This is a genomic window from Sulfurisphaera tokodaii str. 7 (assembly GCF_000011205.1).
Lineage (GTDB): Archaea > Thermoproteota > Thermoprotei_A > Sulfolobales > Sulfolobaceae > Sulfurisphaera > Sulfurisphaera tokodaii.
The window spans coordinates 1,989,542-2,047,212 of record NC_003106.2; the positions used below are offsets into that span (position 1 = coordinate 1,989,542).

Below are 57,671 nucleotides of genomic sequence, written 5' to 3' on the forward strand. Positions count from 1 at the left end.
AATGAATTAGATGAGATAAGCTCAAAGATTTATAGTAAAAAAGAGAAGGGCTGTAATAGTAAAGTATCTGATGCTGATAGTCTAGCTAGTAAGTTTGATAGGTATTTAACCACTTTGATATACCAAGAACGAGGAAGAAAACAACAAGCAATGTTTGCGAATTTTAAGGAGATTGTAATGAAAAATTTTCTAGCACCAGAGTTAGAAGTGAACTTATCTGCTATTCCTAGTGACGCTTATCATGACCCCTCTGGTAAGGATATTAAGGAATTCTTTAATTATCTGTCAGAGGTATTTAAAAAGCTAGGTTTAACTGGCGTTAGCATAGAAACTTATAACGTCTTCTATTTCTTTTACGAATTTCTTTGGGTTGCTAAAGGTTACACTGTAGGTCCTGCAGACACTAGAGTTCCTACTCACTCAATCTTTGATCATTTATATGCTACTGCCTCAATAATAAACTGGTTCTTAGGATCAACAGATCTTCTTTTAGGCTTAGATATAGTGGGTGTTGCGGACTATATTAACAAGTCCAGAAAGCTCAGAGATTTATGGGCATCAAGTTATCTAGTATCGGCTCTAATCTGGTATGTCTTAATTAGTTTCGTTGAAAAATTTGGAGCAGATTCTGTGTTATTTCCGTCTTTGAGGTTTAATCCGTTCTTCGCAACTTATATTTATCATAAATATCTCAAAAATAAAGAGAAAGACGAATTAATTAAAGAGATTGTAAACTATATTACAACATATATATTTAACGGTGATGAGACCTACAAAAAACTTGGAATACCACCATATCCTATTATCCCCGCTAGAGCTACACTAATATTGCTTGGAGTAAAATACGTTAGTAGAGAACTAGGTCTCAAAAAATCGGATATATCATGTATTGAAAAATATGTAATTACTAGGTTTAATGAGGGCTGGGGTAGACTTATTGATCATCTAATTACGTATGCACTATCTCATACTGATAATCCCTTCTGGGCATTATTTAATAAAGTCATAGAGAAAGAGAGTGTAAAAAACGCCGTCAAGATTCCTCCTGTGCAATTACGAGTAATTACTTTAAAAAAAGAAAACGAAGTGTCGAATTATGAAGAGTTTGATAATAGATATAGAGAGCTAGTCTCAAACTTTAAGAGAAAGAAACTTTCTAAAGTATCTCCTCACACTCAACTTTCAAACTATAATTATTATATTGATTCAATCGGTGAGACTAAAAGAGGATTTGAATACTGTAGTATTTGCGGAGTCCTTCCTGCAATGCTTATTCTACCAAAGGACGAAAATGAGTATAAAAAATTCGTAGAAGAGCACACTGGAAAGCAGTTTAACGATGATCAAATCGAAGCTCTCAAGGCTATACTATCTCCTGGAGAAAAGCTTTGTCCTTGGTGTTTAATAAAACGTGCTATAGGAGTAAGACCGGAATTCCTCAGAGTACTCATAACCAGTGAGGACTTAAGAAGTTTTGAAGAGAAAGATGTTTTTATACCCTCTGTCAGCCATGTGGCATTTTACAAAAAATTTGAAAAACTTAAAGAAGATAATATAATAAATCCAGATAAAGAAAACACTATATCTCTTTGGAAGTATTATGAAACCTACCCTATTGAGAAAAGAGGTCTATTAAGAGAAAACCCAGAAGAAAAGGGATGGAAAGATGTATCGCCTTATTATGCTCTTGTAAGGGCTGATACTGATTACTTAGGTGACTTGCTTGAAGGAAAAGTGACTCCATATCTAGCTGGAATTATAGACTCAAGTTTTTACGGAGGTGAAAGAGAAAATGAGAGTAAAGTCAAAAACGCTATTACAAGGTACTTACGAAATGCTGCAAAAGGTCTATATCAAGAAGTGATTAATGATGTTCTTAAAGAAGATATAAATCAAGCAAAAGAGTTAATAAAAAATGCCGCTGTAACTGCTGAAATTGAGATTAATGATAACGATATAGAAAGAATAATCAGTGATCTGAAAGACTTTCTCAATAAAAACGTAGATCGTGATAGACTTCTATTGTTTCCATCATGGCATGTAAGTATTAGTAGTATGCTTAATAGAATTCTCCTTAAGGAAATTCAGCTTGTAAACGCTTTAGGAGGATTTGTAGTGTATGCTGGTGGTGATGATTTACTCGCAATACTTCCAGTAGAAAACGCCTTACAGTTTGTTGAGAACAGTCGCAAAATAGTAGCTGGCATTGAGGATGCCTCAAGCTATAAAGGCTTTATTAAGATTAACAATTCGTACTTTAGTCAACTACCACTAGTTGGACGTAGTTATATACTATACTTCTCCCACGTCAAATATCCTCTTCAGTTAGCTCTTGAAGAGTCTTATAACTTATTAGAAGAAGGGAAAGAGAGAGTAAAATATGATAAGTACAAAAAGGATATTGTAATATTTAAATATAGAAATTCTGTCAGTTTTATCCCTTTATCACTTATAAGACCATATGAAGAGAATAATGATAATTCCATAAAAAGATATCTCGATAACTTAGGTAAAAGCCTAGAGTTATTACGTATTCTCTATGATGCTATTAGGCAAAAGAAATTGTCTAAGAGTCTGATCTATGATGCGTTAGCAGATACAATTCTTAAAAGCAGAGAGCTAGAAAGTGAAATATTAGTAAAATATTTAGATTATTTGGTCGATAAAAATAAGATAGATAAATCCTTCTCACTAAGCTTTGTAAATTATCAAGATATCCTTAAGATTTCGATCATAAATGGAGAAACATCTGAACCCTTAACTTATAATTTATTTAAAGCTCTAAGCATTATATTAGGGGCTGAAAAAATTGAGTAAATTAACTCTGGTTATTAAGCCTTTAGAACCTTTAATGTTGCGGTCTTCTGGAGAATTTGACATAGAAACTAAAGGTCCAGCTTCTTATGCAAAATCCTTATTAGTTCCAAGACCTTCAACTATTGCTGGAATGTTAGCATCACTACTCTATAAAGGTTCGAACAAGGATTATTGGTTAGATGATATTAAGCAAAACATTAAGCCTATAAGTGATATTTGCGGCCCTTTAATTGTTAAAGATAATTATGGTTATGTCCCGTTAAGAATAGGAAGTGTATTCACGTTTTTAAAGGCCCCTTTAAAAGAATTATCTAAATGCATTTCGGATAAGATATCTGATATAATTTCATTTTATGAGGATAAAGGAGAAGACTATGACAAGATAGACACTAAGATAAGTAAGCTTATGAGTCAAGATTGGACAGATATTATAGCTATACAGCCCAGACTAGGAATAGGACTTGATAGAAGTAGAAAAGTTACCAAAGAAGGTATGCTTTATGTGGCTAACTACGTTTCAATAAATGCAAGTATCTACGTTATTGTAAATGGTGATTCAAAAGAGATAAAAAGTGCTTTAGACGGTAAGATATCAACGTTTGGTGGTGAAGGAAGACTAGTTAAATTGCATATACTTGATGATGAAGCTTTTAGTTGTGACAAATTTGAAGATAGCAAACCGGGAGTTTTACTTTCTCCACTTCCAGTAGAATCTGCTACAAGATTTATAGGAGAATTCAGCATCATAGGTATGGGATTTGACCTCAAAAATAATAGAAGAAAAGAAATAGTAAAGGCTATCCTTGAAGGTAGTATAGTAATAAATTCTATTCCGATTAACGAATATTATAGTATAGGATATGGTAGTTATGTTAGGATTTTTACCAAATAAAACTTTTAATGATGATATTTCCATTTTACTTTTAACGCAGTTTTATAGATATAATACTAGCCTAAACTGCTGGAAAATATTAACTAGCATTCAAATAACACAATAAGATATCCCAGTTAGCATTTACAAGGAAATCATTATATTCTATAATTTTAATGAACATTTACTCCTATTCTTAGAGTGTGGACAACAATTTCATTCATTTGAAATATTTACATTTATTATCACTCCCCTATCTGGAAAATATACTGGAGCGTAAAGCGCATTATAAGCTAGGAAGAACACCGATAACCACCTAGTAAGCGTGAACCTATTAGTGTTCCACGGGAAGTGAAAATCCATTGAGGATATTCTATGTTTTAAGCTCCTGAACCCTTGTTCTGCGTAGTCCCTCTCGTTGAACGTTACCCTCTTGTGTTCCACGTTTAGCCAAGTGAATGCGTTATAGACTGTTGCCCCATCGTGTATGTATACTACCTTGTCTATCCTCGTTTTGAGCACCTTCTCAGCCTCCTTTTCCACATTCTTCGTCAAGACTATTAGTACGTGCAACCCACTCCTCGAACTCGTCACCATGAAGAAGGGTATCGCACCCGTCTTCACATCCCTCACAATCCACACATAATAATACTGCCCCCTAATCACCATAATTTTAGTCTCATCCACCACATAAAAACCACTAACCGGCACCACACACCTAACACAGCTCAACCTCCTCAAGTAATACAACAAAGTAGAATGAGGCAAACAAGTCCTCCAAGAAGACAAACCAGAGAGATAACTAGCCAAAGCCAAAGCTACTACCTCACTAGAATAAAACCTAGGCTCAAGATTAATATACTCCATTAGGATTAGAATAACTTGGGTGAGCACGGGAACACTCCACCTAGTTCCCGTAATCTCACCCAAGTAATACTCCCGTGCTCACCCTAAAAAGGTATTACGTCATATTCTATCAATTAAACACGAACAGTTCATATAATTTATTTTGAATTAACAAAATTGTTGTCCACACTCAAATGTCACAGTCTTAAATAAAAAAGCTTTAATTCTAAAGGAGAAAATAGTAATTTAGGGGGAGCGGGGTCAGATGTGAACCCATTCATCAAGCTTCAGAGAGCCTGGTCTCATCATTCCCCGCTCCCAAATCTGATTCTATAGAGGTATTTAAAAATCTTTCTGTTTCTATTTATTTTCAGTTACTATCTCGTCAGAGATATAATATAAAATACGTTAGTAACGATAAGAATCACATTATAGTGTTTTTTCATAGTAAATGTGAAGGGTAAATAGTATTTATGGGTATAAAGCATACCTCGTTGCCTCGATTGTTTAGCACACTTTTTAATTAAGGTAAAACTAGACCTTTGCAACTACCATGTTTGCAAACCCAGGTTTATTAGAGGGGTAACATGTATTATGAATATGAGGTTCGTGGGTCTTTGAGATTTCTATTTGTCTGAATAAAAAGTTAGAAGCTTCTAAGTCTTTTAAAGATTATAGTAAGGGATCCTAGTTAGTACTGTTTGATATAGAATAAAATGCTCAGTGGTATCATTTGTATATAATTTTGTTAAGTGACAAAGATAGCTAATAGTTTAAAGGGAAACAATGATTCTTCAAATTTCATAGAAACCTTGCGTACTTTTAAGAGAAAGTCTTGCCCTTTAAAACTAAGAAAGTATAACACATTACTGTATGTCAAAAATTCATAGAAGTATAAATAACTAACATGACTCTATGGACAATTCAAGATTATTTGCGAATTCATTATAGTTTGTTATGTATAATTAAATATCCTAAAATAATTATGGAATGAGAAAAAGGGGAGGTTATACTATAAACTTGATTGATACATGATGAATTATTACTAGAGAATAAAGGTAATGCTTAGCATTAGTTTTGAAGCATTCACTGAAAAATTTATATTTACCATTTTTTCAATATAGGAAATTCATGGAGAAGTTTATTAAGGATCCAATACACGGGAATATAAAAATAGATGATTCCCTTATCGACAACATGTATTTTCAGAGATTAAGACATGTCATACAGAACGGTATGGCTTATATGGTATTTCCGTCCATGAGACACTCAAGGTTTGAACACTCTCTCGGAACTTATTATATAGCATCAAAAATGGTGGAAAACGTTCAAGCCTCTGAAAAAGAGATAATTGATAAAAAAGAACTTATCAAAGAACTTGCCCTTTACCACGATATAGGTCATTTCCCTTTCTCTCATACTTTTGAATTCGCTATGGAAATCTTAGAATATCTGAATAAAAACATTTACAATAGTATCATCAAGCTTACCGGGTTTAGAGACATGGAATATAAACTTCATGAGATGATGGGAATTAATATACTTAGGTCGATAAGAAAAACAGAACTGGCAGATCTGATGAGTAATGCATACTCATCTAAAGACATAAAAGAAATAAATGATCCTTTAGTGAAGATAGCTAAATTAATAGTAAACTCTGAACTAGACGCTGATAGGCTAGACTATCTGCAAAGGGATTCGTACTATTCTGGAGCTAAGTTTGGAATAATAGATCCAGAAAGGTTGTTAATCACGATGAAAATAACCACAGATGGTTATGTATTTCCGCCTAAAGCAATTGATGATTTAGAGCACTTCTTTTTAGCAAGGTTTCACATGTATAGTTCTGTTTATAATCACCCCGTCATAGAGATTTATAATAGAATAATGGCGTATTTTATTGCTTTCGCGATAAACTCTTCGCTTCTTGATATCCCTAGTAACTTAGAGGAATTTGCGGAATTTACAGATGAAAAAATATATTTAGCCCTCTTAAAAGTTAAAAATGATAATAGGTTTTCACATTTTTACGAATCCCTAGTTAAAAGAAAAAAGTACATGAGAGCGGTAGTCGAAGGTGATCAAGCTAAAAATTTATTTAAGATAATATCATCAAATGAAAAAAGTAAGAGGAACCTCTATGATACTGTTCTTAATTATTACGGTAAGATTGTAATAGGTAAATCAGAATTAACGACCGAGATAGGTAATATATTCATTGAGAGAAAAATGCTTAAAGAGAGTTATAATAATCCATTATCTGAGGAAGGTGGGTTAACAAAAATTCCTGAAAGATACAGAATTTATGTTGGAGCTTATGATGAGGTTAGTAAAAATGATATTTTAAAATATTTTAATGATACCTTTGGTATACGATTAGCTTTCAAGGCTAATTCCTAGATCATCAAGTAACTTTTTCTCTTCATTAGTGAACTCAACTTTCTTATTAGCATAGTAATTCCAGAGCTTCAAGCTTAAAGTCTTTATAATCTCGTGACTGTACAAAGAAAATTTTTTAACATAGACATCACATTCACCCTTTACATCTTCTATTTTTCCACTATAAATAACTCCGTCAGTGTCTGGAGCGAAGTAATAGAGAACATTGCCTTTTGCAGCAGCTATTAAAAATGCCATTGATGATACTAATTTATAATCAGAATAATGTTGTTTTAAGCAATTTATATAGCCAGATATTTCCCACTTATCTAATGATAACATATATGAATAGCTTGTATAGTCTATTTTTATTCACTAATCCCTATAAACCACTATAGAGAGAGTAATCCGAAAGTAAAAGCTGATTATCTATTACCTAGTACTAAAAGTCAAAAGTTTTTAAAAAGGAGTTAGTTGGAAGGGAATGCCCTAAATAGGAAGAAGGGGAAAAGAATCTTATCTATTTTAGATTATAACTACAAGTTCTAAAGGCCTGTTCTCTTCTCGTAAACTGTATATTCTTTTAAAATAATTGTGAGATTTCATAAATATTTGCCCTATTCTTACTTTGGTTATTTAAGAGTAATCATTCATGCTAAAGACGTATGCCTAAAGTTATTTTAATTTATTTACGATAGTTTTTAGATATGATATTAGATATAACCAATGGCAAAAATTAATTTTCGCACTAATTATCCAATTAAAATTGGCAACATAAGGATAATTATTAAAGAAATAGAATTAGAGGAAAATGGGAATACACTAAATGTAGTAATTGACGTAAATACTTCTGATCAATTATCTATTCAGATAGACGAGCTAATAATAGATGACGATATCATAATTAGACCAAAAAGGAGTGTGGTTCGAAAAGTTTCTCAAGTTGACACATCTAACTTACCGATGGAAATAGTCATAGATATCACGAAATCTGACGACCCTAAGATAGGATATATTAGGCTAAATGGTATAGAATATAATAATTCTTCAGTAAAAATTTCTAAAGTAAAAATTTATTTCAAAAATCTTTATAAAATAGATAAAATTAAATTAATTGAAAATTATAAAAACTTATACAATGCAGAAAAAGCTGTTGAATATACTATTGTAAATAAAATGAACATACCAATAAGATATGTCATCTTAACTCCTTCGTTTTTGGATATTATAGGAATAAGCATTAAATCTCATAGGAAGAAAAAGGGAGATAATCCCCAAAATTTATCACTACACTTCTCAAGTAGTATAATTGGATTGCAAGTTACAGACGAAAAGGGAAATAGACTAAATTATTTGACATTTTATGAACTTAGTGATGTTTTACCTTCAAATATTACGAAACATAATTATATAATAATAGATCTAGGAAATACATTAAAACCAGAGGAACGTAGAACAATTATATTAAGTAAGCAAATAAATGTGGATGCGGAATCATATATTGCTGCAGTCCCTTTAATTAATGGAATAGCGACTGAAGTTCTAATTCGTCCTCCACATGGATATTTTATTATCATGAATGTAAAGGGGGGCTCAATATCTTTGCTCGACACAGAGTATAACGGTACTATAGTGTCAACCAGATCTATTACTTTAGAGAGAGAAGTTACAAATTTACAAATAGATAACTTGTCGTTAACTGTTATAACTGATCACGAAATGGAGAATGGAGAAATTTCTTCTATTTCTGGGATAAATTTTAAGTTTATATGTAATTATAGTGATAATTTACATCATCTAATTTATATACTTCATGAGTTTAAAATAAAGGGTAAGATATTCTGGGAATATTTATTTAGCTTTCTTAGTATGATAGTATACGGACTGTTTTTACAAGAGTTAGCAGTTGATGTTATGCGTATCGTTTATGATAACTTTTTACCTTTGCTCGTACCTCTCTCATTTGCTATAGGGAGTTTCATGGGATACGTAATATTTTTAAGATTTAAATACGTGCGTATTAAAAGTTTAGGAGAATTTATCACAGATGTGCTAAAATTTTCTCGCAACTTTATATATTTTATCACTTTATATGCTTTAGTTATCTTAGGATTTATATTATATGCTTTGATCAATATTACATCCATATCTCAATTAAGTAGAATAGCTAACATTTACTTAGAAATGGAATTTGCTATTTTAGTAGTATTAGAATTGCCTACTATTTTAATTGAAAGAGAGATAGGAGACTTATATGGTAAGTATTTGTTATCGCTGATAATACTAACTACGTTCTCAATGTTTCTCTTAATACCCTGGATAGTATAACGCCTTTCATAGTAGGCACTACATGCTACCACCTCTAATAGACCTACGGGGATAACGAGTCCAGTGCGTCTTCCACGTCGAAATCCTTGACGTCAACTTCTCCACCCTTGGATACTTATAGGTTTGATGAAAAATTTTAAGTTACGTTAAAGTAGAATAACTGCTATTAATATTACTTAGTATCTTTTTATAACTAAAAATTACTCTATTAAAAATAAATAGAAATTATAAGATTCACCAAGAATCTCACAAGAAATATATATTACTGGTTAGCTAAAATTTTCTATGTTAGATAAGGTGTACAAGAACTTCATCTTAGAACTTATCCCATTACAAATATTTTCATTATAGTACTTATAGGAAAATCGTTACATTTGTACGTCATGTTAAAACTTATAAGAAATATCTTCTTAGTAACTTAAAAAATTATCACAGAAAAGAATAAAAATGAGAGAAATTCAAAGCTTTTCTTAGTAAATGTGAAAGAAAAAGGATATTATCAAAATTAAGGCATATGTTGATTAATTTGATTAACTTGCTTATATTAAGCATCTTTAATTAAAATTGATCTCTTTACTACTTTACACTCATTATGAAAAAGACTATAAATATAAGTCACAAAATTATTTTAAGAGTAGTATGAATAATTGTAACGATCTAATTAACATAGGTATTAGCTTATATAATTCTAGTAAGTTTAAAGAAGCGTACGAAAAGTTTAATGAAGCTCTTAATTTATGCTCTAATGACGAAAAAGTTATACTGTGGAAAGGCAAAACCGAATTAATGATGGGTAAGCTTGATGAAGCTATAAAAACACTACAGACTGTGCCAAATATTGCTGAAGCTCAGTATTCATTATCTTTAGCTCTGTATCTTTACTCCTTTTTTATAAAGGATCATCAAAAAATACTTCAAGACGCTTTATTCTATGCTTCTGAAGCTGTAAGGAATTCAAAAAATAATAAAGTACTAAATAATCTAAGTAACTTATTAGAAATTCTAATCTTAGCAGAACTTAATCTCACGAATGAAGCTATGCAGATACTGACTAAAAGCAATATTTCATTTCCATTTGCACTATCTGAAATAGCTTCTGCATATATTGACCTTAAAAGACGAAATATACTCAGTGCTATAGGGAACTCGGAACATGCACTTGTAAATCTTCAGTATTTTAATGAGTTAAAAGGTTCAGAAAAAGATTTTATAAAAGACTTCGTGCACATAATAAAAACACGTGAGAGCGTCCAATGTGTAATTAACGTAATTTACTTTATTAATAAATTTTTCATAGAAAAAGCAAGAATTACAGAACTAATTGGATAATAATACTTAAGGGGGATTACGCCTAGGTTATACTATGGGGATTGAGATTTACCAAAGCGTAATCCCCCAAAATATTTGGGTTGGAAGAGTAAATATCTTTTGGATTGCGAGGAGATCTTAATAGATGATGTGATCAGAAGGGAGTTTGAGGGTTTCAAGTTCACTGAATATGACCCCTTGACTTACTTGAAGATGCTGATTGTTATGGTACTCTATAAAGAGTCTTATAGGGGGACAATTGAACTCGCAGCTACCAATGGTAAAGCGTTTCCTCAAAGTTAACGAGATCCCATCAAAGTCCTCACTACACTGGTTCATCCACAAGTTTGGTGACAGAATAAGGGATTTACTCCTCAAGGTATTCAGAAGATTTGAATCACTAGTTGAAGAAGAACAACTTCCCACACACCATCTACTAGCAGAGGAGAAGTTTGGAAGGGATATAAGGTTACTTGACAGTTTTCCCGTTGAGTTACCTAATGGTGAGAAGAGTATTGAGACTCATATTGAGAAGTTATTGCTTGATTTGAGGGAGATTGATTCTAAGAGGAAGCCTCATGAGGTTCTTGCTTCACTTGATGAGGGAAAGAGGGAGGAGCTTTTTTCTCATTTCCCTAGGGATTATACTGTTAGGGAGCATGAGGGGAGTTGGGGTAGGAAGTGGGGTAAGGCTTGGTTTGGGGGGAAGTGTTTTGCTGAGGTTTCTTCTAAAACCCTTATGGTATCTAAGGTTGAGTTGGTTTTGGCTAATGTTTCTGATTCGAGGTCTCCTATTGTGCCTAATGTGGTTACGCTTGTGGATAGGGGGTTTGTGGAGAGGGGTAAGGTAATTAGGGCTAGAAAGGGTTTGGGAGTTTTGAGGAGTGGTGTTGAGTTTTTTGGGATTTTTCTCAAGGAGCACATGAGGTGTTATGCTAGGAGTTTAGAGGTGTTGAATACTTTCGCTAATCTCGTAGGTTTAGCTTATAATATTCAGCGGTTTAGGGCTCTTAGGAAGAGGCGAGTCTTACACTAGAAAAACTCGATGGGAAATCATGCTAGAAAAGCTCCCTTAGTTTGGATTATCGAAAATTGAGAGATTATTTGCAATTGCTTTTAATAAACTGATTTTATATTATCATACTTGTCGTAATTAAGTGAATTTAATTCTAAGCAAACGGGTTTTATAACTTTTTACTTTATTTAGTTATTCACGTTAATTACATATTGGACGCTCTCAGAAAGCTTTCTCCATAAATGAAAGGGCTAATTAATGTTACTGATAGAATTATAAGTTGTATGTAAGAATTTTAACGATCATCCCTCTTACTAGCTTATAGTTTTCCATTATATGTTCAAATAACTCTGGGTCGTATGGTACTTCATGAAATACCCTAATATGAAGTTCATCTCTAGCTATTCTCCACGTTTTATATAATCTTTTTACTAACTCTTTTTGTTGGGTTTTCTTAAATATCTCATTTATTACATGCTCATATGCACTTTGCTCACCCCAGTCTACGTCTATTTTGTGCTCTTCACTTAGAAATTTTAATGTCTCTTCTACAACTTTATATATTTTTTCTGCTATCTGAACAATTAATACTAACTTTCTTGTGAAGTTGTCGGTGTTGAGGAATTCTTCCTCTAATTTATCAAGTTCATTTAATAATTCATTAATAAAATTAATTCTAATCTCTTTTTCCATAATAGAGTGTTTACAGTTATTAGAGATAAATATTGGTGTATCAAAGTTTAAATTGATAAAGAAGTAATAATTGAAAGAATTATGTCGTTTGATGAGCTTATAAAGAAACTAGGCTATGAGAAGGTGGATTTAGAAGTTGTGAAGAAGTTATCCAATTTACTGAAAAAAGATGAGAGTGAAGACTTTATCCTTTCCTACATGAGTAATGACATTGAGAGCCTTAATGGATATGCGGAAAAGATACAAGAGCAAATTGAAAACATTGATTGTGATATAAGTAGTCTAAAAGGACATGAGGAATTACTAGCTTATTACGTTTGTAAAAAATTGCAGAAGAGATATGGTGATATAACTATGCATAAATATGAAGTTGTGAGAATTCTCTTAGATTCGATACCACTACTTATTTACTTTCATGATGTGTTCAAGGGATTAAAGATTGGAGAAGGGGAATCAAAAGGTAAATTGGGTGAACTACTTAAAAATATCTTTAAAAAGTACGATATAATAGCTAGTATTGCGGAAGAGGCTCCAGAGTTAATAAATAAGCCTGAAAATGAGAAGACAAAGTATCCAGTAGCGAGTGTTTCTCCTATCTTTAGTGAGATTGAAAAGATCTATTATGATAAAGATCCGTTAAATCAACTTGATGATGAAGTTTTAGATAAGCTGGGTATAAAGGATATTAAGCAGTTAATAGACGAGGAAAGATGGGATAAAATAGCTAAAAGCCTCTTACTTAAACCGCAAAGGACATGGTTTTCGGGGAATGACATAAAAATAATTGCGCACATGAGGGGAGCACTGTACGTTTATTTACTCTCTAACGGTGCAACTTTAATAATCTTGGAAAACCCATTCTTTAACCCTATGTCATTAAAGGACTTGCTCGGCTCCTCGAGTATTCTGAGGATATTTTCATACTATTTGAACCGGAAGATATTAGAAAAAATGGGAGTGAGTACGTTTTTCTTACCTGATATAGACGAAAAGGTTTTTGACACTCCTTATATAGAGTTATTTACACCTTTCACAGTTTATGCTACGATAGATAGTATGTTACTCCTACTCCCTTACAGTATAAAAAACAAATTTGAAGAGATTATAGAAGAAGCACTCGATGAAACTCTACGTTATATATTCGGAAACAAAGACGGTAACATGAAAGAACAACTGGAAGTCCATTACAGTATTATAAAATCCGGTCTATTAACCGGCTCTAATGAGAATGAGGAAGCAAAGAAATTTAATGAATTTTTGGAGTTAGAGTCCGCAATTATGCAGTCAGCCTACACTATAAATTATTCAACATACTTACCTTTATCAAATGAAATTTGCGATAAATGCAAGACAAGAAGGGCTATAAAGGATGAGGAGTTAGATAAGTTAGAGGAGATTGTGAAATTTAGAAACATGGTTTTTGGAAGAAAGGAGAGGTTATGCCACATATGTACTGCAGTAAGACTATCAAGCAGATTTTTTACCCAGTATTCCGCAAGCCTTGACGAAATAGGAGAAGACCTCATATTTATCTTAGCTAAAATAGAGCCTTATGTACCAGAAGGTAAAGTAGACTTTAAGAGCATTATTAAGGACAAAATAGTGCCTATAATTGAAAACATAAGGAATGAGATAATAAAAAATAACGTGATTTCAAGCCTTCAAAACGATGAAGTTTCCAATAAAATATTAGGTGGTGATAAGGATAAGTTAATAGATGTATTAAATAGGGAATATAAAGGAAATAGGCTGGAAGATTTCGTGAAGGAATTACAACTTGAAGAGGGACAAAATGACTACTTATTAGCCTTCTATGCACTAGGATTTGAAGAGGGATTCGAAATCAAAAAACTGAACCCAGTTTATAAAAGGTTAAACTTAAAGGTAGGGGAAAATACGTACGGGCTAAAAGGTCTACTTGAGGGGATAAAGAAACTCGTAGAGAATGAATTACCTTATACTTTAACTATTCAAGATTCCATAGATAGGAGGTTGTCTCAACTAGTAGAATTCTACCTTTTGATGGAGAAAGTGAAGATGCAATACGTGTTAATACCCACTGCAGTCTTCAACAGTTACGTAATGTTTGCAATGGACGTCAAGGAATTCCGCAAAGATGCTGAAAATGTAATAAATGCTCTAAACAGTTTAAATAAAAAGTCTCACCTTCGCTACTATAAGCCAATTATACGTATCTTCATAGTAAGGGCATTATCTGACGTCCCTATAAGGAATATAATTGAGTTAGTAGAATCAATTGACGAAAAGGTAAATAAGCCCAATGCAGTAGTTTACTTACCCTTATATGTAGGGAGGGGAGTAATGGAAGTTGGAGAGCCGGTAATACTAGATAAGCTAGAACTTCCAAAAGAGCTAGATGATTTATTATTAGCAATAGATAAATTGAGCGAGGAACATAATCTGGTAGAGGCAAGGTTTACAGAAGAAGTGAAATATCCTAAGGAGAAATTAAGTATAGCGAGGTTATTGAAATGAAGTATCTGAGAGTGAGAATGAAGGTTTATTACGGTTACAAAAAGCCGTTTTTGCCCTCTACTACTTTAGCCGGTGCACTAACGCAATTTTATTCAATAAACGGAAAAGATAAGGACGTAAATTTCGGCTTTTCAGACTTCACGCTCTTAAATAAATTCCCTTTTTACCAGAACAGAGTAAGTTTAGGTAGAGTATACTATTATTCGTTCCCATATTTGCAGCTACTTTACTTCTCAAATCGAAAGGTTTACGGTGAATATGAGGGGTGTATAGTAGGAGACCTTCAAGATGCAATGAGTGAATTGAAAAACCTCATATTCGTAAACTTCTCTGAGGTTGAAGACGTAAAGGTAGAAGAATCAAACTCCAGCCTATATGCATTAGCAATACCGGTAATAAGATTGGATGATGCAAAGGCATTCGGAGATATAGTTAGGGTTAGGTTCTTAAGATTCCACGGTTCAAATGAATTAGAACAACATCAGATTTACGTATTAGACGGTAAAGATGTTAGACAGACAAGGGATAAAGTAGTTAAGTTAGTGGATGTGAAGTTGGGGAGAAATCCTAAGAATTACAATATATTGTTAGACTTCTTTAACGAAATTAAAGGTCTAGATAGAACTTATATGAAAATGGCACATGGAGTAGTTGTACCTAAAGAATGTTTAAGTGAGTAAGTCAAGTTTATATATCGTTAAATTTTAAGTTTTATTATGGACAGTGAGGAGGCAAAGAATTGTTCAGAGATTATTAGGACTCTAACACTAGTCCTAAGTCAATTCGGGTTTAAGAAGAATTTTGACGAAAAAATTAACGGCAATTTGAAAGAAATTGTTACCGCAACGCTTATGCAACTTAAATGTTTAAAGGATAATGCAAAGATCGTATATACACTAGTAGAAGAAGGTAAGTTTGATGAAGCTAGAGAAAGGTTACTCAAAATATCTTACGAACTGTTAAGGGGGTGATAGGAAATTCAAGTAGTCCCCATACTTATTGAGTCTAAATCTTTGCTCAGAGTTGGAGGTACTTCAGTATATTTTGATTACATTTCAGCAGACCTCCCGCAAGCAAAGATAGTTATCAATTATCATGGTAAAGACTACTTAATTCCTTACATTCCCTCCACGTCTTTTAAAGGAGTTTTAAGGAGTACAGTTGAGGTAAGTAAGAGGAAGATGGGTAACCCACCAGCTGATTTTGAAACAAGAGTTAAAAAATTTCTAGCTGAACTAAAAGGGAGAAGTTTGAAATTTTTTAATGATTATTTGAAAGATGAGATCGAACTATTAGTGAGTTCAGGGCTTCTCGATAAAAAATACCTTGATGACAAATACTATAACGAGTCAAACCTGGCTGAACTCCTAAAGGCATACTTTGATGTAACGGGTTGGAATTTCAGCGAATCCTGTTACGTTATTTCCGAGTTAGATAGGTGCGAGAATACCGCACTTATAGAGGATGAGGATAGGAAGAAATTTAGAGAAGCCTGGAACAAGTTAACTAATAGAGAGAACTTCTGTAGAACTTGTATGCTCTACGGAGCTTCAGGATTAAGGGCTTCTGTAAGGTTTACAAACTTTTACCCTATAGACCCCTTTCCAGTAAGGATAGATAGGCTGACTCACGTTTCTATTGACAGACGTACATGGGCTGCATCTCCCCGAAAGCTATATAACGAGGAAATTATCACTATAGGCACTAAATTTCTAGGATTTGCATTACTACTTAAAGATGAGTATTTAAATCGATTCATAGAAGACCTAAAACTGTTAAGTGAGAAAGCTGAGAAGATGGAGGTTACGTTAGGTGCTAGGGGTAGCGTAGGTTATGGAGTTTTCTCCCTCAAGTTCGGCGATTTTACCATAGAGCTTAGCGAGGAAAGCATACTGGGTAAGTTAAAATTAAACTTCAAGAATAAAAAGCTTGACACGAATATAAACGAAAAGTTATCAATGTTAAAAGTGTTCTATCCCAGTTATTTGCTTTCAACAATTGAAGTGGTGGAAGAGGGTGTTAAATAACGAAGTGATTAAGAGAGGGTTGGTAAAAGATTGCTATAGCGTTGATTTGGATCTTAGCTTTAAAGATGTGGAACAGTTATCCCGTTTCCTATTTCTGATCAAAACGCTTTTGAGGTGCAAGCTTAGTAGAGATGAGAGAGAAAAGTATTTTGGTAATGCTAGGCAGGGCAAGGCTTTTATGTCTAAAATACTCTATATCCCTAAAATAAGGTATAATAGGCTAGAATCATTAGATATATGTATAGTTGCAGAGGATAGTAAAGACTATGAACCTCCAGAAAACTTAAAGGATGAGATCAGAGAACTTTATTTAGTGTTCACGAAAGTCGAAAATGAGTATTACAAAGATAAAAAAGTTACTGATTTTCCAGAGTTATCTAAGTTTTTTAAGAATTGCATTGGGAGGAAAAGATGATCAAATTCGAGTTTATACTAAAGCCCATAACTCCTTTTACATTAACCCTTAGTGACGTATTTAAAGAGAGTTATATCAGTTCTATTAAAGGGATGTTCAGGACTGCGTCAATCTTTGGCCTCAGGACACTCTTTGGAGAGGGATACTCGTGCGAGGACATGTACAATAAGACTTGTCCGGAGCTTACGGAGGAAGAACGAAAGGGGTTAAGGGTATTCCCATGCCCTATTTGTAGAACTTACGGGATGATGGGGCTTAAGGGGTGTAGTTTCTTCATAGAAAATTTCAGCGAAGTTATTAGCGCTAAAAAGAATTTTAACTATCGCTTTTTATTCAGAGGGCCCTATAATAAAATTCTGGTATCTGAAAAACCGATAAAAGTGTTAGCAGTCTGTAATTATACATGCAGTCATTTAATAATTCTCTTAGGGCTTTACTACGTGAACTTGGGCATCATTAGGCTGGGGAGGTTTAAGTCAAGGGGTTTAGGGATATTTAGAGTTGAGATTGAAGACAAAGAGTTACAGAAATTGCTTGAGGATATAAATACCTTAAGAGAAAAGCTGAGAGAATGCTTAGAAGTTACGTAAATTCGTAACTGTTGTTAATACAATTATCTTCAATAAATCTGTTTATTAACCTCCTAAACTGTGGGTTGCGTTTAAGTAAGTTTTTCACTTCCCTTTCTAATACATCGTATTGCGACATTATCGTTTTAACCATCTCCCTCTTTGTCACTTGTAGTATTGCATCCTCATAAATCAAATATTTCGGTAATATTCGTGATTTTATTTTAAGTAGGGCTAATGAACCCAATGGTAGGAGCGAATAGAACTTAAGCCTTTGGTCTGAAACTATGTGACCTATCTCGTTAATACTTACAAGCAAATACGATAAGTCCCTTAAGTATACGTTTTTAAGCCAATACTCAAAGAGTCCCCTTGATATACTTACTATTGCTACCATTTTGAGCCAGTTAGTTATTGTGTATTTTAAGTCCTCTTTCTCTGACTCTCCGAAGCTAAAGCTCATATTACCTAACGCAGTTATTCCGTAAATTGGATCGTTATTATCATATTGCCTGTTAATCAAGTAGTAAAAGCCCATTTTAACCTCGTAATTAACGTTAAGGTAATCACTTGGTTTATGTTGTAGGTCAAATGAGATGAAAAACGTGTGATCGGTAGTTAAGTGTAATATTGAACGAACACATCTTTCTAATCTGCATGCCATCTTCCCACACCAAGCTATATATTAAAAACTGGAGGTTAAAAAATCTTGTGTTTTTCTTAATATACAACGCATATATTAATATAATAATTGTGGTTGTAGATCTACAACATGTTGTAGTTGTACTACGTTGTAGTATAAATATTACAACGACATACACAACGCGTATACTTGTAATTACTACGTTAATTGATAGTAAGGAAAAAGATAAGAACCAGATCTTAAAATATTTTTGTAATGAGCAGTTGTAGCTATTTAATTAACATGGGCGTTAGTCTATATAACTCTGGTAAGTTAAAAGAGGCGTACGAGAAATTTAACGAAGCCCTTAATTTATGTCCTAACGACGAGAACGCACTGTTGTGGAAAGGTAAGGCTGAAGTAATGATGGGTAAACTTGATGAAGCTATAAAAACACTAAAAAGTATGAACAGCGGTGAGGCACAATATTACTTGTCCTTAGCATTATACCTCTACTCCTTTTTTGTTAAGGAGCAGCAAAAGACGCTTCAAGAGGCTTTGTTTTACGCTACTAGAGCAGTAAGGAACTCAAGTAATAATGAAGTAACTAAGCTAAGTTATTTACTGGAAGTTATGATTTTGGCAGAGATTGGCCGTGTGAAGGAAGCATGGCAGATTCTACAAAATGAGTATATTTATTATAACTTAGGTTATGCATATATTAGGCTTAAACAAGGCTATGCAGATGATGCGATTTTTTCTTCTGGACTTATACAAGCTGATTTCACATTAAAGGGGCTCGATAAGGGGTTCATAAAGGATTTAGCACTTGTGATAAAAGGGCGTGCGTTAATAGAGGAAAAGAAATACGGTGAAGCTGTGTTTGAGTTACAGCATGTCAATATTAACGTGTTGAGACTGTTGGCGTTACTCTATGAAGCCCAAGCCTATGAAAAGATGGGACTACAAGACGCTGAGTGTCTGACTTATTCAGAGATAGTCCAAACCCTAGACACACCCCTTATAAGGGAAAAGATGTCTAAGTGTACGATCTCGAGTTTGTCTACGCTGAACCCTCCCTCAGTATTGTTAAGTAAACCGCTTCTGTCTCTCTCCTCGTGGAATCCTAAAATATGGGTTAACAGAAAGTTACACGGTTATTTAGTTAAGGAAGTGATAGGTGAGGGGGGTAACGGTTATGTGTTAAAAGCTACTGGTTCGGATGGGAAGGACTACGCTATAAAGGTCTTAAAGATTGGGACTGGGAGTGGGTCTGATGAGTACTTCAAGAATCTGGTAAACGAGGCTTACCCCTTAGTATCAATCTCTAATAACCCTAACGTAGTTAGGATATATGCTATATATGCTGACGAGTTAATTATTAAGAATATAATTTCTGGGAATACTAGCCTTTATTTACAAGACCCACCTATGATAGTCATGGAGTTGATGAACGGTGGAACACTTTTAGACTTACTAAGCGACGATAAGTTCTATTACTCCATTTATTGGAGGAAGACAGTTTATAGGGCTATTGCCTCAGTTGCTGAGGCATTAGTTGAAATACACTCTAATGGGTTTGTGCACTGTGACATTAAGCCCCAAAACGTTTTCTTAACTTTTAAGCCCAAAGACCCAGCAGACTTGCCTAATATTAACTTCAAACTAGGGGATTTGGGAGGGGCAGTAAAGGTTGGGAGTAGCGTAGTGCAGTTAACGACAGAGTATGCGCCGCTGGAAGCGTTTACAGATAAGGCTAAACCCAGCTTTGACGTATTCTCCTTAGGGATAACACTCTATGTATTACTTACAGGCGTGATATACAGGCCTGACTCACGGGAGATGGAGGACGCATTTAACTGTTACAAAGTAAATGATATGAATTGCGTTACGAGAAACGTTACAATAGCTAAGCAAAAGTTAGCCCTATGGGACCCAAACGTACCGGCAGAAGTTAAACCACTGTTAAAGAGAATGATAGACCCAGACCCACTAAAGAGGCCTACAGCAAAAGAAGTTCTTGATCAAATAACCAGATTGAAATAAAAGATGTTGTTACTTTACTCTAAAATGAATATGGATCCAATAACAAGAATTTCGCAACAGAGTTAAAGGCGGAATAATTACCGATTAGGAAGTTGGTATGACAAAATTACAAGTACAAATATTAAGTTTTCTTAACAAGAAATATTTATAAATTTACTCTGGTAATTGTTAGTAATGGTTAGGTATATTCATTATATAAGTGAGGGCGAGATTAGGGATGAGTTTTATTCATACATAGTCAATTACCTTCTGCAGAATAATATACCAAGTATAGCTATTCCAGAAATGGTTATTTCCAACAATAAAAGGACAGATCTAATAGCATATATATGTCGTGGTAGCTGCTTCCCCTTTATGCTAATCGAATTTAAAAACGAGTTAAAACAAACTAGTCACGCTAAAGTAGTTAATCAAGCTCTAAATTATTCCTCAATAATTAATCCTTGTTATACCGTAATTGTAGATCTAACGAGTTCGCCCTTTTATTTGGTAATATATAAAGGTAATAGCCAAATATACGACAAGGCATATGATTCGTACCAAGCTTTAGTTAATGACTTTTTTAAGAACTTTTTATCGCAGTCACAGGAAAATTGTACTGCAAGCTATACAACATTTAACGGAGTAATAAATAAGATTCTTACAGCACCTACTTACGAAAGGTTTTTGAGGGCTGAGTTCTCAAGGATTCTGAATAATTTAGGTTACTACGCGTTATCAGAATGCAGTAGTATAAGTCCGACCGGTCTAAACATAATAAAGCCGGACTTAGTAGTGTATAAAAATGAAGATGTTTCAGACTACGATTACCCACTACTAGTCCTAGAATTTAAGTCCAATTACGCCCCATCTGCAATGTATCAAATACAAGAGTATGTTAAAGCTCTTTTACCGTATTATTACGGCGTAGTTTACGGTATTGGTAATCAAATTAAAGTGGAGATATTTGATATGCAAGGCAAACAAGTAGTGAACGAGATTTTAAGCTTGGGTAACCCATACTTAAGTGATAAAGCTATTGAACACATTATGAGTAAGTTACCACCAGTCCCGAAACCCAAACCATCTCCTTTAAATGGGCAAATTAAAATCTCTGAGTTAGTTAAACAAGGGGCTAAGGTATCCAAACTCTCTTTGCACCGTAAAGTAAGAGTAGGAGTCCTCGGTTTCAGCTTGTTCTTAGATAAAGGAGGTGTTAGATACCCGAACTACGATTACAGAATCATCATAGATTTTCCAGCTAAGTTAGCTAGGTTAGTTTTCTTTGACCCAAGTGGTCAGTTAGAGTGGTGTGAGTTCAAAAACGGAGAATTAGTAAGGTGTAATGTCCCGGTCGACGCTGTAATGGCCTCGTTTCCTTGTAGTAGATTATTTGATAAGATTTTTCCTATGTAGTATATTTGGCGGAGAAGGTAGGGTTGTTAAGCTTGAAGTAGAGGACAGTGATAATATATTGAATAAAGACTCCTTAGATGAAATTACTCTAACAAAGCTTATTAGTTAGTAAGTATATTTCATTTTTATGACCCAATATATTGCCAAATATATTGTGTCTAAAAATTACAGAAGAATTGGAGAGATAAACACTAGGTATACTGCTAATGATGACGATGAGAGTATTAAGATCGCGAGGTCTGTTTGTGACAAGTTGGGTGAGGAAAACGTTGAGGAGTTAATTATAGGGAAGATAATAGGTGCTGCAGCTGGTGCAATAATTGGTAATTCGCTAGGTAAGTCCGACGATGATAAATTGCTTGGGACTATAGTTGGTGCAATAATAGGCACGTTGACTGGTCACATTATAGATTCTATAATAACTAAAGTGATATACTCCAAGAAATACCCTTGCATAAAAGCTAGACCTTTTGAAGAAATAGCTAATTACATCGATATTAATAGATTAGAAGAGATAGTTAATGAACGTTGATGAGTTTATCAACATATGCAATACTCAATACGTAATTTTTGATACAAGTATCATAATTGATTATATTAGGATATTGTTAAGGAAAACTTATGAGAAAAAACGTAATATATTATCAAGAATTTTTAACCAATGTAATAAAAAACTATAACGACATTAACTTATGAGGAAATCCTTGCTGGAGCTAGTGATGACGCGCAGTTACAAGAATTTTTATCAGATTTCATAATTTTACCTTTCGACGTAAGTGAGGCTGTATATGCATCTATGTTAGAAAAACAAATAAGGAATAAGGGAGTAAAACCTAAAGGAGAAAATTGGAAAATAGATTTGTTTATCGCAGCTTTTGCATATACTCAACAGTGTTATATTTTGACTAAAGATGAGGATTTTACCAAAATGTTAAATTGTGAGAAGTTAAACGAGATAGAATATTATGTTTGTAAAAGTTAATTAGCGTTCTAAGGAACTCGGTATCTATAGTGTTTACCTGTAAGAGCAACAAATGCGTAATTAATGTGAATAGCTATATAAAGTAAAAAGTTATAAAATACGTTTGTTCAGAATTAAATTCACTTAATTACTAAGAATATAATAATATAAAATTAGTTTATTAAATATAATTGCAAATAACCTCATAATTTTCACTAGCATTTATCGGAAAATCGTGACACTCAGTAATTACTATAAATAATTGCAATAATATTTATATTTAATTCTGAGATGATCCACTTAAATACTATTGCAATTACTAGATAATTAATCGATCTTAGATGTAATTTTAAAAACTTTTAAAGCGTAGGATTTTCCTATAAATGCTATTCGATAATCCAGGCTAAGGGAGCTTTTCTGTGTGCTTTTTTAATATAGAGTTCAGTACATGATGTAATCTAGGTGTAATCTCCATTAAGTATTATTCTAATTGGGTTCTATATTTTTTCCTATAAAAATTTCGTTAATAAAGTAAATTACATTAATTACATATTTAACACTTTCACGTAGCGAAATTAAAAATAAGAAGAAGAAGTTACGCCATGGGTAAACACTGGAACAACAATTTAATAGATTTTATTTAAAACGCAATCTTCAGCCAGAATGAAACCTAAAGACGTGACACTCTTGTAGTTGAGGTATAGTATAATAGAAAGTCTTATTATTCTGATTAATCAGATAAATCTTATGGAGAGGATTATAAGAATAGGTAAGAGAAATGCGATTTATATTCCTAAGGAGATTGCTGATAGTCTTAACTTAAAAGAGGGTGATAGGTTAGTTTTAGTTGTAAAAGATGATAAGATAGAGCTAATACCGGTTAGGAAACCTTCAAAGTATTGGGCTGAAATAAGTCCAGATGAGGTAGAGGAGGTTGGAGAAGAGATTAATAAATCTCTCGGAGTTAATAGTTGATACCAGCTTTTTATTACCTTTAGTAGGGATTAAGGTAAAAGGTATAAAGGATAGCTTATTAGAAGGAAAGGCAATATACTACCCTAATCTACTGCTGACCGAACTTCTAGCAGTAATATTTAAGGAGGCTAAAAAGCTGAAACTAAACAAAGTACCGGAAGAGGCTATGAAAGGGTTAATTTATGTTTTAAGTAACGTTAACCTAATTTCTATTGAAGAACTTGAAATAGAGACGATATATGAAATCCTAAATAAAGGCTGGAATGATATATTTGATGCAATATTATACACTGCCTATAAAAGTACTAAAATTCCGCTGATTACGATGGATAAATCCTTTTATAATTTCTTGAAAGAAAATGGAATGGATGTTAAAGGGATCATATTACTTTAATGCAAAACTCTAGAGGGTATTCTCATTTAATGGCGATCTTAACAATACTAGATTTAAAAAGCATGAAATCGAAGAGAATATAATAAAATTTCTGGGAGCTATTAGAAAATTAGATAATCGTGTGAAATCTCTGATAGATAGATGAATATCAAAAATATTTCTCTCCTTAGCCAATTGTAAAATCGTAAGGATTAAAGATCTCCTTTCTTCCATCATAACTATAAATATAACTTAAATATTTTAAATGTAGTTGTTAAGCAAAGAAATTCTCTACACTTTAATGTAAAAACACAGCTGGTAATTCGAATAGCATTTATAGGAAAATCCTTGCAGTTTAAGGGAACCTTAAAAACTTTTTAAAAATTAGCCAAACAAAATATCGGATGAATACAAACTCATTACTCCAAGAGTATTACAAGGCACTTCAAGAATCACTCAAACAAATCTTCACAGCCTTGACTAGCGTAAGAAAAGACACACTAGCAAAATAGGAGGAGTAATTAGTGGGACAGCAACAGAAATAGCACAGGCAGTAGGCATGGACTACGAAACAGTACTAAAAAACCTTGACAAATTGGCAAACATAAACTTAATCAAAATAGTAAAACAAATAATACAAGACCACCCAGTACAACTAAGACGACACACACAACCACAAAACAATATTAGGAAACGGAACACTACTGCAGAGAACACAAAAGATACTAACCAGCTTAATAATAGCAATAAAAGACTTATACACAAACGAAACCCACATTATAACAACACCATACATACCACAAAAAGTTGCCGAAATACTCAAGGAGAAAAAGCAGAATACAAAACAAAAATCCAACTATACCTAGAAATACTACCAACAATCCTAAACGAGTACAACGTTACCACCATCTCATTCGACTCATGGTACGTAAACTCAAAAACCCTAACACTATCGGGGAACTCAAGGCAAACTCACGTGTTGTCGAGGGTGGCAGACACGTGCCAGTTGCCGAGTTCCCCCAAGGGGAATACCTAGGCTTAGAGAAGAGCTCTTTCCTCACATGGGTTAGGAACAAGGGTTTTGTGACCTTGAAGGTCCTCTCCTTGTTCTTGGTCCTCTTATTTAAGTACTTCCTTGGTTTGAAGTTGGGAGCCAAGAGGATATCGAGGATGATAAAAAGTATTTATCAGTCTTTGGGTGGGATTAAGAAACTGTTCAAGAGAAGGAAAAATACATAAAATGCTACACTAGCTCTTTCAAGATCCCCTCGCAATCCAAAAGATATTTACTCTTCCAACCCAATTGGGGGATTACGCTTTGGTAAATCTCAATCCCCATTGTATAACCTAGGCGTAATCCCCCTTAAGTATTATCCAATTGGGTTCTGTAATTCTTGCTTTTCTATAAAAATTTTGTTAATAAAGTAAATTACGTTAATTACACATTGGACGCTCTCTCGAGTGCTATTGTAAAGATGTTATGGGTCATGAAGGCTGGTGATTAACTTAAATTAAGTAGCCATTTCCATAGGGGCAAAGCCTTAAACCCTTTCACCTCACCCTCATAGTCCCACGTGAGGATTAATGCGTCATCTACTTTGAGTGCGGATCTAGCCTCCATTAACCCCTCCACCTCCCTCTCCTCAACCCTATCACTTGCATAAGTCACTTGAATTAAGCTCTTGGGCTCGAATTTCTCGGAGACCACGAAGTCTACTTCCTTCTTACCTTTCCAATAGAATACCTCTTTAAACCCCCTCCTTAGTAATTCGATATATACTGCGTTTTCCATAGCCCTTGATATTGAAAACTCGTAGCCCAGAGCTGTCGGGTAACCGGTGTCTATTATATACACCTTTTTGGGGTTAGCCCTCCTCTTACTCTCACTCCTCTCGAACTCCTCCACTAGGAAGGCAAAGTAAGTGTCCCGAGCTTTAGAGAAGAGTTCGAGGACTGTTTCCTTTCCTATCTTAACCCCCAGACTCCTCAAGTAGTTATAAACCTTGTTCATGCTCAGAGGGTTTGAGTAATTGGAAATTATAAAACTCGCAAAGAGCTCTGCTATTGGGGGTTTAACTATAGATAAATCCCTAACTATTACGGACTCGAAATAGGACTTGAGCAACGCTATTTTGCCTTTACCCTCTTCCAGTACTACGGCTGGATAACCGCCATAGTACAAATACTCCCTAAGTAAGGACAGGATTTTACCCCTTTGAGGTGTGTAATCTATTAAAGGAGTGTATGAAAAACCCTTGAACTTCAAAAACTCTCTAAATGACAGGGGGTAGATTTCGAAATTTACACTCCTCCCCCTCAGTTCGTCAGCTATCTTCTGTGGTGTGAGTTCTGATGATGACCCCGTTAAAAACACCCTAGCGTTGAGCCTTTTCCTAAACCAGCTCCCGTAATCCTTAACGTTTTGGATTTCGTCAAAAAAGATGTACTTCGGTTGCTTTCCAGTAAGTTCTATGAAAGCTTTAATTATTTTGTCTAAGTCTTTAACGCTTATCCCCCTTAGTCTGTAGTCCTCAAAGTCTACATAGAGTATTTCATCAAATGTAGCTATTCTGCCCTCGATTATTTTCTTTATAGTTTGGTAAAGTAGGTAAGTTTTACCACTCCTCCTCCCGCCCGTAACGGTGATTATATAGTCCTTATCTACTGGTAATGTAACCTCCCTTTCAAGGAGTTTTGGTAGGCCCGCGGTCAGCCATTCAGCTATGAAACTTTTAATCCCTTCTTCCACAACTGCTTCTTGTTTTTTAAGTTTAAGTCTTTTTCTGACTACTTTTACGAATTATCCGGTCTATTAGAGACCATATATTAAAGTCGTGAATTAAATAAAATAAAAACATAAAAAACCTCTTAATTAAGATAAATAGATTTATTATTTTAAACTTAGTATCAATTAGGTAATTATTCTAAAAACTTTGTATTAAACTAAGACCATTGGACGAACTGGAAGAGACGTTATCTATACGTCAGTATGGGAATCTCTTTTTTCCTGAGATAAATAATAACATTAGCCAAAATTGAGCAAAACCAGGACCATTCAAATAAGACCACATATATTTTATGATATAGAGTATAATTAAATATATTTTTATTAGAAAAACAAGGAAATATAGGATTAATTTCACGTTGCTAAAAAGGGGTACATAGAGTTAGCTGAGATTTGAAAAAACAACTCCCAACTTGAGGTAAACATTGTGCAACAATTTCCCTCATCTCCTTAAGGCAGAAAATCAACGAGAGACTGACAAAACCCCCACAACCTCACCCAAAGAACGAACCAAATAACAGAGGAGAATAAGAACCAACTCCTTCCTAACATCACAAGTCCTAGCCCTAAACTCCCTAGTCTCCCTCAAGACTTTCTTACCCATCTTCCTTAATGCCTTTCTAACGTCATCAATATTGTTTAAGAGGTTTAATGCTCTCCTCCCCTCATTCCCAAGCCTACTCAAGTAAGTTCCTCTAGCTTTAAAGAGTTCTTCGGGGAAAAGTGTATTAGTTAGAGAGGTGTAGATTAGTTTGAGGTAGACTTAACGAAGTCCCTGTTGTAGGATTCCATCCCTTTGTCTTTACTCCCCTTCATATGTTAAGGTCCGCCCTCTAATGTACAAAATTTTCTCCAAAAATTAGTGTTCACTAGATCTTTTTTGAATATTGTTCATCTCGTTTTTTACGCTAAAAAAGAGATTCCCATACTGAAGAGTCTAAGTATGTTGTTAAACTAAAGTAAAGCATAAAATTTTCCTATTTAATAATCATACTAATGAGCTCAGAAAAAATACCCTCAATATTTATAGGGCTTACAGTCCTAGCATCTGCAATACAATATGTTATAACTTCCTCGCCTTTTAGTTTATTATTAGCCTCCTTAGGTACTATCGGTCTTATTTCCTTAATTATAAAGAAAAAAGATGAGAATAAGTTCTTACTCATTTTTATCCCTCTTCTTATAATAGACACCATAAGCGGTATATTTATTGTCTTTGCCCTTAATAGTCCAGTTATATTTCTATCAATGATCGCTATTAGCACTATTTTAATACTATTTTTTAATTATAAAATTGGTAATAAATGATCGCTCATAATCTCATCATTGTTCGGTACTTCTTTTAGACACGGTAAAAAAGGTTTGATAATACTCATTATTATTTGTTAATGACTGGATATTATTTAAATTACGAATATCCATTAACAGCTATACCTTATTATGTGGTAAAACGATAAATATTTAAAAGGAATTTAAAAAATGCAAGAGCTACCGATTTGCCTCCAAGCTTATAAGAAGACCAGACTTTTAGAGGCTAGATATGAAGCAGAGATCACAAGAAAATTCCTTGATGAAGGTCTAATTAGGAATGCCGCTAGAAAAGCTTATCAAGCTTGTAAAGCTTTAGTTGCCCAAAATCTTCTTGGCCTCATTTAGCATATCTCTAATCCTATTTATGTAAGATGTCACATCGGTAATAGTAAGTTTTGCTTCATGAAAACCCCAAACGTGAAGTAGATAACCGTTGCTCCAACCGTCAGATACCCAATTGCCTAGTTTACTTGCTAATGAGTTAGCCGCTTTGGTTAGTAAGTATGTGTACCATCTCCCCTCTTTCATTGCTTGTTGGTATTCTGGTAAATTGAACTTTTCAGCTAAGGCTTTAACCAATTCCTCAGCTACTTTATAAGCCTTCTCAGAAGCCTGAATAGCATCACTCGTCTTTAAGTACTCCTCGCATTCCTTCATATACTTTTTAGCTAGTTCAAGTCTAAGCCTTATCTCCTCCTTAGGATCCTTACTTATCAACACATCTTCAACGTTAATTCCCATCTCTTCAGCCCTCTTTATTAATTCCTCCATGTATGAGAATAATAACAGATAATTAAATAAAATTTTATTAAAGTAGGGAGTGAGCACTTTAATGACTTCTGGTTATTGCAATTTCTTTTGTGATAACTGATTTAGCTAACCATGCCTTTTTACGGTAGCTCCAAATTGATGACAAGGGCACTTAGCTCCTTGTAGAGGAAATCCGGCTAAACATTAGAAGATTTATTAGATTCAATTAGTTCACTTATATTGAAATTTTTATATATGCATGTATACACATATATCATATGCCAAAAGTTATAACTATTTCCGATGAAGTTTACGAGAAATTATCTAAACTTAAAGGTAATAAATCATTTAGCCAAGTTATAAGCGAATTAATTGAATATTACAATAAGAATAGTAAGGGAGGGTAGAGGCTTTAGATCTGATATTTGGAATTCTGAGTGAAGAAGAGGCTAAAGAATTAGAGAAGAAAGTAGAAGAATTCAGAAAGAGTTTCAAAGTGAGAGAATGTGGTAGTGCTTGATTCTAACGTAATGATTTCTATAATGAATGGGATAAAAATCTACTTGATTTTATAAAAAATTTCAATAGTATTGCAACTACTGTAATATACGTCTATGAAATTATGAGGGGTAAATACAACATAGCTATAGAAAGATTTTTTGAATCAAATTATAATTTATCCGTTAACACTAGACCCAGTTTTAACCGTAAGAGTATTATCTATTGGCTTCCATAAGAGGGTTTACGAGCATTAGCCTTTTCCTTAGCTCTCTTTATAGGTCTTTCTTGTTTTTAACGTAAAAATGTAATGATTTTCGGATGAATCTCCTTAACCTATTTACTTAAATCATTAACTTCCATCCCCGTATATTTTTTGACCAGTTCCTCTTTACTTAGTATGTCCTTATCAAAAGTTAAAAATTGTGAAACCCCAATCAGTGTAGCAGATGCTATCTGCAATATGTCTAAGGTCTTTAACTGTAGCCTTAAAGAAAGTTCTTCACTTTTCCTTAGCAACCTGTTCCAATCAACTTCAGCCACTCTTACGTTAGAGAACTTTAACGAGTAAATGGTTGCGGCTTTGGCCTTAATTTCATCCTTAAGTTTCCTAGAGTAGAAAGAGTTAAGCTCTAAAACTGTTATTTCCCCAGTAACTAAATTTCTAATACCCCTAATTCTTATTGCTTTTTCGTAATTAGAATCTTCCTCCACTAGGGATAATATGACATTAGTATCAACATAGTGAGAATCACTCATACCTTTCTTCCCTTAAGTCAGAAGTATTCAATCGTTTATATGGAAAACCATTCTTAAACCATTCATCAACTAACCTCATAACCTCTTCCTGTTCACGTATTTTTTTCTCTATTTCTACTCTTCCATATTCTATTAATAAATTCACAGCCTCATTTTTCGACCTAGCAATTCCAAGCTTAATCATCTTCTCAATTAATTTAGCAATTTCCTCATTCACCTTTATAGTAATGACAACATTTACCATAATATTATATTGGTATACCAATATAATAAGCCTTTTCTTCCATTAGGAACTGATAGTAATTGCTCTTTACAAAAGTTTGAAAGCCTCGTCCTTCAAGGTGGGGATGTAGATTTAAATATGAGTTTTTCTAGTGAATATTTAATGGCTAGGAGGGGAAAGAACTCAATCAGAGCAACAGTTTCAATGAAGATTAGTTTATCAGACTCCCTCCTAGCCCTTGTCCGGCCCTCCACGCCTAGGGAAGGAGTTGCGTTAAGCCTTGCCGAATACCTTGCTGGCTTGTCTTCTTGGAGGGCTAGGTTATCACACTCTACCTTGCTGTATTATTATAGGAGGTTGAGTTAGGTATTTTGTGCTCTTGAGTGGCTTTTATGCTGTTGACGAGACTAAGGTTCTCGTTATTGGTGGTAATTATTATTACGTATGTATCGTTAGGGATATAGTTACTGGTGCTATACCGTTCTTTATGGTTACTAGCTTGAGGAGTGGGCTCCATGTGCTAGTTGTCCTAGTTAACATGAGGGGTGTTGAGGCTTTAGCTAGTAAATACTTCAAGAGGGTTGACAAGGTCATCTACTTACATGATGGGTTATCAGTATATAATGCTTTTAGTTGGTTTAATGTGGAGCATAAGATGGTCACGTTTAGTAAGAGGGACTACGCTGAACAAGGCTTTAGAAGTTTAAAGCATAGACTCTCCTCAATGGACTCCCACTTCCCTTGGAACTCAAATAGGTTTACTATAGCACGCTGGCTCTCGACCTTCTTCTTAATCTATAACATCCTTTACTCTCAAGTATATTTGTTAGACAAAGGGGTGATAATAAATGTAAATATTTCAAATGAATAAAATTGTTGTCCACACTCGCATTTAATAAAGCGAAAAGTTTAATAGAGAATAAACGAATAGCATTATTGATGTTATTAAACCCGCATAACGCGGGGGGCACGGGTGCGGGTCATAAGGCCCAAGCCCGTGCCTAGTAAATCTTAAGCGTTAATATTTTATCATTATTTCTTATAAAGAGCTTGTTTAAGATAGTGTTGCATAGTTCAACTGTTTCATATTCGTGATCTTTTTTACTTGCTCTTCTCAATACACAAGGAGAGGTATTATTCTTGATATCTATATTATCCATTCTACCTATAGTCCACGCTATGACATCTGTTACTTGTAAACCTCTATGTATTCGATCTCCTTCTCTTGACATAAGGATTTCGTCGAAATACTTCATTCTTAAATCACTAAATGAAGGACTCTTATCACCATCGTCTATAACACCTTCATTTAACCATTTCCTATATGTCTCATAAATTTCATTAGCTTTAAAATCCTTGCCCGGTGTATCAAAAACCACTAGAATAGGCTCCCCATACTTAACGCTCATTGCAATCCTTTCAAGAATAAACTTAAAAGCTAATTTGTACTTTAAATCCAATGTTAAGTGTTTTTCTATTCTGGAAGCTACCGCGAAAACTTCTTCCCTTTTCATCTTACCGAGCTTTTCCACGATGTCGAATAAAATATGCCTTTTAATTTCTATAATTTGTTCATGTGTAACGCCTATTTTTTTCAATAACTTCCTTAACGTATCCTTCTCATTTATAAACTCCTTCATGTGTATTATTAAATCATTAAGAGACCGCCGATCCTTAATCCATGTTTCAACGTCTTCCAAATTATCTGAACCTATTGTATGCCTATCTATTGCACTACTGATTTCATTTAAAATTACATCAGCGAATATGTTATTCACATTCTTAACGAATTCATCTTTAATTACTAGTCCACCTAGAACTATTCTATTTTCACAATTTCTTCTACTCTCATCAATATAAACTAAATACATAATTATAGTAAATATTATTTATAAATAAACCTTTCGGGCGATTCAGAGGTTCTGGGCGATTCACGGCTCTTTTTGTAAATTCACTTTATTTTATCATTTTGAGATTAAATAATTGATTGTACATTGACAATTAGAAAGACAAAGGAGGGCGATTCAGGTTTCCTTTGCGAATTGTAATAATCTCATAGAATTAGTATAATTCTATGAAGAAATAATTGATTATATATCATTATCCCCATTAAGTCCGTGGTATAACTCGTTGGTTTTTCTAACTGTCAAAGTATAATCTCGAAATAAGAAAATAAAGTGAATTCGCAAAAGAGCCGTGAATCTCACGTGAGAGCGTCCAATGTGTAATTAATATAATTTACTTTATTAATAAATTTTTGTAGAAAAGTAAATATTACAGAACCAACTTGCATGATAATACTTAATGAGATTACACCTAGATTATACGTGTGTTAAACTCTAGATTGGAAAATCTCACTAGGAAAGTTCCCTTAACTTTGATTATCGAATATTGCGAGATTATTTGTAGTTACATTTAATAAATTGATTTTATATTATTATATTTGTTGTAATTAACTGAATTTAATTCTAGGTAAACATGTTTTATAACTTTTTAGTTTATTTAGTTATTCACATTAATTACACATTGGACGCTCTCACGTGACAAAAGATCCTAAAATTATTAATTTCGATTCTTTAAATGAGCTCTGGGTTTTATAATAGGTTGGTCGATAAGGACTGACTTCATCCCCGCCCTGAAGGGCGAGGGTTCCCCTCATCGGTTCGGGACTACATCCCTCATTTGAGGGGCAGACGAGAGGGTCAGAGACCCCCTCCTGTTAAGATTCATAATTCCAATAACATCCCTATCATTCTCATAACCACAAGACGGACAGCTGAAGTACCTATAACCTACTTCTTTCATCTTTTTACCACACTTAGGGCAAGAGACAGAAGAATAGTGAGGATTAACATACACAACCAACAAGCCGTGTTTCTTAGCCTGCCACTCAATCCAATACTGAACACGACGGTATTGCATCAAATACAGTTTATCCCTAAACTCAGATGGTAATTTATTAACATGTTTAATCAAATTCTTGAGGTTCTCTAACTTAATAACATTAGCACCAAAATCCTCTGCAACCTCAACAACCCACTTCCCAACCTTTCTAGCAAAATCCTCCATGATTCGCTTAGCCTTAGAGTAGAAGTACTTAATCCTTACAAGAATTCTCTTATTCACCCTCCACCTCTTAGGGTACTTTCTCTGCAGAACTTCAGCTAAAGACTTCCAATGATGAACCTCATGAAGGCGTGTAGAAATCCTAACATAACGAGTATCATCCTTACCAACAACAATCTCATTCATGTTAATATCAACAGCAACACTACCCCTAGGTTGAATTTTTACTTTCTTTTTCTCAAAAACCACTTTAAGAAACGCTTTATCACCCTTGATTACCAACCTTGCCTCCTTCATCTTCCAGTCCATGTAGTCCTTAATGTTTCTAGGATAACCAAGGATTGGGAGCTCACCGACACCAGCAATCCTAGCCACCATCTTGTTAAAATCTATGTTATAACTTGCTTTTGGTGTTAACCATACAGTCGGCTTATACACTCTAGGAAACCTACCCCTCCTTGGGTTATTATACCAACCCTTGTATACTGAGAGTGCATCCCTATAACAGTCCTCAGCAACCTTTGATGGTAGATTGTATTCCCCTCTTAACTTATCATATAACTCCTCATGGACTCTTCCTAACACACCCTTCTCTTCCGGATTTTTCACATTTTCTTTCAACCAAAACAACGAATAACGTAGTGCCTTAACGTAGTTATTCACAAGAGCTAGGAGGGGTTCAGATAGGGCGATCTTCATCGAAACAGTAGCTCTGATCGCTTTAACCCTCCTAGCCATTAGGAGAAAATTAAAAGAGCTAATATTTAAACTTTATAAGGGGCTATCCATTCCCGCCTCAGAGAGGCAAGGCTTTCCGCCCCCTTAACCCCATTTTTTTATAAAGTATCCTCTTCATAGATAGCCTCATATTGGAATGTAATGAGATCCATAATCTAACTACTAGTGTTATTTAAAGTTTTTAAAAGCGGTATCACACTTTATCATATGATAAAAAGATTGGCGATTAAGAACTTTAAAAGCTACCGTGACGCTGAATTTGAATTTGGAAAAGTGAATGTCGTAGTTGGGCCTAATGGTTCTGGTAAAACTAATCTCGTTGATGCTTTTAGTTTTCTAAAGCAACTCATTAGACCCCTATCTTACCCACCTTATCCTTTCATCCGGTGGGGAGATTACAAGAACGTTATATTTATGCAAGATGAAAATTTGGACATCTCCTTTGAGATTAACGGTACATATAAGAGCAAAGATTACCACTATGAGGTTTCACTAAACAATTTGCAGATAAAAAAGGAAATAATAAATTTCGCCTCTCATACCATAGAAAGAGAAAATAACGTAATTAGATATGAAAATAAAGAAGTTACAATCTCTCAAAATCTAAGTGTGTTTAACTTATTCGTCTCACAAATAATACCCAACATTACAATAATATACAATCTTAATTTCCCCCTTCCCGGAGAATTCATAGATTTTATGACGAATTTCTTGAATGATATAGGTGTGTTCAGAATAGTTCCTCAAATTGCAGTATCACCAGTACACTTTACCTTCCCAGAAGCAGTGGACGAAAACGGTCGCGGATTGGTAAAAGTTATTGCAAACAATCTAACTAAAATTATAGAGAGCGAAAACATGAAACCACTTCATGACTTCTTGAATGAAAATAACATTTCACTCAGACCCGTTTTTACTGAGGACGGAAATATAAGACTCTACTTTGTTGAAAAAAGTGAAAACAGAGAATTAATCTTACCACCGTCATCAGTATCGGACGGGTTCATAAAAATGTTAACAATTCTCGTTGCAGTATATTTGTTAGGATTGTCAACTATAGTTATAGATGAGATAGAGAATTCACTTCATCTTAGATATATTGAAAACTTAATTGATGTTATGCGTTATTCTAATACTCAGTTTATAATGACTACACATTCACCATTAATCATTGACTTTATGGACCCTTCTGAAATTATAATACTCGATAAAGAAAAAGGGGAAACTAAGGTCAGCAAAATAAATGAACCTAATAAATTAAAGGAGAAGTTGGTTAATGATGGTATTTTGTTAAGCGAATGGATATTGTATTAGGGAATCATTTTGAGTGAAACAAGTAGAAAGAAGATCTTTGCTATTATGGAAGATAAATATGGTTGTAGGGCAATTACCGAATTAATTAAAAAACTTAAGGAAAACCAAGTGATAGAAAAGAGATCGAATTGGATTGCCATTCAGCAGGTGGAAAAGGTAATATAATTTCTACAAAAACTGTAAGAATCGTGAGAAGTGCTAGTTCTAAGGAATTTAATAGAATAATAATTTTCGTGGACAGCGACTACGAGGATCCTAACTCTATTGAAAATAGGTTAAAAGATATGCTGAAAAGGGCAGGAGAAGATATAGGCAAAGTTTGTATAATCGTTTTCAAACCACACATAGAAATACTTTTACTTCCACAAGAGAATAATCCGCTTGATTATCTAAGAACTCATGAAAGATATGAAAAGAGTGATCTACCTAGACGTATCAGTAATATAAACCTAGATAAAGTAGGTAAATTAAGAAGTTTCCAAAAAATTGTTAGAGTATTAAATGACCCTTAACTCCTTTTTGATTACATATTTGAACGGAGAATAAAAATGACTTGAGTATTCAATAAGAATTATGCATCTGAAATTTCTAAATGCTTTTGTGGGACGCTTCAATTTTCTCAGACGTTAGGTTCACAATTTTCATTAAATTCAAAATTAATCGTTAAACTAAAAAGTAAAATCTGTATTCAGCTTTAATAAAAAATCAAATAATCTATGAAGCATCATAACTGTGGGTGAGTCAGGTTTCCTTTGCGAATTGTGATAATCCCATAGAATTAGTATAATTCTATGAAGAAATAATTGATTATATATCATTATCCCCATTAAGTCCGTGGTATAACTCCTTGGTCTCTCCAATTGTTAATATACAATCAATTTTTTGATTTCAAAATGAGAAAATAAAGTGAATTCGTAAAAGAGCTGTGAAAGACCCGCCAAAATCTAAGGAAAACCTAAAATTATTAGCCGTAATTTATTTTAACCTGGACGAGAATCTATTTATGTGTCTACCGTTTATAGTATACGGATACCGAAAAAGCTAAGGGAATTAATGAATTTGGTAAACGTGGATTGGCAAAAGGAGATAAGTAAGTATATAGAGGATAGAGTAAGGGAGGAGTTAATACGGAAATACATAGAAGAGGGGAGAAAGAATTTAGCTAAAATGAAAAATATAAGTAATGCGGACTTAATCAGAGAGGACAGGGAAGCTTGATACTCGATTCTTCTGCCATAGCTTCATTTTTCTTTAGAGATAATTTCACAGACAAAGTGATAAAAATAATAGAAGGCAGTGATGAAGATTTCTTAACGTTGGATTTGGCCTTTGCTGAAGTTTCTAATGTTGCCTGGAAAAGGATAGTGATATTTAACGATGATTACAATATTACATTGGAGCAGTTAAAGAATGCTTTAGATTTTATAGAGAAATTATGCAAGATAGTTTATGTTAAGGATATTACCATGGAAGCTATTAACTTAGCAGTACAGGAGAAGTTACCTTTCTATGATTCCGCATTTCTTTATCTCGCTATAAAGGAAGGTACTAAGCTATTAACTACTGACCTAAAACTATTTAATAAATTAAACGATAAGCTGAAGAACTATGTTATAGTCCCAGAGTGACTTCCAGGTAGTTTTCCTCTGATAAGGGGTCGGACTTTCATCGAGATTTCATGATATCAACTTCCATACCCCTTATCCGGTCCCCCGTGAGAGGCTCCACATGCTTCGCCTCTAACATTCCTGTGGGAACCGAGTAGTAGTTTAAGGAAATTCCCTCACCATAAAAAATTATAATATTTGCTCATTAACCAATAAATACTTTGAATTTACTTCCTTACTTTATTTCGTTAATCACAAGGAATTTTCAGTTAATAAGACAATATATCTTACATTTATTTAACGTAACGTAAAAATGTAACGATTTTCCTATAAATGCTAACCGAGAATCTGTGGGTGTCAAACGTGTATCCCCTATATAAATCTTGTGATTGTAATACCGTGATTTCCTTACATAGTGTTAACTATGTTCAGTCTCAGTGTGGACAACAATTTCGTTCATTTGAAATAAATTGTATTAATTGTTTTTACTTAGATGGAGAATTCATCGTAATACTTTTTTGGTGAGCACGGGGATTTTTCTTGGGGGTGAACGATGAACAACCCAACTAGATGGAGGACTCCCGTGCTCACCCAAGTAATATTAGTTTTAATGGGGTATATTAATCTTAAGCCTAGGTTATACCATGAGGATTGAGATTTACCAAGCGTAATCCCCCAATTGGGTTGGAAGAGTAAATATCTTTTGGATTGCGAGGAGATCTTGAAAGAGCTAGTGATCAGAAGGGAGTTCGAGGGTTTCAAGTTCACTAAATATGACCCCTTGACTTACTTGAAGATGCTGATTGTTATGGTGATTTACAGTGAGTCTTATAGGTTAGGAGGGGTTTGGAGATTTTGAGGAGTGGTGTTGAGTTCTTTGGGATTTTCCTCAAGATGAGGTGTTATGCTAGGAGTTTAGAGGTGTTGAATACTTTCGCTAATCTCGTAGGTTTAGCTTATAATATTCAGCGGTTTAGGGCTCTTAGGAAGAGGCGAGTCTTACACTAGAAAAACTCGGTGGGAAATCATGCTAGAAAAGTTCTCTCAGCTTGGGTTATCGAAAATTGCGAGATTATTTGTAATTGCTTTTAATAAACTGATTTTATATTATCATACTTCTTATAATTAAGTGAATTTAATTCTGAGCAAACGTTTTTTATAACTTTTTACTTTATTTAGTTATTCACATTAATTACACATTGGACGCTCTCTCGGGCTCATCTATCATATGGGCAAAGTTTTAAGCATAAACATCAAGCGGTCATGAGAGGCCTCACTAACTTTCTGTCTCAGTACGCATAACGCCAAAGTCTCTCTGTCCAGCTTCTCGTCTGAACCCCAGCCTCTTGTAAAGATTATGAGAGTTTTTTAACTGGAAGCGTTCCCGTTATTTTTAGTGACGAATAATTTAACCATACTTACTTTTACGAAACTAAAACTTTAACTAACGTATTTAGTATATAGCAACTCTCATCCTTACTAAGTTCCAAAATCGCCTTCTCCATAAATAATAATTTTCAATCTCAGTTAGATCCGTAGAATTAACTTCAGTATGTGAAACGTTAATGAGATATCTCTTCCTAATGTCTATCCATTTAGAAATCTAACTTTATCACGTATTGTCTCGGCATCAAAGTTTTGCATTACGTAATAAATAGCTAGGAAAAAAATCATATTTAATCATATATTCATTATAAATTCTACTCCTAATATTTCTTCTTAATATAGAATCGCCGATTCACTTATCAAAACCCCAATAAAATACTTGCTTATCTCTTCAACAGCGGAAAGAAGTAAGAAAGCTAGAATATTATTACTGAGCCCGAGCTCCTTCCCTTCTTGGTATAATCTGTAAAATTCCTTTTTATTCTTCATTCTAAATTCTTACCCATGCTCCACACTTATTTGTAAGTAAAGAAACTAAATTCTCAAACCTTATAAACTAGTCTGATAAGACTAGTCATATGAGATTATATCTTAGAAGACGAGAAGAAGAAAAGATAAGGAACATTAACAGTTGGACTTTAGTTTACGGAAGGAGAAAAACCGGAAAGACTACGCTTATAAAAAACAACCTAAAAATGGACTTTTACGCATTAATAGCGGATTCAAACAACGCAATAGACCTTAATGATAATACAATGAAAATAGATGACGTTATAAAGGAGGTAAAATCAACGCTGTCCAAGGGAGGTACTGCAGTAATTGATGAATTCCAAAGGTTGCCTGAGGTATACTGGAGTATAATAAGCAATTGGAAAAGGGAAGGGATCCTAGTCCTTGTGGCTTCTAGTTACGGAATAGTTAACAAGGTATTTGATAGGAATAGCCCACTCCTTGGATTATTTCTGCCCATGGAAATAGGGATAATATCTTATGAGGACGTGCTTTCACAGTTGAGAGATCCCCTTCTTTCAGTGCTTTACAGAGACCCTTGGATAATTCCTTTTGTAGATAGTTATAATGACTTTGTTAGGAAGATAAAAGAGCTTTCCTTAGTTTCAAAGGGGCTAATAGGCGAGGTATTTAAAGAGGAAGAAAGGCAGTTAAGTGAAATATATTACAAGACATTACTCCTTCTAGGAGAGGGCATTTGGAAGACTTCAGAAATTGCAGGGATTATACAACCTAAAGGCGGTGAGGGGACTATCTCCTCAATGGTTAATAAACTAGTTAAGATGGGACTTGTACAGAAGATTCCTACACTCTCTAAGGAAAATTACTATAAGGTTTACTCTCCTCCGCTCTCCTTAGCCTTATATGCCGAGGCTAAGTATGCAGTCTCCGAACTAGACGTGGAGGTAAACGAGTTGCCTATAGGGAGAGAAGTGCAATTTAGTGTAGGTGAGTTATTAGCAAAATATTTTGGCGGAGTGCTATATTACTCTCCTAAGGAGGACATTGACGTGGTGATAGTTAAAAAGAAGAAACCTATCTGGGCATTTGAGGTAAAAATGAGCGAAATAACTAAAGGAGAAGCTAAGGAGGCTATAAAAAGGATGAGTAAGATTGCGGAAAAAGTAGGGCTAGTTAGTTTAAAGGAAAAACCTGAAGAAATTGCTGACTTAAGTATAGGTCCTAAAGAGTTATTAGAAATTGCAGAAGAAGTGAGGAAAAGAAGTGCAGATTGAAATACAAATTGTACTGTAAGCTATGCAACATTTAGCGGAGTAAAAGATAAGATTCTTACACCACTTGAGGGCTGAGTTCTTAAGGGTTTTGAATAAATTAGGGGTCAGACTTTCATTGAGGTTTCATGAATTTACATCCAACCTCTCGTCCTCATACCCCTTATATCCCTCCCCGTGCCTAGGATAACCCAAGATGGGTAGTTCACCAATACTTGTTATTCTAACACTCATTTTTTCAAAGTTTATTGTGTAACTAGCTTTTGGTGTTAACCATACTGTTGGTTTATATACTCTTTAAAATCGTCCCTTTCTAGGATTATTGTACTAACTCTTGTATGTTGCTAGTGCATCACGGTAACAGTCTTCAGTAATCTTTGATGGTAGTGAAATTCCTCTCTCAGTTTATCGTATAGTTCTGGTGTATAAATCCTAATACGTCTTTTTCATTTGGGTTTTAATCCCTTTTCTTTTAACCAGAATATTTCTTGTCTTTCTCCTTAATAGTCCAGTTATATTTCTATCAATGATCACTATCAGCACTATTTTAATGTTATTTTTTAATTACAAAAAAGAGAGAGCTCTTTGGGTAATAAATATTCGCTCAAGTCATATTATTAATCGGTTCAGTACTTTATATGATAAAATGGTTTAAGGGTGCTCATTGTTAGCTGTTAACGATCTTTATGTTATTTAAATTATAAATCTCCATTGATAGTTATAGCTATACCTTATTATGTGGTAAAGTGATAGATATTAAAAGGGATTTAAAAATGCAAGAGCTACCGAAGCCTTGGTTTGATCTTCAAGCTTATAAGAAGACAAGACTCTTAGAGGCTAAATATGAAGCGGAGATTGCAAGAAAATTCCTTGATGAAGGCCTAATTAGGAATGCAGCAGGGAAAACTTATCAGGCTTGGAAAGCTTTAGTTGCAGGTATTGCCGTAGATCATAGGGATAAGTTGAAGGGTTTGTTTACGGGTAAAATTAAAATAAAAGGTGGGAAAATGATAGAGAAAGTCGATTGGGTTATCGCTATAATGCCCAGTACTGCATTAAAAATAGTCTCACAAGTTATCGGGGGTGAAATCTCGCTTTATACTAATTTAGCTTTACTTATTCATCAATATCAGTATAATGGCCCAGATAAGGAGGGTATCGTAAGTCCTTACACAAATGATGAAATAGCCAAGAACGACATTATTTTGCTTCTTAACGAAATAGAGAAAATCTTAAGTACGTATAGTTAGTAAGGATATTTAATTAACTCTAAACTTTCTCCTCAAATCTACTTCGATGGAATTGCGTTAAGTTTCATAATGTAAAACCTTCGAGTTTAACATCTAAAGCTATTCTTACTTAACTGTGTATAAACCATTTTATAAGTCTATGACTTTTATTTCATCCTTGGCTCAAGTGTGGAGATAGTATCGTCATTAAGCTATTTATATTTGTATTATGAGTATTACTTATGGGTAGGAAGCCTGTATTTAGGCAAGATTTAGCTTGTCCCTCTTGTGGTAGTCATCACGTCGTTAAGTGTGGTAAGCCTCTTGGTAGGCAGAGGTTTCTGTGTAGGGATTGCGGTAAGTACTTCCTTGCAGACGCGGTTTATCACCACCACTCTAAGGAGGTGAGGGAGAAGGCTTTGAGGATGTATACTAATGGTATGAGTATGAGGGCTATTTCTAGGGTTCTTAATGTGCCTTTGGGTACTGTTTTCACTTGGGTTAAGCGTTATGATAAGAGGAAGTATGAGAAGCTAGTGGAGTAGGGCTAAAGAGCTGGTCAAGGGTAAGGCCGTTACTAGGGTTGTTGATGAGGTGTGGACGTACTTGTACAGAAATACTAGGGCTTTCTACAAGTGGGTGTTTACTTGTTATTTGTATACTAGGCTAGGGTTATACATAATTTACTCTGTGGGTGATAGGGATGAGAATACCTTTCGTGAGGTTGAAATGTATTTGCCAGATGATGGGTGAGTGATGATTACAACTTTTGGTTAAAGGATCACACGGTAGTCTCACCAGTTAATCCCAACGAGGGGCTTCATTCCTCACTGAGGGATAGGCTTGTCAAGAGGGCGACGAAGGCTGTTAACAGGAGTATAAATATGGTGAAGTATTCCATAGCCCTAGTCTTATGGGAGAGAATGCTAATCCCAGAATTTGTAGCTTAATGATGAGACTATCTCCACACTCGGTTAGCAGTAAGTATCATCACTACGGATTTCCAAAGTTCTACAATCTTATCATTATCTAATCACTGAGATAATTGAATAATTGCATCATGTAAAATTCCTAAACTTCAATCTTCTTCTTTAACTTTTCTAGTATTTCTGTCAAATTTAACTCCTTTACCATCAACTTAACTGCCTCCTCAGCAGCCTTATAATACTTTTCCGAAGCTTGAACAACACCACTCCTCTCCAACAACTCATTAGCCTCCCTAAGTAATAGATCTGCTGCAGAAAGAATGTTAATACTAGACATCATTCTATAATATCCCTCTAGTTCTAATAATTTTTAATAAAACGTCATGGTTTGTAATATAACATAATAGTCATTTATTTGTTCGCTATTCAAATTTTGGAGAATGAGAAATTGAGAAGAAAGCCTCGCCCTTCAGGACGATGAAGGGATCAGTTATAATATTATATTCTGTGCTATTAAAACATTATTAACAGGTTTGTGATCTAATCACATGCAGATAATTTTATTCGTATTCTGCATAGAAAATATAACTGACCATTAGGGACTATATGGAAGTCAGATTTAGAGCATTATCAAATATATTTTAGATTTAGCTAAGTTAAATTTATCTTTCCGAATTCTTTAATTAATATAAAATTTTGAAACGATTAGGGATAAGCTATTTTCATCTCGTAACAAGTGAAGTGGACTAAACTTATAAATTAGTGAAATCCACTGCACGTTATATGGTATTACAATATCTTCAAAAGAGCCGGAAGTAAGGGCTAATAAACCTCCTAAGGTTACACACTCAGGTTTGCTAGAGACGAAACATATGAGATCTATATTATGTATTTAGAGATGTAGTTAGATGCATATCTAAACTAAAATAATGTTAAGGAATTGGTAGCATTACAACCTTATTTATAACCTTTTTTGTCAACTGAGATATTAAGTTATCCCAAATTTCATTTAATGATCTACCTTTTGGTTTTATTTTTAGCTGAGACGCAACGTTCTTTAAACCATATTTGCATTCTGCCTTTAATGGACATGAATCGCACTTATATTTATCAGAATTTAGATCAATTAGAATTAGTCCATTTTTAGTAACAGATAATAATGCTTTATCGAGGACTATTTTATCATTTTCAATAACAAAAGGAATCACAGTGACAGAAACTAAAGCATTATCTTCTATTAATCCAACATTTTTATAGAAATCTAAAATGTAGTAATAATAGCTTTTACTAAGCCCATCTCTATCTTGGGAAACGAGAACCCTAAAATATTTTTCATCAAATATTTTATTAAATATTTCTCTACTCACTAACAATATCTTTTCAGTTTTTTTCAACGGTCTATCATATTTACTCAGCTTATAATCACACATCAAGAATATATATTGTAAAATCAAAATATATTTCTTAAACGTTGGACTAATTAAATACTCCTTTAAACTATGAAAATATAAAAAGTCGTTAGAGCTATACAACTAGGTTGATATTACCCAATATTGATTATATTATTCCAGTAATTTGATCCTATATTTCAACTCGTACCACTTATTGGAAAATCGTATTTACACGTTACGCTAAAAAACTATTAAGGATATTCCTTATATTAGCTAGGAATATTTCAGTTATAATTAATAAAAATTGAATCTCAAGTCAAAGTTATTTGTTTGATGAAGGAATAATTTTTGAGATGTCTAGCTATTCAAAATACTACTCATGAATACGATTTATTTATCCTAACTGCTTAAAATAATAAATGGTTTTAACGAATTCTGCATGACTCCAAACTAATGGGGCAACTGATGGATATGTATTTTTAGGACTTACTTGTTCTGGAATGATACCCGTTGGTAGCATATGTGATATAACCCAATCTATATATTTTTTAGCTTTTTCTTTATTGCCTTCAAGAATGTATTGCTGAGCTAACCATAGTGTCGTAATAAACCAAGCGTTAGATTTTTCGTCTTGTTTTAAATACCAATCATTTTCATATCTGGCAATTCCGCCATTTATATTAAGTTTCTCCTCTACAACTTTCCTATTGCTTATAACCCTTGGGTCTTTAGGGTCAAAAGGTCCTAAAATTGAGGCAAATAATGTACTAGCATCTACAGTTTTGTCAATACTATTATCTTCATAAATAGTCCTAGCAAAATGATCACCAACATAAAATCTTTCTAATCCTTTTTTCACTTCATTAGCAGCTGTGAGGTATTTGTCCTTTAAGTTTTCATCACCAAAAAATTCAGCAAACTTATAAGCCGACATTAATCCAGCATATACTGCTAAAGAAGTAAAGAAGTGTGTACCAAGCCTTTCTTCCCATAAATCATATGAGGGTAAAGGTAAACCGGTTTCTTCATCTCTATAAGAGACTAAGAATTCAGCAATTTTCTTTACGAAGGGAGCATAAAGCGGTCTTACAAAATCTATATCAGTAAATCTACTAAAATGAACCCATAAGGCATAAAGCATTAATGCTGTTTCGTCTTCTTGTATTGGTATGCTTCTTGGATTCCACGGATGCCAGGTAGAACCCCAATTGCCATCGCAAGTATACTTCTGAAAGAGAAAACCATTAAAAATTAAGGGTTTAGTAAAATTAAAAAGATTTCTTATAGGATCTTGATAGCCATAAAGTGTTAACGCTATCGATGCGAAAGCTGCATCTCTATGCCAAACATAATTGTATGTATCTTTGTTAAATCTCATAATGTCAGTGTCTAAGGCTGCTGGAAGTGCGCCATTATTTTGCCAGTGAGCTGCAATAATTAGTAAACTTCGTCTGACTAAACTATCATAATCTCTGGCTTTAACTAACCATGCCTTCCAGTAATTTTCTGTCCTTCTCAATAATTCTCTAGAACTTTTTCTCAAAACATAGTTATTCTTTTGGAACAATTCATTATAATTCCTACCACATACTAGCCAGCAATAGAATACTGTATTTGAAGATACTCTTATACTTGTAACCGAATCCACTGATCCTTGTGCTATTGGATTTCCGGAAAGTTCTCCATCTTCTGCATCTTTCCATGTACCTAAATATCCTCCAGTTTCCTTATAGCCAGTAGCAAATTGATAGAATGGAATATCACACTTAAACATGAACCATTTATCTCTTTTGTAATGGATAATAGAAGATGTGAATGGGTCATATAAGGCTGTATCACCTATATCATTTCCATTTATATGAAAATCCCAATGGAAAAATACTCTGGTCTCCTTATTAGTAGTTAAGCTAATTTCTCTAACTAAAATATCATAAGCCATATCTACGGCATCTTTTACCTTGACTTTTACTCCGTTAAATTCAGCTGATGCCGTAACAGAAAGAGTATCTTCTTCATAATTTAATTTTATTGGTAAATCAGAAAACCATGAGAATTTTCCATCTACCCATAGACCAATTTTACTTTCATGAAGATGATTATCTATAGGGAGTGGATAATATAATTCTCTATAATTTAATTTAGAATCGGCTAATAATGTAAGTGAGCCATTGCCTATTATAACATATCTAACCATGATATAAAGTTATTAAGTTAAAGAAAAAACATTTTGTTAATAATAGTGATGATGGTGGTGATGTTCCTCATGTGTAGGTTTTATAAGTTCCGGTAATTCTCCTTTTATAAACTTCTCTATTGCTGTTTTTACGTCTAATCCCTCAGCTAAATATGCTTTTATCTTATAGTTTTGAAGTAATCTTAACCCTGGTGGTCCCATTTCAGCAACAATTACAGCGTTTACACCTCTATCTATTGCCGATTTTAACATATGTGCCCCTCTAACAGCCATAGCTTTTAAAGCTGGATTTTCGTATTCTTCTATTAACTTGTATTCTTGTCCTTCTACTTCATATATTTGGACTTTTAGTGCTTCTCCAGGTCCTTCTACATATCCATTTGTTACGGGTATTGCTATTCTCATTTCAATATCTAATCCGATATCGGAACATAAAAATTTAACTAATGATATAAACTTAATCTATCCTCCGAATTATCAACTTATTGACCTTAGTTTTATTTCATAAATCTTAAAAATAGTCTAATTCAGATTTTCATTAAGGTATAATCATACTTAAAAACTTTATATTGGTTTTTTCCTATTTTAATTTATGTCAGTAAACTGGTCTCTTCCATTTGAAGAGAAAATAATACCAAGTAAGTATCAGAGCAAAGTAATTTCACCATCAATATATAAAGAGTTACACAAGATAGCTACTGAAAATTACAAGGAGTTTTGGGCATCAATTGCCTCTCAATTAGAGTGGTTTAAGCCTTGGGAAAAGGTACTTGATGATTCTAATCCACCATTTTACAAGTGGTTTGTTAGTGGTGAAATAAATGCTTCATATTTAGCTGTGGATAGACATGCTAAGAGTTGGAGAAAAAATAAAGTAGCAATAATTTGGGAAGGAGAACCGGCAGAAGGTGATAAGCCAAAGGAGGTAAGATATATTACATATGGTGAATTATATAGAGAAGTAAATAGAGTGGCTTATATTCTTAAGGAAGTTTATGGGTTAAAGAAGGGTGATGCTATATCATTATATTTACCAATGATACCCGAATTACCTATATTTATGTTAGCCGCTGCTAGATTGGGGATAATATTTAGTGTAGTGTTTTCTGGATTTAGTGCCCAAGCATTAGCAGATAGAATTAATGATGCTAGAGCTAAATTATTAGTAACGGCTGATGGAGGTTGGAGAAGAGGTAAAATAGTTCCACTAAAAGATATAGCAGATAAGGCATTAGAAAATACATCTACTGTAGAGAAAGTCTTGGTTGTAAAAAGAACGAATAATAATATAACTATGAAAGAAGGTAGAGATGAATTTTTCGATAATGTATATAAGCAAGTTCCTTTGAATGCATATGTAGAGCCAGAGAGAACAAAGAGCGAAGATCCTCTATTCATTCTCTATACCTCTGGAACCACTGGCAAGCCAAAGGGAATAGTTCATGATACTGGCGGATATTTAACTATTCTTCACGCTACAATGAACTGGGTATTCGATATTAAAGATAGTGATATAATGTGGACTACTGCTGATATTGGTTGGATTACTGGTCATTCATATATAGTATTTGGTCCTCTATTAGAAGGAGTAACAACAGTAATGTATGAAGGAGCTCTAGATTATCCAAACCCAGATAGGTGGGCATCTATAATTGAGAGATATGGTGTTACGATACTTTATACTTCACCTACAGCAATAAGGTCTTTCATGAAATTAGGAGAGGATGTATATAAAGGTAGAGATTTCTCTTCTGTGAGATTAATGCATTCTGTAGGAGAGCCAATAAACCCAGAGGCATTTAGATGGTTCTTCAGATTGGTAGGAAAAGAAAGCATACCATTTGGTAGTACTTGGTGGATGACTGAGACTGGTGGTATTATGATTAGTCACTTACCCGGTCTTTATCTAATTCCATTGAAACCAGGAACTAATGGAATGCCGTTACCGGGAATTGATGCAGATGTTGTTAATGAAAATGGTAATCCTACAAAACCTGAAGAAAGAGGATATCTAGTGATTAGAAAACCATGGCCTGGAATGCCATTAACTATTTGGGGAGATCCAGATAGATATGTTAAAGTATACTGGTCTAAATTCCCGGGTATATTTTATCCCGGCGATTTCGCTGTTAAAGATTCTGATGGATACTTCTGGATATTAGGTAGGGCTGACGAGGTAATTAAAGTAGCTGGGCATAGATTAGGAACATATGAGTTAGAGTCTGCTTTAATACATCACCCAGCCGTTGCTGAAGCAGCAGTTGTAGGAGTCCCAGATCCATTAAAAGGTGAAGTACCGGTAGCATTTGTAGTATTAAAGGTGGGACAAAAAGCAAATGAGGAGTTGAAAAAGAGCTTAAATGAATGGGTAAGAGAGCAAGTAGGACCTATAGCGTCATTAAGTAGTATTTACTTTGTATCTAAACTTCCAAAAACTAGGAGTGGTAAGATTATGAGAAGAGTAGTAAAGGCTGTTATTACTAATCAGCCAGTAGGCGATGTCACAACACTTGAAGATGAAGCTTCGGTAGAAGAAGTTAAAAAGGCATACGAAGAATTAAAGAAGGAGATATCCTAAATTATTTTTTATGGATATAAAAATTATAAAAGCTGAGAAGAAAGGAGATTTTGAAGAAATAGAGGGTTTAGTCCCAGCTAGATGTACTTTAGGTTATTATCATGTAAAAGTAACTGTAAAGGGATTTAGACTAATTGATTCTTCTTGTGAATGTGGGGAAAAATTGTGCCCTCATGCGGTTAAGCTTGAAATGGCCTTTTTTAGAAAGAGAAAGGAGTTATCTAGTTAACCAATCTTGCCACCAGAAAGTTATCATAGCATATAGGGAAGCAATATATTGCACTGCTAGTGCGATAGAACCGTATATTAGAGTTTTCAATTTATCTTCTGGAATTAAATAAATCATGGTCATTACAAAGGGTATTATAGCTATAAATCCTCCGTAATGCAAGAATAAATAAAAGATAAAGAAGTCGGAATGGTAACGGGTTGGCAGATACAATAGTAATAAGAGCTTAGTATTAATTACATTAATTGAGGAATAGATCTTAAGAATTCTAGTGAAACTCATATAAAGGAACAAGAGCGTAAATAATGGTAACAGATTGGTGTATATCATATTAAAAACGTATAATGAACCCCTTTTACTTATACTACCGTCAGCTATCTCCCTTATAAAATTAAGATAATTTGCTCTTGTCCATCTAGTTACTTGTTTCGTAAACATTTTTATGTCTCTAGGGGGTTTTGTATATGCCACTGCATCAAAGACTTTTACAGCCCTATACCCTTTTTTTATAACAAAATCGGTTAAATCTCTATCATCGGAAATTTTAATTGGTCTTCCAAACATTTTCGGCTCTAAAAACTCTTTAGATAATATATATGGTTTTACGAGTTCGGTCCTATATATTACACATTGTCCACTTAATATTATAGCACTTCCAAAATAGTTTACCGCCCTGTTTACTATCTCACTTATTCTCTCAAAGAATTCACCATAATAATATGCATATTTATTTTTCTCGTCATACATAATTCTAATATTTGGCCCTACTCCACCTACTGACTCATCAAAAACACTTAACATCTTTAGTATAGAGTCTTTATAAATAATCGTATCACTATCTAGAAACATCACTAGAGGAGATCTTACATACTTAACTCCCTCGGCTAACGCGTATCTTTTCCCCTTATGTTCACGCATATAAATAAATTTACCACCATATCTTTCCGTAATTGATTTGTATGGTTCTAGAACACTATCCCCTACAACAATAAATTCTAACCTTGTGTCATATAAAGTCCTTATCACTTTTTCAAAAATATCTATTTCCTCCTTATAAACTGGTATCACAACTGTAAGATCAGAGAGATTATAAAAACTTGAGTGTTGAGTTTTTCTATTATTACTTATTACTGCAAAAAATGAATTCAAAAAGAAATAAAGAATAGTTATAATTGTGAATGAAAGAGAATAAATGAAATATGAGACTCCGTGAAATAAGTGAAACATAATCACCACTATAATGCTCGATATCGAAATATATAACGATTTTTCCTAATTCACCATTCGAATTCTCCGTTCAAAAAGGGGTTAGTTAACTTTTCGTATCCCAAAGTTGTAAAGAAACCATGACCGGGATAAACTGTTAATCCGTCATTTAATTCCATTAACCTATTTAGACTCTTTTTTAGTAAATTTTTGTCTCCTCCTAAGTCATACCTTCCAATACTCCCGTTAAATAATGTGTCTCCCGTAAAAATTCCGTCATCAAAAATATAACAGACACTACCCATTGTATGTCCTGGTGTCTCTATCACTTTTAGTTCTTCATTCCCTATTTTTATTATAGATTTTTCATCTATGAAACCATCTGGTACTATTCCTTTAGTCCTTTCATCTCGTCTTAATAAATCTAAATCACTTCTATGTAAGAAGAATGGAACATTAAAATATTTCTTCACTTCAGTAACACCCAATACATGATCAAAATGCCCATGCGTGGCATAAATTGACTTAAGTTTTATGTTATTTGTTAAGATATAATCTATAACCTCAGATGGATTTTCTGCAACGTCTATTAATATTCCTTCATCTCCAGAAACAACTAAGTAAGTATTGGTAGAATACTCGCCTAAGATAAAACGTTTAACTATCATCATAAAAAATCTTTCTGATATCCTAAATAAGTTAACGTAAAAGTAATTAATGATTAATACTTTAGTTATATGATGAAATACACTGAGACTGCACCAAAACTTTTTATGAACACAGGAACTAGATTTCCTAGAAAAATAATCTGGGCTATGGGACTTATAAAATACGCGGCAGCGAAAGTTAATTCTGATCTTAACCAGTTAGAAAAAGAAATAGCTAAAGGTATTATGCAAGCAGCAAAAGAAGTTATGGAAGGAAAACATGATGATAAAATAGTTTTAGATGTATTTCAAACAGGCTCTGGTACTGGACTAAATATGAATATTAATGAAGTGATAGCAGAAAGGGCAACTGAAATGATTGGAAAAAAAGTTCACCCAAATGATCACGTAAATTTAGGGCAATCATCTAACGATACTGTTCCTACTGCAATAAGAATAGCAGCAACTTCAGCAGTTGAAGAACAACTTATACCAGCACTTAGTAAATTTGTTTCTATTCTTAATAGAAAAAGTGAAGAATTTAAGGATATTGTGAAATCTGGAAGGACTCATTTAAGGGACGCGTTACCAGTTACCTTAGGTCAAGAGCTTTCAGCATATGCAGACGCTTTCTACCACGATATGACCAATTTACAACAAGTACTAGAATATGTTAAGGAGCTTCCTATTGGTGGCACTGCAGTAGGTACTGGATTAAACTCACATCCAGAATTTCAACTGAGAGTTATTCAAGAGGTTAATAATGAAACTGGATTAGGCTTCAAACCAGCTAATAAGTTTAGAGGATTAAGGCTTTTAACGGACTTACTTAGTCTAAGCGGTATTATGAGAACAATTGCGGTAGATCTTTACAGACTTGGACAAGATATTAGATTAATGTTTTCTGGACCAATGACTGGTTTCAATGAAATAGATCTACCTACTCAAGAAGAAATAGCTGGAAGTAGTATTATGCCGGGTAAAACAAACCCAGTTACTGTGGAGGCAACATTATTAGTCTCAGCTCAAGTAGTAGGATTAGATCATGCCAATCAATTTGCATCAATGTTAGGCGAGTTTGAGTTAGCCATGGGCGTTCCTTTGATTGGATATAATGTGGTTACTCAAATAAACTTACTTACAGAGGCATTAAATAAATTTGGAGATTTGGTAATTAATGGTATGGTTCCTAATATAGAAAGAATGAAAAGATATGCTGAAAGCAGTCCTTCATTAGTTACCGTAATATCACCTATTATTGGTTATGATAAGGCTAGCGAAATAGGGAAGAGATTAAGCAAAGGAATGTCTATAAGAGAAGCATTAAAAGAGTTAGGCTTTAAGGATGATGAAATAGATAGAATACTAGATTTATCAAAATTAGTTAAGCCAGGTTTTCCTGCAAAATGATTACTTGTTTAGTAATTATAAAGGCTAATAATAATTTTTTATTATTTATAAGGAAAAAGAGAGGATTAGGGAAAGGTCTAATTACATTCCCTGGAGGTAAGGTTAAAGATAACGAGAAGATTGAAGAATGTGCAATAAGAGAAGTTAAAGAAGAAGTTAACATTACTATTTTTGAACCTAAGCTTGTAGGAAAAATAAAGTTTTACCTAGATGATTATGAAGCGGAAACAACCTATGTGTTTGTTACAGATAAATACAAAGGAAAACCAGAAGAAACTGATGAAGCAATACCTATTTGGCTAAATTATATACCTTATGAAGAAATGTGGGAAGATGATAAAGTATGGTTACCTCTTGTACTAGAAGGAAAGAAAATTTGCTGTGAATTTAAATTTGATAAGAACTGGCAAGAATTTAAGGGAGGATATTGTAATTTATGCGAACTTACATGATTTTTTTCTAGTAAATAAAATATTGTATATTTTATTAATGCACTCTTTAACATCATCCTTACATTCAAAAAGCTTATACCCGTTCTCTTTAGCCTTTATGATTTCTTCTTCATTAACTGTGTGGACAACTAGTACATCTATCTTTTTTATATCCTCTTTTAACTCAATTACTCCGTCTTCGTTCAAAAGAAAAAACTTTTCCTTAATCTTAACTATTGTCACCATTAAACACCTTACTTATTAACGAAATGGATATATCGTATCTATATGAGGTATTGAAATGACCTCCTTCATATTCTTCAAATTCATGCTTAACATTATACCTAAGCATTTTCTTGTGTAGTATCCTCATACCAAAGTTTATCCTAAACTCATCTTTATTACCTACATCAAGGTAAATCAGCCTTAATTTTTTCAGGTTTTCGCTGTATTTTTCTACTAGTCTTACTGGATCTTTTTCTAGCCATCTTTTCCAAACATCCTCAATTATTTCTCCAGTATCAAGATCAAATGGCAAAACAATTTCTGTCCCTTCTGGGGAATAAAATGCGGCCATGGCAATAATATTTAATGTATTAAGATCATCTTTATCCTTCTTATTTTCCTTACTCCAGTACTTTTCCAACCACTTATTAAGTCCACCTTCTCTCCTTATATGTCTAATAGCATGAGGAAAATAAGGTAAGTAAACATATTCAAAATAAGAATCTCCAGAATGATTTATTAGGCCGCGTATTATTTCTGGATATTTCATAGCTAAAACTATTGAACCGTAACCACCAGAAGACTTTCCCATTAATATTACATCCTTCTTTCCATATATATCAAAAAGATATGGGATTAATTCTTTTATAATAAAATCCTCGTACATTCCTACAGCTGTTGAATTTATGTATTGATTCCCACCTAATTTTGTAAAAAGATCTGGAAGTATAAATATTAAATTCTTGATTTTCCCTTCTTTATGTAATCTATCTAGTTTTTCATTTATAGATTCTGATAAAGGATCATAATTTAAGAGTGTAATAGAGGAAGAGAAAAATCCACTCAAATAAATTACTATTGGAGCTTGAGTTACATCTCCAACCTCTATAGAATAGACTTTTCTAACATTGGGATCTTTTAAAGGATTATCTTTTAATATATTACTCTCGATTGCAAAGCTTTTGATTAACATCTACAAAAATAGTTATATTGACAAGGAAATAATTAATTTTTGTGAGTGAATTTACTAGTTTAGCTGAAGTACTTGTTATTGCTAGCTTCTTAGGACTTTTGCTTAGAAGAATAAACGTTTCTCCAGTTATTGCTTATCTTGTATCTGGAATAATAGGAGTAGAATTAGGATTAAATTATAGTAGTTCAATATTTCAGTTTCTAACTTTTCTTGCGGTAAATTTGCTTTCATTTGAAATGGGTGTATCTGTTAATTTGGTTGATTTAAAGAAAATATTTAAGAGAGCTTTATTCATAGTTCTAACAGAATTTCTAGTCGTTACTACAGTAGTTATGCTAATTTCCCTATTCATAAGACTTAATTTCATAAGTACGATCCTTCTCGTAGTAATAGGATTTAACACCAGTACTTCAATCGCATATAAATTAGCTGAGAAAACACTTGACCAGAATGATTTAAAAATAGTACTCTCAGTTTCATCTTTAGAGGACACAGTAGCTTTTATAGTTCTTGGTGTAATTTCATCTAATTCCTTTAACCTTGTAGAAATAATAGTTTCAGCATTTATTTCTATTACTTTAGGATACCTAATATCAAAATTGTTAATAAATCCTACCATAAACTTCTCTGAAGACTCAATAATTTTATCTGGTGTAGCTTCCGTATTTCTTTTTAATATCTTAAGTCAGTTACTTAATATACCTTCTACTTTAGCATCTTTTCTCCTAGGGATAGGAACTTCTTATGCTTCTTCAGATAGTGAAAAAATTGTGAAAAGCATTAAGCCTTTAACAGATTTTACTCTAATCCTATTCTTCTTTGTTGCAGGAAGTTATATTAAAGTTTCAACTTACTTACTTTATGCTCTACCTATTTCTATAGTTTTAGTACTTACAAAATATATAGCATTTAGCACTGCATATTGGATGTCTGGCATAGAGTTCATCAGAGCATTTAGAACCGGACTTTTCATGAGCTCTCTTAGTGAATTTGGAATTGTAATTTCATTAACAGCTTTACAAGAAGGGTTACCGGTATTATCAGTTTATAATATTTCTAGCATTGTAGTAGCAATATCATCTACAATCGCAAGTATAGTAACAACTAGGAATAAGGCAATAATTTCTATTCTAAATAAAATTTACTATAAATTAAGTTTAAATAAAGTAGATAATATTGTAAGGAGAGCTTCTTCTCACCAATTAAAAATTCCAGAAATAGTAATAGTAATGGTGAGGTACATAATTACAAGTGTAACTATAACTTTTTCTGGAGCTTATATAATTTATTTATTATATACAATAAGTCCTTTCTTGATTTATGTTTCTTACATATTAATCGTAGTAATTCCAGCTATGCTTTTCACTCTCCTTGTAACTACAACAAATAACATTAGAGGGAAGTATGGAGAAGCTGAATTTATAGTAGAATTATTCTTTATAATAATTTTTATAATAAATGTCTTCGAATTTGAAATATTTTTCCTAAAGCTAATCTCATTTAACATAATAGTTTTTATACTTTCGATAGTAATAGGTAGCATAATCACTATCTTATCTTTTTCAAGAATTAGGAAACTTCTTGAAGATATTGAGAAATTATTTTAAAACATTTATCACTAATTTTATTTATTTTAATTATTTCTGGAGGTAAAATATATATACTTCCATCAATGGACGAAATCTCCATTGTTTTTCTTATGAAGTAGTAATATGAAGTTAGAGCACATATAACTGCATCTATAATATCTTTTTTACTACTAAACTCCCTCCAGTTTAGATTCAGATTCTTAAGGGAAGAAGTAGGATGAGTCTCTATCACTACTTTATTAACAAACAGTTCCTTTAGGGCTATAGCCTTATTAACTAATTCTCTCATCCATGAAGGAGGTAAAACTTTATAACCTTTTCTTATCATCTCTTTGTCAACTTCCCTAAATCCGTTAGAAGTAGATAAGGGTGCATCTATTGAAATAACTAAAGCATCCTTACATTCTTCATAAATCTCTATATTATCCATAAGCTCTTTAACACAAACAATGTTATTTTCTAATATTCCAACAGCTGAAGGTCTTTTAACAGCCAAATCGATACCACAAAATTTCAATATTTCACACCAGAGAAAATATTGTGAAACCCCCTATAATATTAATCAACTACAAGGCATATGAAAATTCCTACGGAGAAAAGGGAGTAGAAATATCTAAAAAAATAGAGAAAGTTAGCAAGGACTACGGGGTACCAATTATTATATCAGTTCCAGCAACAATGATATACAAACTCTCTCAAATTTTGGAAATACCAGTATACGCACAACATGTTGATGCATTAAGACATGGAGCGCATACTGGTGCAATATTACCAGAGATGATAAAAGATGCTGGAGCTAAGGGATCATTACTTAATCATAGCGAAAGAAAAATTAGATTAGATGAAATACATGAGGCTGTTACAAGGATAAGAGATTTAGGATTAGAGAGTGTTGTTTGTGCTGACTCTTATGAATTAGTTCATCCTCTAGCATTACTTAAACCTAACGCTATACTTATAGAACCTCCAGAATTAATCGGAAGTGGAAGAGCAGTATCTAAAGAAAAACCAGAAGTTATAACAAGAGCAGTTAACGAGATAAAAAAGGTAGAAGGAGTTTACCTAATCGCTGGAGCTGGGATTACAACAGGTGAAGATGTATATAAAGCAATTGAATTAGGAGCTGATGGTATTGGTGTTGCTAGTGCAGTAATGAAATCATCAACGCCAGAAAAAATAGTAGAAGATTTCATTATAAACGCTTTAAAAGCTATTGATAGAAAGAAATAAAATCAATAACTATATCAAAATAATTCCTATATTTCTCAAAAATTTTAATCAATATTTCTTTTCTATTTACAGATTCAGTATATTGAATAAGGTATAAAGATATCGCTATAATTAAATCGCAAAAAGAATAAAATTTTGATAAGAATTCTATTACTGAAATATTTATTTTTATTCTTCGTCTCTCAACGTAATAAGGTCTAAAACCTGAGAACAATTCTATTTCTATATTCTTAAGTTCTTCTGGTACATTATAACACAATATCGATAAGTTTAAATACAACAGAATTTTCACCGAAATATTTTCTTATAATCTCCTTTATCTTATCTATGTTTTTTACAAAAGCGTAAAGTATAGCTATTAGAAGATAAGAAGAAATAATTTCATACTCTCCACCACTTTGAACAGAAAAACTCTCGAACTTAACTGAATTTATCTTAACTGTTTTATCCTCTACGAGGGAAATGACATTATAGGGTAAGTCTGTTATAATAACGTTAACATTCTCATTTGATATACCTTCCTTAAGCAATATCTCATTAGCTATTTTAATTATACAATCTAAATCTTTACAGTTTATCATCAGGTGAACAACCCATCATCACTTTTTCAGTTAAGGTTGGTTTCCTCATTAATTACATTATTCTTATTAATCATTTTTAAGTGTTTACTTGAGATTAAACTTCTCGATAATTAAGTTAAGAGTAATTATCTTCAAATAGAATCTGAAAAAAGAGGTACCAATAAAAAAGATTTTTGACATAAAACTTTAAGGATTAAATGAGCTTTAACCAAAAAATTTAGAAATTATTGAAAATAACGACAAAACATTACAATCCTTCTCTCTTAAAACTAAAGTAGATAAACAATCTTGTAATTGCTACTAGAATTAGAGAGAAGAGAATTAATGTTGAAGCTTCAGTTACTGATGCATTAAAGTACGTTAAAAATGTATTATAGACACATACTGAGGCTACTGGAACACCATTAAATATCCACCCAGAAACATAAGGTGCAACAATGACGACTGAACCAAACTCACTTATAGCTCTAGCCATTGAAGTTAAACCAGCGGATATTATACCTCTTACTGAGGATGG

Annotated in this window: 52 protein-coding genes and 9 pseudogenes (2 of these 61 running past the window's edge); 37 read left to right on the forward strand and 24 right to left on the reverse strand. The window is 33.5% G+C overall.

Annotated elements, in window-relative coordinates:
- Window positions 1–2,817 carry the 3' portion of a type III-B CRISPR-associated protein Cas10/Cmr2 gene (gene cas10 / locus STK_RS10980; RefSeq protein WP_052846691.1) on the forward strand. Its footprint begins 171 nt before the window's first position, so the window shows 2,817 of its 2,988 coding nt (coding positions 172–2,988); the start codon falls outside the window, past its left edge; its stop codon occupies window positions 2,815–2,817.
- Window positions 2,810–3,709, forward strand: coding sequence for a type III-B CRISPR module-associated protein Cmr3 (cmr3, locus tag STK_RS10985; protein WP_232616475.1), 900 nt, complete (start codon window positions 2,810–2,812; stop codon window positions 3,707–3,709). The genes cas10 and cmr3 overlap by 8 nt, the downstream gene beginning before the upstream one ends.
- A 195-nt stretch (window positions 3,710–3,904) precedes the next feature.
- Here cmr3 and STK_RS10990 read toward each other — a convergent pair whose 3' ends face one another.
- Window positions 3,905–4,555 carry an IS6 family transposase gene (locus STK_RS10990; protein WP_052847005.1) on the reverse strand — a complete coding sequence of 217 codons (651 nt, stop codon included), beginning with the start codon at window positions 4,553–4,555 and terminating at the stop codon, window positions 3,905–3,907.
- Window positions 4,556–5,665: 1,110 nt separating this feature from the next.
- On the opposite strand from STK_RS10990, the gene STK_RS10995 reads away from it, so the two are divergent.
- The gene (locus tag STK_RS10995; protein ID WP_010980053.1) at window positions 5,666–6,934 is read left to right on the forward strand and encodes an HD domain-containing protein; all 1,269 of its coding nucleotides are present in this window, start codon (window positions 5,666–5,668) and stop codon (window positions 6,932–6,934) included.
- Here the strand turns inward: STK_RS10995 and STK_RS11000 are convergent.
- Window positions 6,911–7,255: a hypothetical protein gene (locus tag STK_RS11000; RefSeq protein WP_010980054.1), complete on the reverse strand. Its 345-nt coding sequence runs from the start codon at window positions 7,253–7,255 to the stop codon at window positions 6,911–6,913. The two genes, STK_RS10995 and STK_RS11000, sit on opposite strands and share 24 nt — an antisense overlap.
- A gap of 384 nt (window positions 7,256–7,639) precedes the next feature.
- On the opposite strand from STK_RS11000, the gene STK_RS11005 reads away from it, so the two are divergent.
- From STK_RS11005 to STK_RS11020, 3 genes and pseudogenes are all read left to right on the forward strand, one after another.
- Window positions 7,640–9,241: a hypothetical protein gene (locus STK_RS11005; protein WP_010980055.1), complete on the forward strand. Its 1,602-nt coding sequence runs from the start codon at window positions 7,640–7,642 to the stop codon at window positions 9,239–9,241.
- Between the two features lie 639 nt (window positions 9,242–9,880).
- The gene (locus STK_RS11010) at window positions 9,881–10,570 is read left to right on the forward strand and encodes a tetratricopeptide repeat protein (RefSeq protein WP_010980056.1); all 690 of its coding nucleotides are present in this window, start codon (window positions 9,881–9,883) and stop codon (window positions 10,568–10,570) included.
- 34 nt (window positions 10,571–10,604) lie between these two features.
- Window positions 10,605–11,585: pseudogene (locus STK_RS11020) on the forward strand (transposase).
- A gap of 252 nt (window positions 11,586–11,837) precedes the next feature.
- Here the strand turns inward: STK_RS11020 and STK_RS11025 are convergent.
- Window positions 11,838–12,257: a PaREP1 family protein gene (locus tag STK_RS11025; RefSeq protein WP_010980058.1), complete on the reverse strand. Its 420-nt coding sequence runs from the start codon at window positions 12,255–12,257 to the stop codon at window positions 11,838–11,840.
- An 81-nt stretch (window positions 12,258–12,338) separates the two neighbouring features.
- On the opposite strand from STK_RS11025, the gene STK_RS11030 reads away from it, so the two are divergent.
- From STK_RS11030 to STK_RS11055, 6 genes are read left to right on the forward strand one after another with little or no spacing between them, the layout of a single operon-like run.
- Window positions 12,339–14,753 (forward strand): hypothetical protein, encoded by a 2,415-nt coding sequence (locus STK_RS11030; RefSeq protein ID WP_010980059.1) that lies wholly within the window; start codon window positions 12,339–12,341, stop codon window positions 14,751–14,753.
- On the forward strand, window positions 14,750–15,433 hold the full coding sequence (locus STK_RS11035; RefSeq protein ID WP_010980060.1) for a hypothetical protein: 684 nt from the start codon (window positions 14,750–14,752) through the stop codon (window positions 15,431–15,433). Before STK_RS11030 ends, STK_RS11035 begins: the two co-directional genes overlap by 4 nt.
- 36 nt (window positions 15,434–15,469) lie before the next feature.
- On the forward strand, window positions 15,470–15,724 hold the full coding sequence (locus tag STK_RS11040) for a hypothetical protein (RefSeq protein WP_010980061.1): 255 nt from the start codon (window positions 15,470–15,472) through the stop codon (window positions 15,722–15,724).
- Between the two features lie 42 nt (window positions 15,725–15,766).
- Window positions 15,767–16,780, forward strand: coding sequence for an RAMP superfamily CRISPR-associated protein (locus tag STK_RS11045; RefSeq protein ID WP_232616476.1), 1,014 nt, complete (start codon window positions 15,767–15,769; stop codon window positions 16,778–16,780).
- Complete coding sequence (locus tag STK_RS11050) at window positions 16,770–17,195, forward strand: type III-G CRISPR-associated protein Csx26 (protein ID WP_010980063.1); 426 nt, start codon at window positions 16,770–16,772, stop codon at window positions 17,193–17,195. The genes STK_RS11045 and STK_RS11050 overlap by 11 nt, the downstream gene beginning before the upstream one ends.
- Window positions 17,192–17,785, forward strand: a complete 594-nt coding sequence (locus tag STK_RS11055; protein WP_010980064.1) for a hypothetical protein — start codon at window positions 17,192–17,194, stop codon at window positions 17,783–17,785. Before STK_RS11050 ends, STK_RS11055 begins: the two co-directional genes overlap by 4 nt.
- On the opposite strand, the gene STK_RS11060 is transcribed toward STK_RS11055, so the two are convergent.
- A complete protein-coding gene (locus STK_RS11060; RefSeq protein WP_010980065.1) occupies window positions 17,778–18,428 on the reverse strand; it encodes a hypothetical protein in 651 nt (216 codons plus the stop codon). The two genes, STK_RS11055 and STK_RS11060, sit on opposite strands and share 8 nt — an antisense overlap.
- Window positions 18,429–18,662: 234 nt before the next feature.
- On the opposite strand from STK_RS11060, the gene STK_RS11065 reads away from it, so the two are divergent.
- The 7 genes and pseudogenes from STK_RS11065 to STK_RS14980 all read left to right on the forward strand — a co-directional run bounded on the left by STK_RS11065 (window position 18,663) and on the right by STK_RS14980 (window position 25,375).
- Window positions 18,663–20,432 carry a protein kinase domain-containing protein gene (locus STK_RS11065; RefSeq protein ID WP_010980066.1) on the forward strand — a complete coding sequence of 590 codons (1,770 nt, stop codon included), beginning with the start codon at window positions 18,663–18,665 and terminating at the stop codon, window positions 20,430–20,432.
- Window positions 20,433–20,606: 174 nt separating this feature from the next.
- Entirely contained in the window at window positions 20,607–21,827 is a 1,221-nt protein-coding gene (locus tag STK_RS11070) for a hypothetical protein (RefSeq protein ID WP_010980067.1), read from the forward strand.
- A 127-nt stretch (window positions 21,828–21,954) separates the two neighbouring features.
- Window positions 21,955–22,359 (forward strand): glycine zipper 2TM domain-containing protein, encoded by a 405-nt coding sequence (locus STK_RS11075; RefSeq protein ID WP_010980068.1) that lies wholly within the window; start codon window positions 21,955–21,957, stop codon window positions 22,357–22,359.
- A 168-nt stretch (window positions 22,360–22,527) separates the two neighbouring features.
- Entirely contained in the window at window positions 22,528–22,809 is a 282-nt protein-coding gene (locus STK_RS15750; RefSeq protein WP_338055459.1) for a type II toxin-antitoxin system VapC family toxin, read from the forward strand.
- 726 nt (window positions 22,810–23,535) lie between these two features.
- Window positions 23,536–23,763 carry an AbrB/MazE/SpoVT family DNA-binding domain-containing protein gene (locus STK_RS11085; protein ID WP_010980069.1) on the forward strand — a complete coding sequence of 76 codons (228 nt, stop codon included), beginning with the start codon at window positions 23,536–23,538 and terminating at the stop codon, window positions 23,761–23,763.
- Complete coding sequence (locus tag STK_RS11090; protein ID WP_052846698.1) at window positions 23,723–24,157, forward strand: PIN domain-containing protein; 435 nt, start codon at window positions 23,723–23,725, stop codon at window positions 24,155–24,157. Before STK_RS11085 ends, STK_RS11090 begins: the two co-directional genes overlap by 41 nt.
- 383 nt (window positions 24,158–24,540) lie before the next feature.
- Window positions 24,541–25,375: pseudogene (locus tag STK_RS14980) on the forward strand (ISNCY family transposase).
- Window positions 25,376–25,637: 262 nt separating this feature from the next.
- Here the strand turns inward: STK_RS14980 and STK_RS11095 are convergent.
- The 3 genes and pseudogenes from STK_RS11095 to STK_RS11105 form a co-directional block, all read right to left on the reverse strand.
- On the reverse strand, window positions 25,638–26,885 hold the full coding sequence (locus tag STK_RS11095) for an ATP-binding protein (RefSeq protein WP_010980072.1): 1,248 nt from the start codon (window positions 26,883–26,885) through the stop codon (window positions 25,638–25,640).
- 601 nt (window positions 26,886–27,486) lie between these two features.
- Window positions 27,487–27,737: pseudogene (locus STK_RS14985) on the reverse strand (ISH3 family transposase); the annotation flags it as partial.
- 161 nt (window positions 27,738–27,898) lie between these two features.
- Window positions 27,899–28,186: a hypothetical protein gene (locus STK_RS11105; protein WP_052846702.1), complete on the reverse strand. Its 288-nt coding sequence runs from the start codon at window positions 28,184–28,186 to the stop codon at window positions 27,899–27,901.
- A gap of 214 nt (window positions 28,187–28,400) precedes the next feature.
- Between STK_RS11105 and STK_RS14990 the strand changes: the two genes are divergently transcribed.
- Window positions 28,401–28,577, forward strand: a complete 177-nt coding sequence (locus STK_RS14990) for a PaREP1 family protein (RefSeq protein WP_084742673.1) — start codon at window positions 28,401–28,403, stop codon at window positions 28,575–28,577.
- Here STK_RS14990 and STK_RS11110 read toward each other — a convergent pair.
- The gene (locus tag STK_RS11110; RefSeq protein ID WP_052846703.1) at window positions 28,545–29,003 is read right to left on the reverse strand and encodes a PaREP1 family protein; all 459 of its coding nucleotides are present in this window, start codon (window positions 29,001–29,003) and stop codon (window positions 28,545–28,547) included. The two genes, STK_RS14990 and STK_RS11110, sit on opposite strands and share 33 nt — an antisense overlap.
- Before the next feature lie 257 nt (window positions 29,004–29,260).
- On the opposite strand from STK_RS11110, the pseudogene STK_RS11115 reads away from it, so the two are divergent.
- Window positions 29,261–29,502: pseudogene (locus STK_RS11115) on the forward strand (antitoxin VapB family protein).
- 314 nt (window positions 29,503–29,816) lie between these two features.
- Here the strand turns inward: STK_RS11115 and STK_RS11120 are convergent.
- Together STK_RS11120 and STK_RS11125 are read right to left on the reverse strand one after the other, a co-directional pair.
- Window positions 29,817–30,239 (reverse strand): type II toxin-antitoxin system VapC family toxin, encoded by a 423-nt coding sequence (locus STK_RS11120; RefSeq protein WP_010980076.1) that lies wholly within the window; start codon window positions 30,237–30,239, stop codon window positions 29,817–29,819.
- Window positions 30,232–30,483, reverse strand: coding sequence for a hypothetical protein (locus STK_RS11125; RefSeq protein WP_052846704.1), 252 nt, complete (start codon window positions 30,481–30,483; stop codon window positions 30,232–30,234). Before STK_RS11125 ends, STK_RS11120 begins: the two co-directional genes overlap by 8 nt.
- A 240-nt stretch (window positions 30,484–30,723) precedes the next feature.
- Here STK_RS11125 and STK_RS11130 point away from each other — a divergent pair.
- Window positions 30,724–31,333, forward strand: a pseudogene (locus tag STK_RS11130) (IS6 family transposase); the annotation flags it as partial.
- A 130-nt stretch (window positions 31,334–31,463) separates the two neighbouring features.
- Here STK_RS11130 and STK_RS11135 read toward each other — a convergent pair.
- Both STK_RS11135 and STK_RS11140 read right to left on the reverse strand, forming a co-directional pair.
- Complete coding sequence (locus STK_RS11135; protein ID WP_010980078.1) at window positions 31,464–32,333, reverse strand: DUF3800 domain-containing protein; 870 nt, start codon at window positions 32,331–32,333, stop codon at window positions 31,464–31,466.
- Between the two features lie 784 nt (window positions 32,334–33,117).
- Complete coding sequence (locus tag STK_RS11140) at window positions 33,118–34,266, reverse strand: RNA-guided endonuclease TnpB family protein (RefSeq protein ID WP_010980080.1); 1,149 nt, start codon at window positions 34,264–34,266, stop codon at window positions 33,118–33,120.
- Window positions 34,267–34,473: 207 nt separating this feature from the next.
- Here STK_RS11140 and STK_RS11145 point away from each other — a divergent pair, with 207 nt between their 5' ends.
- From STK_RS11145 to STK_RS11165, 7 genes and pseudogenes are all read left to right on the forward strand, one after another.
- Window positions 34,474–35,580, forward strand: coding sequence for an AAA family ATPase (locus tag STK_RS11145; protein ID WP_052846705.1), 1,107 nt, complete (start codon window positions 34,474–34,476; stop codon window positions 35,578–35,580).
- A 128-nt stretch (window positions 35,581–35,708) separates the two neighbouring features.
- Window positions 35,709–36,092 (forward strand): hypothetical protein, encoded by a 384-nt coding sequence (locus tag STK_RS11150; protein ID WP_232616477.1) that lies wholly within the window; start codon window positions 35,709–35,711, stop codon window positions 36,090–36,092.
- 541 nt (window positions 36,093–36,633) lie between these two features.
- On the forward strand, window positions 36,634–36,798 hold the full coding sequence (locus tag STK_RS11155) for a VapB-type antitoxin (protein WP_232616478.1): 165 nt from the start codon (window positions 36,634–36,636) through the stop codon (window positions 36,796–36,798).
- On the forward strand, window positions 36,795–37,208 hold the full coding sequence (locus STK_RS11160) for a type II toxin-antitoxin system VapC family toxin (RefSeq protein WP_069168156.1): 414 nt from the start codon (window positions 36,795–36,797) through the stop codon (window positions 37,206–37,208). Before STK_RS11155 ends, STK_RS11160 begins: the two co-directional genes overlap by 4 nt.
- A gap of 532 nt (window positions 37,209–37,740) precedes the next feature.
- A pseudogene (locus STK_RS15415) lies at window positions 37,741–37,839 on the forward strand (IS6 family transposase); the annotation flags it as partial.
- Window positions 37,832–38,195 (forward strand): annotated as a pseudogene (locus STK_RS14995) (hypothetical protein). The pseudogenes STK_RS15415 and STK_RS14995, both read left to right, overlap by 8 nt.
- 956 nt (window positions 38,196–39,151) lie before the next feature.
- On the forward strand, window positions 39,152–40,318 hold the full coding sequence (locus STK_RS11165; RefSeq protein WP_010980086.1) for an AAA family ATPase: 1,167 nt from the start codon (window positions 39,152–39,154) through the stop codon (window positions 40,316–40,318).
- A 150-nt stretch (window positions 40,319–40,468) separates the two neighbouring features.
- Here STK_RS11165 and STK_RS15420 read toward each other — a convergent pair.
- Window positions 40,469–40,809 (reverse strand): annotated as a pseudogene (locus STK_RS15420) (RNA-guided endonuclease TnpB family protein); the annotation flags it as partial.
- Between the two features lie 279 nt (window positions 40,810–41,088).
- Here STK_RS15420 and STK_RS11170 point away from each other — a divergent pair.
- A complete protein-coding gene (locus tag STK_RS11170; RefSeq protein ID WP_052847008.1) occupies window positions 41,089–41,565 on the forward strand; it encodes a PaREP1 family protein in 477 nt (158 codons plus the stop codon).
- Between the two features lie 221 nt (window positions 41,566–41,786).
- Window positions 41,787–42,494, forward strand: a pseudogene (locus STK_RS14620) (transposase-like zinc-binding domain-containing protein).
- Window positions 42,495–42,615: 121 nt separating this feature from the next.
- On the opposite strand, the gene STK_RS11185 reads toward STK_RS14620, so the two are convergent.
- From STK_RS11185 to STK_RS11200, 4 genes are all read right to left on the reverse strand, one after another.
- The gene (locus STK_RS11185; protein WP_052847009.1) at window positions 42,616–42,807 is read right to left on the reverse strand and encodes a PaREP1 family protein; all 192 of its coding nucleotides are present in this window, start codon (window positions 42,805–42,807) and stop codon (window positions 42,616–42,618) included.
- Window positions 42,808–43,402: 595 nt separating this feature from the next.
- Window positions 43,403–43,900: a hypothetical protein gene (locus STK_RS11190; RefSeq protein WP_010980091.1), complete on the reverse strand. Its 498-nt coding sequence runs from the start codon at window positions 43,898–43,900 to the stop codon at window positions 43,403–43,405.
- Between the two features lie 355 nt (window positions 43,901–44,255).
- Window positions 44,256–46,055 (reverse strand): glycoside hydrolase family 15 protein, encoded by a 1,800-nt coding sequence (locus tag STK_RS11195; protein ID WP_010980092.1) that lies wholly within the window; start codon window positions 46,053–46,055, stop codon window positions 44,256–44,258.
- Window positions 46,056–46,091: 36 nt separating this feature from the next.
- Window positions 46,092–46,460, reverse strand: a complete 369-nt coding sequence (locus tag STK_RS11200; RefSeq protein ID WP_010980093.1) for a NifB/NifX family molybdenum-iron cluster-binding protein — start codon at window positions 46,458–46,460, stop codon at window positions 46,092–46,094.
- A 187-nt stretch (window positions 46,461–46,647) separates the two neighbouring features.
- Between STK_RS11200 and acs the strand changes: the two genes are divergently transcribed.
- On the forward strand, window positions 46,648–48,633 hold the full coding sequence (gene acs / locus STK_RS11205) for an acetate--CoA ligase (RefSeq protein ID WP_010980094.1): 1,986 nt from the start codon (window positions 46,648–46,650) through the stop codon (window positions 48,631–48,633).
- Window positions 48,634–48,643: 10 nt separating this feature from the next.
- Window positions 48,644–48,862: a hypothetical protein gene (locus STK_RS11210; protein ID WP_052846706.1), complete on the forward strand. Its 219-nt coding sequence runs from the start codon at window positions 48,644–48,646 to the stop codon at window positions 48,860–48,862.
- Here STK_RS11210 and STK_RS11215 read toward each other — a convergent pair.
- Together STK_RS11215 and STK_RS11220 are read right to left on the reverse strand one after the other, a co-directional pair.
- The gene (locus STK_RS11215; protein ID WP_198429692.1) at window positions 48,851–49,930 is read right to left on the reverse strand and encodes a glycosyltransferase family 2 protein; all 1,080 of its coding nucleotides are present in this window, start codon (window positions 49,928–49,930) and stop codon (window positions 48,851–48,853) included. The two genes, STK_RS11210 and STK_RS11215, sit on opposite strands and share 12 nt — an antisense overlap.
- 209 nt (window positions 49,931–50,139) lie before the next feature.
- Window positions 50,140–50,736, reverse strand: a complete 597-nt coding sequence (locus tag STK_RS11220) for an MBL fold metallo-hydrolase (protein WP_052846708.1) — start codon at window positions 50,734–50,736, stop codon at window positions 50,140–50,142.
- A gap of 72 nt (window positions 50,737–50,808) precedes the next feature.
- On the opposite strand from STK_RS11220, the gene STK_RS11225 reads away from it, so the two are divergent.
- Together STK_RS11225 and STK_RS11230 are read left to right on the forward strand one after the other, a co-directional pair.
- Window positions 50,809–52,125 carry a class II fumarate hydratase gene (locus STK_RS11225; protein WP_052847010.1) on the forward strand — a complete coding sequence of 439 codons (1,317 nt, stop codon included), beginning with the start codon at window positions 50,809–50,811 and terminating at the stop codon, window positions 52,123–52,125.
- Window positions 52,122–52,577: an 8-oxo-dGTP diphosphatase gene (locus tag STK_RS11230; RefSeq protein WP_010980098.1), complete on the forward strand. Its 456-nt coding sequence runs from the start codon at window positions 52,122–52,124 to the stop codon at window positions 52,575–52,577. The genes STK_RS11225 and STK_RS11230 overlap by 4 nt, the downstream gene beginning before the upstream one ends.
- Here STK_RS11230 and STK_RS11235 read toward each other — a convergent pair.
- Window positions 52,560–52,799, reverse strand: a complete 240-nt coding sequence (locus STK_RS11235; RefSeq protein WP_052846709.1) for a hypothetical protein — start codon at window positions 52,797–52,799, stop codon at window positions 52,560–52,562. The two genes, STK_RS11230 and STK_RS11235, sit on opposite strands and share 18 nt — an antisense overlap.
- Entirely contained in the window at window positions 52,786–53,754 is a 969-nt protein-coding gene (locus STK_RS11240) for an alpha/beta hydrolase-fold protein (RefSeq protein WP_010980100.1), read from the reverse strand. The genes STK_RS11235 and STK_RS11240 overlap by 14 nt, the downstream gene beginning before the upstream one ends.
- 41 nt (window positions 53,755–53,795) lie before the next feature.
- Between STK_RS11240 and STK_RS11245 the strand changes: the two genes are divergently transcribed.
- Complete coding sequence (locus STK_RS11245) at window positions 53,796–55,361, forward strand: cation:proton antiporter (protein WP_010980101.1); 1,566 nt, start codon at window positions 53,796–53,798, stop codon at window positions 55,359–55,361.
- Here the strand turns inward: STK_RS11245 and STK_RS11250 are convergent.
- Window positions 55,324–55,860 (reverse strand): DUF429 domain-containing protein, encoded by a 537-nt coding sequence (locus STK_RS11250; protein ID WP_198429693.1) that lies wholly within the window; start codon window positions 55,858–55,860, stop codon window positions 55,324–55,326. The two genes, STK_RS11245 and STK_RS11250, sit on opposite strands and share 38 nt — an antisense overlap.
- Before the next feature lie 23 nt (window positions 55,861–55,883).
- Here STK_RS11250 and tpiA point away from each other — a divergent pair, with 23 nt between their 5' ends.
- Window positions 55,884–56,573, forward strand: a complete 690-nt coding sequence (gene tpiA / locus STK_RS11255; protein ID WP_010980103.1) for a triose-phosphate isomerase — start codon at window positions 55,884–55,886, stop codon at window positions 56,571–56,573.
- A 248-nt stretch (window positions 56,574–56,821) separates the two neighbouring features.
- Here tpiA and STK_RS11265 read toward each other — a convergent pair whose 3' ends face one another.
- Both STK_RS11265 and STK_RS11270 read right to left on the reverse strand, forming a co-directional pair.
- A complete protein-coding gene (locus STK_RS11265) occupies window positions 56,822–57,154 on the reverse strand; it encodes a hypothetical protein (protein ID WP_010980105.1) in 333 nt (110 codons plus the stop codon).
- A gap of 247 nt (window positions 57,155–57,401) precedes the next feature.
- A protein-coding gene (locus tag STK_RS11270) for an ABC transporter permease (protein ID WP_052846712.1) crosses the window boundary here: on the reverse strand, window positions 57,402–57,671 show its 3' portion. It continues 537 nt past the right edge of the window; the window shows 270 of its 807 coding nt (coding positions 538–807); its start codon lies off the right edge, out of view; it ends in the stop codon at window positions 57,402–57,404.

Bases quoted from the DNA above. Each gene is read 5' to 3' on its own strand.
- STK_RS10990 (WP_052847005.1), bottom strand. From the start codon at position 4,555: ATGGAGTATATTAATCTTGAGCCTAGGTTTTATTCTAGTGAGGTAGTA.
- STK_RS10995 (WP_010980053.1), top strand. From the start codon at position 5,666: ATGGAGAAGTTTATTAAGGATCCAATACACGGGAATATAAAAATAGAT.
- STK_RS11000 (WP_010980054.1), bottom strand. From the start codon at position 7,255: ATGTTATCATTAGATAAGTGGGAAATATCTGGCTATATAAATTGCTTA.
- STK_RS11005 (WP_010980055.1), top strand. From the start codon at position 7,640: ATGGCAAAAATTAATTTTCGCACTAATTATCCAATTAAAATTGGCAAC.
- STK_RS11010 (WP_010980056.1), top strand. From the start codon at position 9,881: ATGAATAATTGTAACGATCTAATTAACATAGGTATTAGCTTATATAAT.
- STK_RS11025 (WP_010980058.1), bottom strand. From the start codon at position 12,257: ATGGAAAAAGAGATTAGAATTAATTTTATTAATGAATTATTAAATGAA.
- STK_RS11030 (WP_010980059.1), top strand. From the start codon at position 12,339: ATGTCGTTTGATGAGCTTATAAAGAAACTAGGCTATGAGAAGGTGGAT.
- STK_RS11035 (WP_010980060.1), top strand. From the start codon at position 14,750: ATGAAGTATCTGAGAGTGAGAATGAAGGTTTATTACGGTTACAAAAAG.
- STK_RS11040 (WP_010980061.1), top strand. From the start codon at position 15,470: ATGGACAGTGAGGAGGCAAAGAATTGTTCAGAGATTATTAGGACTCTA.
- STK_RS11055 (WP_010980064.1), top strand. From the start codon at position 17,192: ATGATCAAATTCGAGTTTATACTAAAGCCCATAACTCCTTTTACATTA.
- STK_RS11060 (WP_010980065.1), bottom strand. From the start codon at position 18,428: ATGGCATGCAGATTAGAAAGATGTGTTCGTTCAATATTACACTTAACT.
- STK_RS11065 (WP_010980066.1), top strand. From the start codon at position 18,663: ATGAGCAGTTGTAGCTATTTAATTAACATGGGCGTTAGTCTATATAAC.
- STK_RS11070 (WP_010980067.1), top strand. From the start codon at position 20,607: ATGGTTAGGTATATTCATTATATAAGTGAGGGCGAGATTAGGGATGAG.
- STK_RS11075 (WP_010980068.1), top strand. From the start codon at position 21,955: ATGACCCAATATATTGCCAAATATATTGTGTCTAAAAATTACAGAAGA.
- STK_RS11085 (WP_010980069.1), top strand. From the start codon at position 23,536: ATGGAGAGGATTATAAGAATAGGTAAGAGAAATGCGATTTATATTCCT.
- STK_RS14990 (WP_084742673.1), top strand. From the start codon at position 28,401: ATGCAAGAGCTACCGATTTGCCTCCAAGCTTATAAGAAGACCAGACTT.
- STK_RS11110 (WP_052846703.1), bottom strand. From the start codon at position 29,003: ATGGAGGAATTAATAAAGAGGGCTGAAGAGATGGGAATTAACGTTGAA.
- STK_RS11120 (WP_010980076.1), bottom strand. From the start codon at position 30,239: ATGAGTGATTCTCACTATGTTGATACTAATGTCATATTATCCCTAGTG.
- STK_RS11125 (WP_052846704.1), bottom strand. From the start codon at position 30,483: ATGGTAAATGTTGTCATTACTATAAAGGTGAATGAGGAAATTGCTAAA.
- STK_RS11135 (WP_010980078.1), bottom strand. From the start codon at position 32,333: ATGTATTTAGTTTATATTGATGAGAGTAGAAGAAATTGTGAAAATAGA.
- STK_RS11140 (WP_010980080.1), bottom strand. From the start codon at position 34,266: ATGGCTAGGAGGGTTAAAGCGATCAGAGCTACTGTTTCGATGAAGATC.
- STK_RS11145 (WP_052846705.1), top strand. From the start codon at position 34,474: ATGATAAAAAGATTGGCGATTAAGAACTTTAAAAGCTACCGTGACGCT.
- STK_RS11155 (WP_232616478.1), top strand. From the start codon at position 36,634: ATGAATTTGGTAAACGTGGATTGGCAAAAGGAGATAAGTAAGTATATA.
- STK_RS11165 (WP_010980086.1), top strand. From the start codon at position 39,152: ATGAGATTATATCTTAGAAGACGAGAAGAAGAAAAGATAAGGAACATT.
- STK_RS11170 (WP_052847008.1), top strand. From the start codon at position 41,089: ATGCAAGAGCTACCGAAGCCTTGGTTTGATCTTCAAGCTTATAAGAAG.
- STK_RS11185 (WP_052847009.1), bottom strand. From the start codon at position 42,807: ATGTCTAGTATTAACATTCTTTCTGCAGCAGATCTATTACTTAGGGAG.
- STK_RS11190 (WP_010980091.1), bottom strand. From the start codon at position 43,900: ATGTGTGATTATAAGCTGAGTAAATATGATAGACCGTTGAAAAAAACT.
- STK_RS11195 (WP_010980092.1), bottom strand. From the start codon at position 46,055: ATGGTTAGATATGTTATAATAGGCAATGGCTCACTTACATTATTAGCC.
- STK_RS11200 (WP_010980093.1), bottom strand. From the start codon at position 46,460: ATGAGAATAGCAATACCCGTAACAAATGGATATGTAGAAGGACCTGGA.
- acs (WP_010980094.1), top strand. From the start codon at position 46,648: ATGTCAGTAAACTGGTCTCTTCCATTTGAAGAGAAAATAATACCAAGT.
- STK_RS11210 (WP_052846706.1), top strand. From the start codon at position 48,644: ATGGATATAAAAATTATAAAAGCTGAGAAGAAAGGAGATTTTGAAGAA.
- STK_RS11220 (WP_052846708.1), bottom strand. From the start codon at position 50,736: ATGATAGTTAAACGTTTTATCTTAGGCGAGTATTCTACCAATACTTAC.
- STK_RS11225 (WP_052847010.1), top strand. From the start codon at position 50,809: ATGAAATACACTGAGACTGCACCAAAACTTTTTATGAACACAGGAACT.
- STK_RS11230 (WP_010980098.1), top strand. From the start codon at position 52,122: ATGATTACTTGTTTAGTAATTATAAAGGCTAATAATAATTTTTTATTA.
- STK_RS11240 (WP_010980100.1), bottom strand. From the start codon at position 53,754: ATGTTAATCAAAAGCTTTGCAATCGAGAGTAATATATTAAAAGATAAT.
- STK_RS11265 (WP_010980105.1), bottom strand. From the start codon at position 57,154: ATGATAAACTGTAAAGATTTAGATTGTATAATTAAAATAGCTAATGAG.